At 35.6% G+C, this 57671-nt stretch carries 49 protein-coding genes, 3 pseudogenes and 1 other annotated feature (2 of these 53 only partly in view); of the genes and pseudogenes, 22 read left to right on the plus strand and 30 right to left on the minus strand.

The features are described 5' to 3' along the window. From G6O70_RS03145 to G6O70_RS03165, 5 genes and pseudogenes are all read right to left on the minus strand, one after another. Window positions 1-687, minus strand: partial view of a LutC/YkgG family protein gene (locus tag G6O70_RS03145; protein ID WP_057869993.1) — the 5' portion only. It extends 18 nt beyond the left edge of the window; 687 of the gene's 705 nt are visible here — the first part of the coding sequence; its start codon is at window positions 685-687; its stop codon lies beyond the left edge, outside the window. Next, window positions 680-2158, minus strand: a pseudogene (locus G6O70_RS03150) (LutB/LldF family L-lactate oxidation iron-sulfur protein). Before G6O70_RS03150 ends, G6O70_RS03145 begins: the two are co-directional and overlap by 8 nt. Window positions 2159-2170: 12 nt before the next feature. Next, the gene (locus G6O70_RS03155) at window positions 2171-2938 is read right to left on the minus strand and encodes a (Fe-S)-binding protein (RefSeq protein ID WP_057869994.1); all 768 of its coding nucleotides are present in this window, start codon (window positions 2936-2938) and stop codon (window positions 2171-2173) included. Between the two features lie 219 nt (window positions 2939-3157). Further along, entirely contained in the window at window positions 3158-3634 is a 477-nt protein-coding gene (locus G6O70_RS03160) for a Dps family protein (protein WP_057869995.1), read from the minus strand. A gap of 258 nt (window positions 3635-3892) precedes the next feature. Beyond that, window positions 3893-4447 carry an NADPH-dependent FMN reductase gene (locus G6O70_RS03165; protein WP_057869996.1) on the minus strand — a complete coding sequence of 185 codons (555 nt, stop codon included), beginning with the start codon at window positions 4445-4447 and terminating at the stop codon, window positions 3893-3895. A 577-nt stretch (window positions 4448-5024) separates the two neighbouring features. On the opposite strand from G6O70_RS03165, the pseudogene G6O70_RS03170 reads away from it, so the two are divergent. Together G6O70_RS03170 and G6O70_RS03175 are read left to right on the plus strand one after the other, a co-directional pair. Further along, window positions 5025-6064: pseudogene (locus G6O70_RS03170) on the plus strand (LLM class flavin-dependent oxidoreductase). A gap of 2 nt (window positions 6065-6066) precedes the next feature. Continuing rightward, window positions 6067-6753 carry an NADPH-dependent F420 reductase gene (locus tag G6O70_RS03175; RefSeq protein WP_057869997.1) on the plus strand — a complete coding sequence of 229 codons (687 nt, stop codon included), beginning with the start codon at window positions 6067-6069 and terminating at the stop codon, window positions 6751-6753. Between the two features lie 68 nt (window positions 6754-6821). On the opposite strand, the gene G6O70_RS03180 is transcribed toward G6O70_RS03175, so the two are convergent. The 3 genes and pseudogenes from G6O70_RS03180 to G6O70_RS03185 all read right to left on the minus strand — a co-directional run bounded on the left by G6O70_RS03180 (window position 6822) and on the right by G6O70_RS03185 (window position 8795). After that, the gene (locus G6O70_RS03180; protein ID WP_233419172.1) at window positions 6822-7856 is read right to left on the minus strand and encodes a PH domain-containing protein; all 1035 of its coding nucleotides are present in this window, start codon (window positions 7854-7856) and stop codon (window positions 6822-6824) included. A gap of 126 nt (window positions 7857-7982) precedes the next feature. Continuing rightward, window positions 7983-8276, minus strand: a pseudogene (locus G6O70_RS12355) (PH domain-containing protein); the annotation flags it as partial. 27 nt (window positions 8277-8303) lie between these two features. After that, the gene (locus G6O70_RS03185) at window positions 8304-8795 is read right to left on the minus strand and encodes a PH domain-containing protein (RefSeq protein ID WP_057869998.1); all 492 of its coding nucleotides are present in this window, start codon (window positions 8793-8795) and stop codon (window positions 8304-8306) included. Between the two features lie 177 nt (window positions 8796-8972). Here G6O70_RS03185 and G6O70_RS03190 point away from each other — a divergent pair, with 177 nt between their 5' ends. Then, complete coding sequence (locus tag G6O70_RS03190) at window positions 8973-9578, plus strand: nitroreductase family protein (RefSeq protein ID WP_057869999.1); 606 nt, start codon at window positions 8973-8975, stop codon at window positions 9576-9578. Between the two features lie 225 nt (window positions 9579-9803). Here the strand turns inward: G6O70_RS03190 and G6O70_RS03195 are convergent, their stop codons facing one another. Continuing rightward, window positions 9804-10562 carry a tyrosine-protein phosphatase gene (locus G6O70_RS03195; RefSeq protein WP_057870000.1) on the minus strand — a complete coding sequence of 253 codons (759 nt, stop codon included), beginning with the start codon at window positions 10560-10562 and terminating at the stop codon, window positions 9804-9806. A 179-nt stretch (window positions 10563-10741) separates the two neighbouring features. Between G6O70_RS03195 and G6O70_RS03200 the strand changes: the two genes are divergently transcribed. After that, window positions 10742-11302: a TetR/AcrR family transcriptional regulator gene (locus tag G6O70_RS03200; RefSeq protein WP_057870001.1), complete on the plus strand. Its 561-nt coding sequence runs from the start codon at window positions 10742-10744 to the stop codon at window positions 11300-11302. A gap of 1 nt (window position 11303) precedes the next feature. Here G6O70_RS03200 and G6O70_RS03205 read toward each other — a convergent pair whose 3' ends face one another. Continuing rightward, window positions 11304-11996, minus strand: a complete 693-nt coding sequence (locus G6O70_RS03205; protein ID WP_057870002.1) for an aspartate/glutamate racemase family protein — start codon at window positions 11994-11996, stop codon at window positions 11304-11306. 256 nt (window positions 11997-12252) lie between these two features. Between G6O70_RS03205 and glpK the strand changes: the two genes are divergently transcribed. Continuing rightward, window positions 12253-13761, plus strand: coding sequence for a glycerol kinase GlpK (glpK, locus tag G6O70_RS03210; protein ID WP_057870003.1), 1509 nt, complete (start codon window positions 12253-12255; stop codon window positions 13759-13761). 15 nt (window positions 13762-13776) lie between these two features. Continuing rightward, window positions 13777-15456, plus strand: coding sequence for a glycerol-3-phosphate dehydrogenase/oxidase (locus G6O70_RS03215; protein ID WP_057870004.1), 1680 nt, complete (start codon window positions 13777-13779; stop codon window positions 15454-15456). A gap of 255 nt (window positions 15457-15711) precedes the next feature. Here G6O70_RS03215 and G6O70_RS03220 read toward each other — a convergent pair whose 3' ends face one another. The 7 genes from G6O70_RS03220 to G6O70_RS03250 form a co-directional block, all read right to left on the minus strand. Next, window positions 15712-16554: an IS3 family transposase gene (locus G6O70_RS03220; protein ID WP_219934266.1), complete on the minus strand. Its 843-nt coding sequence runs from the start codon at window positions 16552-16554 to the stop codon at window positions 15712-15714. A 20-nt stretch (window positions 16555-16574) separates the two neighbouring features. Then, window positions 16575-17099, minus strand: coding sequence for a helix-turn-helix domain-containing protein (locus G6O70_RS03225; protein WP_219934265.1), 525 nt, complete (start codon window positions 17097-17099; stop codon window positions 16575-16577). A 232-nt stretch (window positions 17100-17331) separates the two neighbouring features. Further along, window positions 17332-18810 carry a glycoside hydrolase family 1 protein gene (locus tag G6O70_RS03230; protein WP_057870334.1) on the minus strand — a complete coding sequence of 493 codons (1479 nt, stop codon included), beginning with the start codon at window positions 18808-18810 and terminating at the stop codon, window positions 17332-17334. Window positions 18811-18858: 48 nt separating this feature from the next. After that, window positions 18859-19176 (minus strand): PTS sugar transporter subunit IIB, encoded by a 318-nt coding sequence (locus tag G6O70_RS03235; protein ID WP_057870333.1) that lies wholly within the window; start codon window positions 19174-19176, stop codon window positions 18859-18861. A 328-nt stretch (window positions 19177-19504) separates the two neighbouring features. Beyond that, the gene (locus G6O70_RS03240; RefSeq protein WP_057870332.1) at window positions 19505-20896 is read right to left on the minus strand and encodes a flavocytochrome c; all 1392 of its coding nucleotides are present in this window, start codon (window positions 20894-20896) and stop codon (window positions 19505-19507) included. Window positions 20897-20957: 61 nt separating this feature from the next. Beyond that, window positions 20958-22340: a class II fumarate hydratase gene (locus G6O70_RS03245; protein WP_057870331.1), complete on the minus strand. Its 1383-nt coding sequence runs from the start codon at window positions 22338-22340 to the stop codon at window positions 20958-20960. Between the two features lie 236 nt (window positions 22341-22576). Further along, window positions 22577-23416, minus strand: coding sequence for an aldo/keto reductase (locus G6O70_RS03250; RefSeq protein ID WP_057870330.1), 840 nt, complete (start codon window positions 23414-23416; stop codon window positions 22577-22579). A 187-nt stretch (window positions 23417-23603) separates the two neighbouring features. Here G6O70_RS03250 and G6O70_RS03255 point away from each other — a divergent pair, with 187 nt between their 5' ends. Then, entirely contained in the window at window positions 23604-24518 is a 915-nt protein-coding gene (locus G6O70_RS03255; protein ID WP_057870329.1) for a cation diffusion facilitator family transporter, read from the plus strand. Window positions 24519-24708: 190 nt separating this feature from the next. Here G6O70_RS03255 and G6O70_RS03260 read toward each other — a convergent pair whose 3' ends face one another. After that, complete coding sequence (locus tag G6O70_RS03260; protein WP_057870336.1) at window positions 24709-25203, minus strand: thiol peroxidase; 495 nt, start codon at window positions 25201-25203, stop codon at window positions 24709-24711. Window positions 25204-25372: 169 nt separating this feature from the next. Between G6O70_RS03260 and G6O70_RS03265 the strand changes: the two genes are divergently transcribed. The 5 genes from G6O70_RS03265 (at window position 25373) to G6O70_RS03285 (ending at window position 33104) form a co-directional block, all read left to right on the plus strand. Then, entirely contained in the window at window positions 25373-26209 is an 837-nt protein-coding gene (locus tag G6O70_RS03265) for a YitT family protein (protein ID WP_057870335.1), read from the plus strand. 137 nt (window positions 26210-26346) lie between these two features. After that, window positions 26347-28881 (plus strand): LysM peptidoglycan-binding domain-containing protein, encoded by a 2535-nt coding sequence (locus tag G6O70_RS03270; RefSeq protein WP_219934299.1) that lies wholly within the window; start codon window positions 26347-26349, stop codon window positions 28879-28881. A 137-nt stretch (window positions 28882-29018) separates the two neighbouring features. Then, window positions 29019-29543: a helix-turn-helix domain-containing protein gene (locus G6O70_RS03275; protein WP_219934265.1), complete on the plus strand. Its 525-nt coding sequence runs from the start codon at window positions 29019-29021 to the stop codon at window positions 29541-29543. 20 nt (window positions 29544-29563) lie between these two features. Then, complete coding sequence (locus tag G6O70_RS03280; RefSeq protein WP_219934266.1) at window positions 29564-30406, plus strand: IS3 family transposase; 843 nt, start codon at window positions 29564-29566, stop codon at window positions 30404-30406. Window positions 30407-30572: 166 nt separating this feature from the next. Then, window positions 30573-33104: a M1 family metallopeptidase gene (locus G6O70_RS03285; protein WP_057870409.1), complete on the plus strand. Its 2532-nt coding sequence runs from the start codon at window positions 30573-30575 to the stop codon at window positions 33102-33104. Between the two features lie 114 nt (window positions 33105-33218). Here the strand turns inward: G6O70_RS03285 and G6O70_RS03290 are convergent, their stop codons facing one another. After that, window positions 33219-34163, minus strand: a complete 945-nt coding sequence (locus G6O70_RS03290; protein WP_057870408.1) for a ketopantoate reductase family protein — start codon at window positions 34161-34163, stop codon at window positions 33219-33221. Between the two features lie 71 nt (window positions 34164-34234). Next, window positions 34235-34470, minus strand: a binding site (T-box leader). Window positions 34471-34924: 454 nt separating this feature from the next. Between G6O70_RS03290 and G6O70_RS03295 the strand changes: the two genes are divergently transcribed. Both G6O70_RS03295 and G6O70_RS03300 read left to right on the plus strand, forming a co-directional pair. Beyond that, a complete protein-coding gene (locus G6O70_RS03295) occupies window positions 34925-35881 on the plus strand; it encodes a ketopantoate reductase family protein (RefSeq protein WP_057870407.1) in 957 nt (318 codons plus the stop codon). A gap of 103 nt (window positions 35882-35984) precedes the next feature. Beyond that, complete coding sequence (locus G6O70_RS03300) at window positions 35985-36248, plus strand: hypothetical protein (protein WP_057870406.1); 264 nt, start codon at window positions 35985-35987, stop codon at window positions 36246-36248. Window positions 36249-36545: 297 nt separating this feature from the next. Here the strand turns inward: G6O70_RS03300 and G6O70_RS03305 are convergent, their stop codons facing one another. Continuing rightward, window positions 36546-37184 (minus strand): LysR family transcriptional regulator substrate-binding protein, encoded by a 639-nt coding sequence (locus tag G6O70_RS03305; RefSeq protein WP_083481956.1) that lies wholly within the window; start codon window positions 37182-37184, stop codon window positions 36546-36548. A 98-nt stretch (window positions 37185-37282) separates the two neighbouring features. Between G6O70_RS03305 and G6O70_RS03310 the strand changes: the two genes are divergently transcribed. Then, complete coding sequence (locus G6O70_RS03310) at window positions 37283-38932, plus strand: IS1182 family transposase (RefSeq protein WP_219934300.1); 1650 nt, start codon at window positions 37283-37285, stop codon at window positions 38930-38932. Here the strand turns inward: G6O70_RS03310 and G6O70_RS03315 are convergent. Continuing rightward, on the minus strand, window positions 38912-39193 hold the full coding sequence (locus G6O70_RS03315; protein ID WP_057869712.1) for a LysR family transcriptional regulator: 282 nt from the start codon (window positions 39191-39193) through the stop codon (window positions 38912-38914). The two genes, G6O70_RS03310 and G6O70_RS03315, sit on opposite strands and share 21 nt — an antisense overlap. A 298-nt stretch (window positions 39194-39491) precedes the next feature. Between G6O70_RS03315 and G6O70_RS03320 the strand changes: the two genes are divergently transcribed. Genes G6O70_RS03320 through menC form a run of 3 tightly spaced genes read left to right on the plus strand, consistent with a single transcriptional unit; the run spans window position 39492 to window position 43024 of the window. Further along, a complete protein-coding gene (locus G6O70_RS03320) occupies window positions 39492-40649 on the plus strand; it encodes a M20/M25/M40 family metallo-hydrolase (protein ID WP_057869713.1) in 1158 nt (385 codons plus the stop codon). 28 nt (window positions 40650-40677) lie between these two features. Next, window positions 40678-41898, plus strand: a complete 1221-nt coding sequence (locus G6O70_RS03325) for an MFS transporter (protein ID WP_057869714.1) — start codon at window positions 40678-40680, stop codon at window positions 41896-41898. 19 nt (window positions 41899-41917) lie between these two features. Further along, window positions 41918-43024 carry an o-succinylbenzoate synthase gene (menC, locus tag G6O70_RS03330; RefSeq protein WP_057869715.1) on the plus strand — a complete coding sequence of 369 codons (1107 nt, stop codon included), beginning with the start codon at window positions 41918-41920 and terminating at the stop codon, window positions 43022-43024. A 135-nt stretch (window positions 43025-43159) separates the two neighbouring features. Here menC and G6O70_RS03335 read toward each other — a convergent pair whose 3' ends face one another. The 4 genes from G6O70_RS03335 to G6O70_RS03350 form a co-directional block, all read right to left on the minus strand. Further along, on the minus strand, window positions 43160-43939 hold the full coding sequence (locus tag G6O70_RS03335) for an ABC transporter ATP-binding protein (RefSeq protein WP_057869716.1): 780 nt from the start codon (window positions 43937-43939) through the stop codon (window positions 43160-43162). Beyond that, entirely contained in the window at window positions 43929-44831 is a 903-nt protein-coding gene (locus G6O70_RS03340) for an ABC transporter permease (protein WP_057869717.1), read from the minus strand. The genes G6O70_RS03335 and G6O70_RS03340 overlap by 11 nt, the downstream gene beginning before the upstream one ends. Beyond that, window positions 44828-45832: a tryptophan ABC transporter substrate-binding protein gene (gene trpX, locus G6O70_RS03345; RefSeq protein ID WP_057869718.1), complete on the minus strand. Its 1005-nt coding sequence runs from the start codon at window positions 45830-45832 to the stop codon at window positions 44828-44830. The genes G6O70_RS03340 and trpX overlap by 4 nt, the downstream gene beginning before the upstream one ends. A 319-nt stretch (window positions 45833-46151) precedes the next feature. After that, window positions 46152-46607 (minus strand): Rrf2 family transcriptional regulator, encoded by a 456-nt coding sequence (locus tag G6O70_RS03350; RefSeq protein ID WP_057869719.1) that lies wholly within the window; start codon window positions 46605-46607, stop codon window positions 46152-46154. Window positions 46608-46828: 221 nt separating this feature from the next. Here G6O70_RS03350 and yidA point away from each other — a divergent pair, with 221 nt between their 5' ends. After that, window positions 46829-47665, plus strand: a complete 837-nt coding sequence (yidA, locus tag G6O70_RS03355; protein WP_057869720.1) for a sugar-phosphatase — start codon at window positions 46829-46831, stop codon at window positions 47663-47665. Between the two features lie 186 nt (window positions 47666-47851). Next, on the plus strand, window positions 47852-49279 hold the full coding sequence (locus tag G6O70_RS03360; RefSeq protein ID WP_057869721.1) for an MFS transporter: 1428 nt from the start codon (window positions 47852-47854) through the stop codon (window positions 49277-49279). A 127-nt stretch (window positions 49280-49406) separates the two neighbouring features. On the opposite strand, the gene scrK is transcribed toward G6O70_RS03360, so the two are convergent. The 3 genes from scrK to G6O70_RS03375 are packed head-to-tail and all read right to left on the minus strand — an operon-like array spanning window position 49407 to window position 52808. Continuing rightward, window positions 49407-50279, minus strand: a complete 873-nt coding sequence (scrK, locus tag G6O70_RS03365) for a fructokinase ScrK (RefSeq protein WP_057869722.1) — start codon at window positions 50277-50279, stop codon at window positions 49407-49409. 28 nt (window positions 50280-50307) lie between these two features. After that, complete coding sequence (locus tag G6O70_RS03370; protein WP_057869723.1) at window positions 50308-51303, minus strand: LacI family DNA-binding transcriptional regulator; 996 nt, start codon at window positions 51301-51303, stop codon at window positions 50308-50310. 14 nt (window positions 51304-51317) lie between these two features. Next, window positions 51318-52808, minus strand: a complete 1491-nt coding sequence (locus tag G6O70_RS03375) for a sucrose-6-phosphate hydrolase (RefSeq protein ID WP_057869724.1) — start codon at window positions 52806-52808, stop codon at window positions 51318-51320. A 206-nt stretch (window positions 52809-53014) separates the two neighbouring features. Between G6O70_RS03375 and G6O70_RS03380 the strand changes: the two genes are divergently transcribed. Then, a complete protein-coding gene (locus tag G6O70_RS03380; RefSeq protein ID WP_057869725.1) occupies window positions 53015-54949 on the plus strand; it encodes a sucrose-specific PTS transporter subunit IIBC in 1935 nt (644 codons plus the stop codon). A 68-nt stretch (window positions 54950-55017) separates the two neighbouring features. Here G6O70_RS03380 and G6O70_RS03385 read toward each other — a convergent pair whose 3' ends face one another. Together G6O70_RS03385 and G6O70_RS03390 are read right to left on the minus strand one after the other, a co-directional pair. Beyond that, window positions 55018-55704 carry a glycerophosphodiester phosphodiesterase gene (locus G6O70_RS03385; RefSeq protein ID WP_057869726.1) on the minus strand — a complete coding sequence of 229 codons (687 nt, stop codon included), beginning with the start codon at window positions 55702-55704 and terminating at the stop codon, window positions 55018-55020. A 112-nt stretch (window positions 55705-55816) separates the two neighbouring features. Next, window positions 55817-57256, minus strand: a complete 1440-nt coding sequence (locus G6O70_RS03390) for an MFS transporter (RefSeq protein WP_057869727.1) — start codon at window positions 57254-57256, stop codon at window positions 55817-55819. A gap of 212 nt (window positions 57257-57468) precedes the next feature. Between G6O70_RS03390 and G6O70_RS03395 the strand changes: the two genes are divergently transcribed. Beyond that, a protein-coding gene (locus tag G6O70_RS03395) for an HAD-IC family P-type ATPase (protein ID WP_057869739.1) crosses the window boundary here: on the plus strand, window positions 57469-57671 show its start. The gene runs 2539 nt beyond the window's last position; the window shows 203 of its 2742 coding nt (coding positions 1-203); it begins with the start codon at window positions 57469-57471; its stop codon lies beyond the right edge, outside the window.

Raw genomic sequence — 57671 nt, forward strand, 5'->3', positions numbered from 1 at the left:
AACATATGTCATATCAAGTGGACCATGAACTCCAACAACAAGAACCATTTCAATATCACCAGAGTTTGAAGGACCAGTGATAAAATTAATATTTGAAGTTTTTAATTTACCTGAGGCAAGTTCAGCCTCATATTTATGCATAGCTTGTCTGCTGCGAGAAAGAATACGACTTTTAGGAATAATGCTAAGGTAATGAGTAGGCAAAAAATGAAATCCCCTTCCTTGCCCAGGAGTAGTAGCGACCGTGATTGTACCGGATTCCGCTAATAAATAGTCGGCAAAGCCAATAGCACCATCTGCAGCATTTGCTTTAGCCAAATTCTCCTTACGAGAACTTTCAGGTGTCCAAAATTCTACAGAATCAACAAGTTGATGTTTCCAATCGGATAAGTTAAAAGTATCCCATTTATTGCAAGTGGGTAATATTAAGTGTTTAATTTTTTTTGAAGCCAGATAGTTATTCAGCAACACTGGAAGTGAGCTACGGCTACTTTTTTTGAAAGTAACGTGGACTGCTTCACTATTTTTTTGCGTAAGTTCAAGCAGCTCATCTTGTGACTTACCAGAAAGGGTTGTTTCTGGTAAGTCGTTAATGGGTACAAAAGGATGGTTTTTTAGTTGATGGCGACGGCGTCCCGCTTTGGTTGCAATCCTATCAAGAAATATTTCACGGTTAGGGTTAGTCATGACGCACACCTTCTCGCTGTTCTTTTTTATGTTTCTTATACCAACTTCTGAAATTTTCAGAAGGCTTTGGTGGTCTTGGGAGATCACGAACATCAGTCCAGCCAGAAGCAAGGGAAGGTGCTTTTTCAATGTGCCCATAGTTGAACATATTATCAACTGAGGTCGCTGTATTCTTGGATAGAGGTGCTGATCCAACGTGGTCACCCTCTAATGCTATTTTGAAGAGGATGGGAGAACTTGTCGCAACTCCGGCTCCCTTCATTAAAACATTATTGAAGCTATGATCCATCTTTAATTCATCCATCATAACTTCGCGATGTTTGATAAGTAATTGATGTAAGGGAATCTTAACAGGACAAGTCTCAGTACAAGCAGCGCAAAGACTTGAGGCAAATGGTAAATCGCCAAATTTTTCATAACCATCTAATACTGGTGATAAGACAGCGCCAATTGGTCCAGGATAAATTGGACCGTACCCATGTCCGCCAATATGACGATAAATGGGGCAAACATTTAAACAAGCACCACAACGAATACATTGTAAGACAGGCTCGAAAGCTGTTCCGAGGGCGTTTGAACGGCCATTATCTAAAATAACAACGTAAAAATCAGTTGGTCCATCACTTTCACCGTCAATTTGTGCACCACTGAATGAACAGTAGCTGGTTAATTTTTGACCAACAGCACTTCTAGAAAGCATGTTATCTAGGACTTCTGCTTCTTTAAGACTGGGTACAATGCGTTCCATACCCATAACTACAATCTGTGTTTTTGGAATAGCCATTGTTAAGTCAGCATTGCCTTCATTTGTTACGAGGTTGATAAGCCCACTGTCAGCAATGGCGAAATTACAACCAGTAATTCCCAAATCTGCTTCCATAAAATATTCACGAAGATACTTACGTGCGAACTTGGCCATTTCTTCTGGATCATTACTACCCGAATAGCCAAGTTTACTAAAGATTTTTTTAATTTGATCACGGTTTTTATGCAACGTAGGAAAAACAATATGTGTTGGTTCATCCCAGTTGTCTTCTTGCAAAATAAACTCTGCAAGATCAGTTTCCATTAAAGAAGTTTCGGGAAGAGACATCAATGCTTTATCAAGATCAATCTCAGTTGTAACCATTGATTTAGATTTTACAATTTTTCGTGCCTTTTTTTCTTTTGCGATTTTCTTAATATAATTTACAGCTTGTTCATCAGTTTGGGCGAAGAAAACATGTCCGCCTCTTTTGTCAACATTATCGCTAAATTCTTCTAAGTAATCTGGCAGGTACTTAATGACATGTTGGCGGATTTGTTCACCTAAATCACGCCATTGTTCCTAATTACCAAGTTCTTTGCGTGCAGCTGTGCGCTTATCCCATTGTGCATCCTGAGCTTTTGCAACCGATTGTTGCATAAAATGATCATTTTCAGATTCTTTAACTCGGGTTAAAAAAGGTTTGTTACTAGTTGATATTGTCATAATGGCCTCCTTCTAAACAGTAGTCGGCTGATTTTTGTAGCGAATTCGACTAACATCTACATTGTTATTAAGTACTTCAGCGATATGCATAATTTTGATGTTTTCATCTCGTCGACTGAAACGACCGCCAATATTCATCAGACAAGATGCATCGGCACTAATTAAAACTTGTGCACCTGTACTGATAATTGAGTCCACTTTTTCATCTACCATCTGTTTTGAGATTTCAGGTTCTTTGACGGAGAACGTTCCCCCAAAGCCGCAACAATTTTGAAGATGAGGAAGTGGAACCATCTTTAGATCCTTGACATTGTCCAATAAAGCAAAAGGAGCAGTTTTTTCACCAAGCAAGCGAGTCATATGACAAGACCGGTGATAAGTTGCAACTGCATCAAGCTGTGCTCCAGTATCAACAAAACCTAAAACATTGTACAAAAATTGCGAGAATTCATAACTTTTATTAGCCAGCTCTTGTGCTTTTTGTGCGTATTTGGGGTCGTCTTTCAAAATGTGAGAATATTCACGTAACATTGCAACACAAGATCCTGCTGGACCAACTATATAATCAGCATCGGTCGACAGTAATGAATCAATTTCATTGTAAAGAACTTTTTTACTCTCTTTGTGGTAACCGCTGTTGTATGTAGGCTGACCACAACAAACTTGGTTGGTAGGTAGAGAAGTTTCACAACCAAGTCTTTCTAACACTTCAACCATTGCTTGTCCAACATTCGGAAAGAGCAAGTCGACGACACATGTCGAAAAAATCGTGACTTTCATAAGACACCTCCAAAAGTTAATATGAACAGTATTGAGAATTATAACCGAGAAAGGGGTTGAAAAAGACAGTACCATTTATTCAAGGTCATTATAGCTCAAACCAAATTAAATTAGAATAATTATAAAGCAAAAAAAATAAAAAAGTAGCGCAATAAAGCATTCCCTTACGGAATAGGGATAAAATACTTTAATAGGCCACTTTGTTATTTTCAGTTATGCTTAATCAGTAGGACTTTCATCCAAGTACGCACTAATCATCCAAATTATTTTTTCAGTATCACTTTTAAATCCATTCAAAATATCTTGAGTAGGGAAATCTTTTTCTTCATCAGTGACTTCTATTCCAATTTGATACTGATCACGTAAATATTTAAACTCAGTCAATAATCTATTCATCAATTCAGGTAAAGTGAATTGACCAAATTCAATTTTTTCATCTGGCAAACCAGTGTTGGAAATGAACTCCTTAACAGTAGCATAAGGGCTTCCTCCCAATGCAATAAGCCTTTCAGCCAGTACATCAAGTTGTTCGCCCAACTGATCTTTATAATCATCCATCAGAGGATGTAGATGGAAGAAGTTTCTACCTCGCATATACCAGTGGGTTTGTTGAATATTATTTTGTAATTGTGTCAAATCAGCTAGTAGCTGGTTTAATTGCAAGTTTGTTCTGGAAGAATCAATCGTTTTTGTCATTCCTGATTACCACCCTTCATTATTTGTGATACACCCTAATTTTATATTGAAACTTATTCACAATCAAGGAAAGAGCATTACTACACTGAACTTAGGTTTATAGCTCCTTTAGAATTAATAAAGTGGGTTATTGAGAATGAATTAAGACATTTAAAAATAACAAATTTAGAAAAGCAAATAAAAAACTGGCAGTCAGTAATGAGCGACCCACCAGATCTATATCTGCTTGCTTGAATACATAAGATTAATTGAAAAATTTTAAGACAGACGATTAATGAAATCAGCAAAGATAACCATCGCGCTGCCAAGAAACTTGATAGTTCCTTCATTGGTAATTTTCAAATCATCATCAAGTAGTTCTGTGACATTACCAATATATAGTTCAGGTTGTTGGATAGTAGGCATGTTGAGAAATACTAATGATTGACGAAGGTGATGGTTAGCACCAAAGCCACTAATTGCACCTGATGAGACGCTCAGAATAATTGCTGGCTTTTTGTCCCAGACACTTGTTCCGTAAGGACGTGAACCAACATCGAGTGCATTTTTTAATGCTCCAGGGACAGAACGGTTAAATTCAGGTGTTGCAAAAATCACTGCATCGACGGTTTTCATTGCCTCACGGAATTCAGTCCAGCTTGCAGGAACCCTATCTTCATCATCTAAGTCCTGATTGTATAAATCAAGCTTACTAATATCAATGTTTTTAACTTCAAATCCCTCAGGCAATTGTGCAGCCATTTGTTTGGCAACAGCTCTAGTAAAAGAACCTTTTCTTAAACTACCAACGATTAGACCAACTGTTTTAGTCATTAAAAATCACTCCTTATTTTTTATGTTCTTGACACAGTAACTATAGAAACATGTGATAAAAAAAGCAACAAATTTTACTTTAATTACCAATAACTATTTTATTGTATTTAAATTTTATTTAATTTGGTTTCTCATGAGATGTATCTATTGGGTAAAAAGGATATATGACGATTCAATATTATTGAAATCAATTAACTGGTGAATGAATTAAGCTTTTGAGTTTTTGTAATTAATTTTTTCAACAGTCGGCAGCTATTTATTACACAAAAAACTCCGTGGTCTTGGGGTTAACCACGGAGAAAGGGAGTAGAGAAAAAACGAATTTTAGTAGTCTATAGCATCTCCGTTTTGGGGGAGCGGGATGTTTTGTATCAAGACTATGGTTATAGTATAGGTTCGAAGTTTGAAAAAACTATGAATAATAGTTAATGAATAATGGTGCTTTTTGTTAAGCTAACGTTAAGATGAAGAAGTTTTTGAGGTACCAGATACATTTCTTGACACTCAAAGTAAGAAATATTAACATTTAAATATACTTACAAAAAATAAGAGAAAAATTTAAAAGGTGGTAATTAAGATGATACACCCAGAAAAAATAATATTTGGTCTGGATTCTTTTGGAGATATTCCACGGGATAGTGAAGGAAAGCTTTTTACACAAGCAGAAGCTATTAGGCAAGTAATCAAGGAAGCCAAAATGGCCGATGAATTAGGGATTGATGTTATAGCATTAGGAGAACATCATCGAGCTGATTATGCTATCTCAAGTCCGGATACGGTTTTGGCTGCAATTGCAGCTATTACGAAAAAAATTACATTGGCCACGGGTGTTACGGTGTTGAGTTCGGATGATCCTGTAAGAGTATATGAACGCTTTGCAACACTTGAAGCAATTTCAAGTGGACGAGCTGAAGCTGTATTAGGTAGGGGATCATTTACAGAATCTTTTCCACTCTTCGGATATGACTTACAAGACTATGATCTTCTTTTTGAGGAAAAACTTAATTTATATTCTAAGTTACTAGATGAAAAACCAGTAACTTGGGAAGGATCAACACGAGCACCACTAAAAAATGCTGATGTTTTTCCAAAAACGGAAAAAGGTAAGATAGCAACAAGAATTGCAGTAGGAGGTTCACCTGAATCTGTTGTAAGAACCGCAAAGTATGGATTTCCATTGACTTTATTATCGGAGGTGCTCCTGCGAGATTCAAAGCATATATTGAGTTATATAAAAAGGCTGCAGCAAAGTTTGGACAACAAACTTATCCAGTTGCAGTTCATTCGCACGGAGTGATTGCAGATACAGATGAAGAGGCTATTGAATTAGGATGGGATCATATCAGGGAAAGTTTCGTGAGGATTGGACAAGATCGTGGTTGGACACCGATGTCTCGAGAACAGTATGAAAGTGAGGTCCGAAATGGTTCATTCTATGTCGGAGCGCCTGACACTGTGGCACGGAGAATTGCTAGAATGCTTAAGACTTTGGATGCAGGAAGGTTTGAACTAGTGTATGGTGCTGGCGAACTTTCTGCAAGTGCTCGGGAACGAACAATAGAGTTGTATGCTACCAAGGTAATTCCAAGAGTGCGCGAGTTGTTAAGTGAGGAATAAAAATGGTGAAAAAAATTGGAATCTTAGGAGCTGGAAAGTTAGGAACAGTATTAGGACAACTTGCCCTAAAGGCCGGATATCAAGTATACATTGCTGGTTCAGGTAGTCCTGAGAAGATTGCATTAACAGTAGAAGTATTATTGCCAGGGGCTGAGGCACTTACTGCAAAAGAAGTTACAGAAAAAACAGATATAATAGCACTAGCTCTTCCATTAGGTAAATACCAAACTCTTTCAGTTGAGCAGTTGGCTGGAAAGTTAGTGATAGATGCAATGAACTATTGGTGGGAGGTAGATGGGCAGCGTGCAGATCTAACTGATGTTAGTAGTTCATCGAGTGAACTAGTTCAAAACTATTTAAAGAAGAGTATTGTGGTAAAAGCTTTTAATCATATGGGGTATCATGACTTATACGATGAAGCAAAGCCTAAAAATCAGGCTGGGCGCAAGGCAATTGCAATAGTTGGCGATAGACAAGAGGCAATACAAAAAGTTGCTACAGTAGTGGATGACTTTGGTTTTGATCCCTTGAACGAAGGAGCTCTTTCACAGGGAATTCGAATGGAGCCTGGAAGTCCGGTTTTTGGTGCAAATTTAAGATATGACGAATTAAAGAAACAGTTAGATATCTTTGAAACAACTAAGAGAGGTAAGGCCGCAAAAAAAGCGGGTAATCATGCTTTAAAATAAAAAAATGTGACATAAGTGAAGTGCTCTATAATAGTTAGACAAAAATCTAATTATTATAGAGCACTTTTTTACCTTTTCAAAGTATAATTTTTTATTTTAGGAGCACAAGATTTTTTAATATTCTCACAAATTGACCAAGATAGGTATTTTAAATTTATCTTTAGTGTAAATTCTCCTGTTTTGAGTGAAAATGTGATATGACCAAGTTGCTGGTGATAGAGAAAAGGTGTGGTAGATATTGAAACTGCTTGAATTTTGTTTAAGGGACAGAGATATTCAGTAAGTGTGAAGAAATGGACAATTTTGATGACTAATAATTCCTGTTTATATTGTGTGATTGCCTGACTTTTGGTTTTCCAAAGAGCGTGGACAACTGATAACAAGGTAAAGAGTAGGATCGCTATACCGAGGAAGAAATTCCAGTTGCTATTCCAAAAAAATAGTGGGATTAATAATGAAAGACTTAAAAAGCAAAAACGACTAAACAAAAAATAGTGTGGTGAACACGGAAATCTCAAGGGTTCTGTCTGAGCAATTATTTCAGCAAATTCGGGTAAAATCTGTGCAAGTTTCTTGGATAACAAGCGACTGTTTATTATTGGAAAGAGGAAAAAAGTAGTATCACTTGTATCTTCTTTGTTTTCACTTTTTTTACCCGATGCTAATAGAAGTTCAACTGTTTTGATGTTCAGAAGTACTTGTAATAAAGAACCTTTTGTGCGAACAGCCTGAATTCGTTCAATTGGAATACTTAAGGTTGTGCGCGTAAAAAAACCACGCTCGATGACGATATGATTGCTCTCGCGATATACTTTAAATTTATAATATTTGAAAATATTTTTTATAATAGATCCTAAGATAGCAAATACGGCAACTATGATTATGAGCGAAGTGATAATTAGTAACCCTCTAGCAATGACTTTATTCAAAAATGGATCTAAGTATTTATTAATAAAACCAGTAAAGTGATAAGAAATTGCAATTAATCCTAAGATCCAAGAAATAATATCAAAGTCTACAAGTGAAAAGACAATGATATCGTTTAAGGAAACAGAATATTGCGACTTAGAATTAGAATGTTGATCAAGTGATTTAATATCCAAATTGAGAGAATCCTTTTCCCCTAGACGAAATCGTTCAAGTAAATCATATGTTGATTGAGGTACGACCTCTAAGATAACACTTTCAACTTTATTACCTGAGCTAGCCGTTTCAACAGTCAGTTTGACAACTTTAAATGGGCGGAACAGAAACCATGTTTCTTGATGAAATGATTGAATTCTCGAAAAAGGAATAATTTGTTCACGTTTAAGGAAGATACCTGATTTAACTGATAAGGTTGTGGAATTGATAGTGTACTTAAACGTAAGCCAACGATATGTATTAAAGATAACTGCTATGGTGATTAAAATACCAAAAATTGAAATACTAAGAAGCCAGTTAGATTTATCATTTGGATTGCGCAGAATATCTAAAATTAAAATAAGTGAGAGAGATAGCGACCAAGAAATACTTTTTTTAATATTACAAGAGGATGGAGACGGTAATAATTAGACATCTTCACGGATCACCTCAACTAACTCCAATATTTGATTACGTAGATCAGCTGCTGTAGCAATGTCTAATCCACTCAAGGAGTGTGTGCTGGCGGCAGTATGAATTGATAGTTCTGTTAAATTTACAAGGCGAAGAATCGGGCCTTGAGAGGTTTCAATGTGTTGGATGCGCACTAGCGGTATATATGTTGTTTTACGGAAGAAAAATCCAGTTTGAATTGCAACCTCTGTTTCATTAATTTCATATCGATGAAATGTATACCTATAAGGAACTAAGAGTAAAGAAGCCAAGGTTACTAATATTACGATAATTGTGAGGACTATTGTAGCTTTATTTATCCAGGTACTGTGCAAAAATATCTTAATAAAAAATTGAGCAACTTGGATAATAATAATTGATATAAGAAAGCTTATTAAATTTTTTATAATCCACACTTTTTTGATGGATGAAGGCATTTTGTTTTTTAGTAAACTATATGTATGCATTAAATGTACCAACTTTCAATGTAGTATCTATAATACTAACAAATTACAATGAAGATCGCAAAATACAAGAAATTATAAACTTTTAAAAAGTAAGTGTTGACAAATAGTTAAGAAGTCACTACAATTATAGTTGTTATAGAAAAGATAACAAATAAAACTATGTCAGGAGAGTTTTCGATGGAACAAAAACTTATTGAATTATTAAAAAATAGACGCTCAATTTATGCTTTAGGAAAAAATGTTAAGGACTCAAAAGAAGAAATTACTAATTTAGTTAAGAAGGCAATTAAGGAATCACCTACTGCTTTTAATAACCAATCAACACGTGCAATTGTCCTTTTTGGAAATGCATCAGACAAGGCTTGGGATTTAGTAGCAGACAGATTAAAGTCTGAAGTACCAACAGAAGAAGCATACGCTAAAACAAAAGAAAAAATTGATTCATTTAAAGCAGGCTTTGGAACAGTATTGTTCTTTACAGATCAAACAACAGTTGATGATAATAAAGCACAATTTGCTTTATATGCTGATAACTTCCAAGATTGGTCAGAACAAGGCCTTGGTGGAGCTCAGCAAAGTGTCTGGGTTGCTTTAGCAGAAAACAAACTGGGAGCAAGCCTACAACATTATAACCCACTTATAGATGATGCTTTCAAAGAAGCATTTAATGTTCCTGAAGGATGGGTTTTACGCGCAGAAATGCCATTTGGTTCGATTGAAGCAACACGTGAGGAAAAAGTATACATGGATGATGAAGAACGTGTCCGTGTAATCGAAAACTAATTTTTCCAAAAATAAGCTAGATTACAGGAAATGTGATATAAGTCGAAAAAAATTGACTTATTAAACAATATTTATACGAAATAAATAGAGTGGGTGGGTCAAAATTTAATTTTTTGTCCCCAAATAAAGCCAAAAAAGAAACCAGATCAAAAATTAATTTTGACCTGGCTTCTTTTTTAGATTGTACGTAAATTACGCTCTATAAATCAGTCGAAATCTGCAACACTAAATAACATAATTCTTTTGAAAATCTGCAACGTAGTCTTTTGGAAGATTAAGTCCATCAAGGAGATAGTCGTCAAAACCTCCAAAGCGTTGGCTTATTAAATCAAATGCATGTTCTAAATAATCGCTTTTAACATTCAATGATACTTCTAGTCCTGCTAGTTTTTTAGGAGTTAGTCGATTTGCGAAAGCATTCAAAATTGTTTTATTGGCTTCTTTGCGATCTTCATTTGTTTGTAGATAATCCCTATAGATTTCATCAGATGTAGCACCTGCTATTTTTAGAATCAGGGCAGCAGCAAAACCAGTACGATCTTTTCCAGCGAAACAATGAAAAATTATTGGCTGAGGATTTTTAACTAATTCCATGAGAAAAGTATGATAACCTGTTTGAGCAGAGTGGCCTAATACAAGTTCAGTGTATGCATCAAACATGTGCGATTCTATGTTATCAGAGATTGTCATATTTTTAAGGCTGGGGTTAGCCTGACCAGCTGTCGACATCAAATTGATGTTTTCGTATGCAATTTTTTCAAATACAGAGTCTGGTCGATTTGCAATTTCCTCTGGTCGTCTGAAGTCGTATATTTTTTTAAGATGTAGTTTATCTTCAAGAAAAGAGCTATCATACGGAGAAATATTGCATAATTCGCCACTTCTAAAAAATGTTTTCTCTTTTAATTGACCATGTGTAACAGGAATACCACCAATATCTCTAATATTTACAATGGTGGTTTTTTTTGTGTAGTCAACAGTCAAATGAATCACTCCCGTGTTATATTAGCTTTAAAGTACAATATTGATTGTACACTAAGGTTGGAGAAAAATGTAAAAAGACGGACAATTATAATAAAAAATGTTTACATTTCGTAAGCTTTGTGAAAAAATATCTATCAACAATAATATATTATTCAAAAAAGTTTTAGGGGTAATGATTTATGAATAAAGAGAGAGAAATGTATGAAAAAATTATACATCTGATAGAAAAGAAGGGGACAAAGTTTACCACAGATGAACTTGCCAGCGAACTTAAGATTAGTAAAAGAACTTTGTATACACTTTTTCCAAATAAAGTAGCAATTATTAATGAAACAATTGACTTTGTATTTTACGAATTCAGAGATAGTTGGGAGGCGGAAGCACTGGAAGGAAAGACATCCCTTTCAGATTTGCTGAAGTGTCAATGGGACAACTTTCCTGATAATTACGATGTGGATAAGTTGATTAAGTTTGCAGTAAAAATCAGAAATGATTATCCAGAACAATGGGCTAAATTAGAAGAAAATATTGACGAGACCAGTGAACTAATATATAAGGTTTTGATTGAAAATGAAGATATCAGAGTATTAACTAGTACAGAGAAAAAAGTATTGCAGATGCTAGTACGGCAGACATTTAGATGTTTGCTTGGAGAAAACTATCTTGAAGAAAATGGACTGAATTTCAAGGAAACAGTAATGTCACTTCTCAGAATGATTTTATTTGGAATACAGTACTAGTTTAATTTTGCAATGCAGCTTTGAGAATATCGTTCACATGAATTGAAACAGTATCATATACAGTCATATCAATATCTTTTTGGCTTAGGATTAATGGAAGTTCGGTACAACCTAGAATTATGCCTTCTAGGTTGTTTTTCGTGTCCATTTCTTTGATTATTTCAAGTAATGTTTGTTTACTTTGGGTAGTCACAATACCAACTTCTAATTCTTCTGATATTATTTGATGAATAATGGCAATTTGTTTTTCAGAAGGGCACACAAGGTTTATGCCAGCGGATTGCATCTTTTTTTGGTAAAATCCGAGTTCCATAGTCATTTTTGTACCAAGCAGTCCAATTCTTTGCTGTCTGTTTTTCTTAATTGCGATTAGAGTTGAATCAACAATACTTATTAAAGGTAGTGGCGAAACTTTGGCCAATTCGTCAAAAATCATATGAGGTGTATTCGCAGTTAGAGCTGCGAAATCCGCACCTGCTTTTTTCAAGTTTTTTAGACTAGCTAAAAGAACCTGTAAGAGTTGTTGCTTATCTTCTAGTTCCTCCAATGTTAGAAGTTCAAAAACATCCAGACTGTCAATTACAATTGGCGGGCAAGAATGCGGCCTCTTTTGCTGAAATTTAATTACTATTTGTTGATAATAATCAATTGTTGAGACTGGACCCATCCCACCAATCAAACCTATTTTTTTCATACACATACTCTCCTTGGAAATTAATCAATTAGTAGTATTATACAACTAATTTTCTAGAATAAAATGTAAAATTGGTATACAAAAAAAGATTGTGAAATTAATAATAAGGTGTTTTACACGATATGTTTGTGATGAAGTGAGCAGCTGGAATACAAACTGTTGCTTAAAGAAAGAAAGCTCAATCTCTTGCAATTTCACATAAATGGTATATCCTGAAATTATAGAAAGCGCTACCAAAAAATGGAGGTTGGATAAGATGGCAGAGAACTACATTTTGACGATTGATGAAGGTACAACAAGCACAAGAGCATTGATTATTGATCATGCTGGTAAAATCGTAGCGGATGCACAGCGTGAATTTCCGCAATACTTCCCGAATCCAGGTTGGGTGGAACATAATGCTAATGAGATATGGAATGCAGTTCTATCAACAATTGCAAATGCATTTATTAACTCAGGGATACAACCAAAACAAATTAAAGCTGTTGGTATTACGAACCAACGTGAAACAACTGTAGTCTGGGACAAAGAGACAGGATTACCGATTTATAATGCAATTGTCTGGCAGTCCAGACAGACAAATGATATTGCGCAAGAACTGAAAAATAAAAAATATGCAAAGATGATACATGAGAAAACAGGACTGGTAATTGATCCATATTTTTCTGCTACAAAAGTACGCTGGATTCTTGATCATGTTAAAGGGGCACAAGAGCGGGCAGAAAAGGGCGAATTACTTTTTGGAACAATTGACACTTGGATTGCATGGAAGTTATCAGGCGGAGAAATTCATGTTACAGATTATAGTAATGCTAGTCGTACTATGTTATTTAATATTCACGATCTCAAATGGGATAAAGATATTTTGCAATTATTGAATATTCCTGAAGTAATGCTCCCAGAAGTGAAAAGTAACTCGGAAGTATATGGAACAACGGCTAATTACCATTTCTACGGCAGTGCAGTTCCAATTGCAGGAATGGCTGGTGACCAACAGAGTGCATTGTTTGGACAACTAGCTTTAGAATCAGGGATGGTTAAAAATACTTATGGAACTGGATCGTTTATTGTGATGAATACTGGAACAGAACCTGTAATGTCAGCAAATAATTTGTTAACGACGATTGCATATGGGATTGATGGCAAAGTTAATTATGCGCTAGAAGGCTCAGTCTTTGTATCCGGTTCAGCTATTCAATGGCTAAGAGATTCGATGCAACTAGTTGATAGTGCTCCAGATTCGGAAAAAGCTGCATTGGAGTCGAAAAGTCAGGATGAAGTCTATGTTGTTCCTGCGTTTACTGGATTAGGTGCTCCGTATTGGGATTCTGATGCTCGTGGAGCCGTTTTTGGAATTACTCGAGGAACTACACGAAAAGATTTTATCAAGGCTGTTTTACAGTCATTAGCGTATCAGTCTAAAGATGTAGTTGACACAATGTATGAGGATACAAAAATCAAAATCCCGGTTTTAAGAGTAGATGGTGGAGCATCAAATAATAATTATTTAATGCAATTCCAATCTGATATTTTGAATGTACCAATTGAAAGGGCAGCTAATGTTGAAACGACAGCAATGGGAGCAGCTTTCTTGGCGGGATTAGCAGTTGGTTTCTGGGATAGTGTTGATGACTTGAAGAAGATTTTCTCAGTTGGAAAGAAATTTGAGCCAGACATGGATGAGGAACGACGTAATGACTTGTACACTGGCTGGAAACATGCAGTTAACGCGACAATGGAATTCAAGTATAACAAACACCAATAATTAGGAGGGATCTTGATGACAGTTTTTAACATGCAGACGAGAGAAAAAAATTTGCAGAAAATGCAAAATGAAGAACTTGACGTACTGGTAATTGGCGGAGGGATAACAGGTGTTGGAATTGCCTTAGATGCTGAGACTAGGGGTTTAAAAACTGGCTTAATTGAAATGAGAGACTTTGCTTCTGGGACTTCCAGTAGATCAACTAAGTTGGTTCACGGTGGGCTACGTTATCTTAAACAACTGGCAGTTCATGAAGTTGCAGAGGTTGGTTCGGAACGTGCAATTGTTTATGAGAATGCTCCACATGTGACGACACCCGTGAAGATGATGCTGCCTTTTTATGCTGGTGGAACCTTTGGCAAATTCACAACAGCAATTGCACTGGATGTCTATGATTACTTAGCGAAGGTCAAAAAAAGTGAGCGGAAATTTATGCTCGATCCTAGTGATTCACTTAAACGTGAGCCATACCTAAAAGCAGATGGGTTAAAAGGGACTGGAGTGTACGTTGAATATCGAACTGATGATGCTCGTCTTGTCTTAGAAGTGGCTAAGGAAGCAAATGAACAAGGTGTCTTATTGGCAAATTATACAAAGGTTACAGATCTAACATATAATGGCCAAGGGCATGTAAACGGAGCAAGGTATATAGACCAGGTATCTGGCGAAACAGGAACAATTTATGCGAAGCGTGTTGTTAATGCTGCGGGTCCGTGGGTAGATAACATCAGACAGATGGATGGCTCTGATATTGGAAAGCACTTGCATCTTACTAAGGGTGTTCATTTGGTTGTTGATAATGCGAAGTTTCCAGTAAAAAATGCAATCTTTTTTGATACTCCATTCAATGATAAGAGAATGATGTTCGTTATCCCACGTGAAGGTAAAACTTATTTTGGGACAACTGATACTAGCTGGGATAAAGATGCAAAGGAACCATCGATTACAAGTAAGGATGTGCATTACATTTTAAGTGCTGTTAACCAGATGTTTGCAATCGAGCCACTGACCTTCGCGGATGTTGAATCAGCTTGGTCAGGTGTTAGACCGCTGATTCAAGAAGAAGGGAAAAGTCCATCTGAAATATCACGTAAAGATGAGATTTTCCACTCTGATTCAGGTTTATATTCAATTGCTGGTGGTAAGCTAACTGGATATCGCAAAATGGCCGAAAAAATTGTTAATAAATTGGCTAAAGATTTTGCACAAGAATATGGGGACTATCATTATGTGGATACACAAACGGAAAAATTACCATTATCAGGGGCTGACAACAGAGGGAGTCAAGGATTTAAAGAGTTTTTGCCAGAGGCAGTAAAGCGTGGAATTGACGCAGGATTGGAAGAGGAACAGGCAGAAGCTTTGGTCCATCGTTATGGTCTGAATGTCGATGAGGTTTACAAATTCTTAGAAGAATCCAAGGAAGCAGATACAGAATTGGAACCAATTGATTATGCACAACTACATTATGGTTTGGAAGATGAAATGGTAATTCACCCGATTGATTACCTTCTACGTAGAAGTAGTCAAATGTTATTTGGATTTAACCACATGAAGTCGGTTTACAAAGAAATAGTTGATGAAATGGCTAATTATTATAATTGGTCAAATGAAACAAGTGAAAAGATGTTGGTTGAAGTTGAAAAACAAATTGAAATTAGACAGGCTTTCAAGGAAGAAGAAGTTACCAGTTAAAGATACAGGTAATATAAGATTAGACTGAGTATTTTGATCTATAAAACACATTTATACTAAACGAAGGGGCTGGGTCAAAAGTTAAATTTTGATTCAGTTTCTTTATTTATTCCGCATAAACGTGTTTCATAAGTCAAAATTCTCCGTCTAACTTCGAATTGCTCATAGCAAAGTACTCGCTATGTTCGTAATTTCAAGTTAGTACTCAAATTTTCCCGACTTTGTACTGCCTTAAAAAAGTTGGACATGTTTGTTTTAATTATTAGTTAGATACTGTTTACGATATTCGACTGGAGTTAATCCGTGACGCTTAAGTGAAATTCGCTGGTTATTATACCAAGCAACATAATGTTCCACTAATGTACTTAGTTCACTGAGCGAAGTAACCTTAATGCGCCTTAAACATTCACGTTTAAGCATACTGAAAAAGCTCTCAACTGGAGCATTGTCTAAACAATTTCCCTTACGGGACATGCTTTGAATGAAATGATGATGTCTTAGTTTAGCTTGATAATTGGTCATTTGATATTGCCATCCTTGATCAGAGTGTAGAATTGGTTTAGTTGTTGCGGGAATCTTTTTAATGACTGTCTCAAGGGTTTGATCGATTAAAACACGATTGGGTGTTGAACTAACTTTAGCGGCTAAAACTTCATTACTAGCCTCATCAATAACTGTCGAAATATAACCCCATTTTCCACACGTAAGTTTAAACTGACTGACGTCAGTATGCAAAACAGTATATGGTTTATGGGCCTTGAATTGTTGCTTGAGCAAGTTAGGTACCACCTGTCCAACATGACCATGATATGAGTTGTACCGACCAGAATGTTTTGAAAAAAGAGTAACTTTCAGACCCATAGAAAACATAATTTTACGAACAGTTTCTAGACAAAGTTTAACATGATGCTGTTTTAAAACAAATCTCATGCGACGATAACCATAAGTTTGATGAGAGCGGGCAAATTCTTGCCGAATAATTTGTTTAACCTGACGATATTTATCAGGCCGGTTTAGACAAGCTAAATGATAGTAATACGTCGAACGCGCAAGTCCCGCAACTTTTAAGAGCGTAATAAAGGGATAATCACGCCGCAATTCGTTAATTGTTTTAACTTTTAGTGCTGTTTTTTGTTTCGAATTACGGCATCCAATTTTTTTAGATAAACATTCTCAATTTTAGTATAGGAAAGTTCCTGTTCTAAATGTCTGATTTGTTTTTGTTGTCTCTCTATTAACTGTTGTTCGGTCTTTTTCTTGGATGTTTCTTTCTTTTTCTTAACCATCTTGGGTCGTCCTATCTTAGATGAAATTACGGCTTTAATTCCAAATTGCCGCATTAATTTAAGCCAATTATAAACGACTGTGTGGCTGATATCAAAGTGGATGGCTGTTTTTTGAATACTGGTAGAATGGTTCAAGTAATAGGTAATAACCGCTACCTTGAAATCATTAGAATAGTGTCGGCGTTTAAGCTGTTTAAGACCGGTAGGGCCAAAAGCTTTATAACGCGACACCCAAATTACTAACGGAGTATCACTCGGCATCTTATATTTCAGACACAGTGTGTGGAGTGAATTTTCACCATTTAAATATTCTTTAACTACTTTCAACTTAAAGCTGTAGGTATAATTACGTGTCAAAAAAGCACCTCCAAAACTTGATTTACATGTCCAAGTTTTGTAAGGCACTTCACTTATGGCACACTCCCTCTTTTTGTTAAACATAGAAATTAAGAATGGGGCTGTGCCAAAAGTTGAATTTTGACCCAGCCTCACTAATTATTCTGTATAAACATATTCCCTAAGTGTTAAAGCAGAATCTCGCAAATATCGTCTTTGTATCTTTCCCAAAGTACAATACTTATTTCATCCTTTAAAATTCTGAACCATTATTCTGAATTACTTTCTTATACCAGTAAAATGAATCTTTTGGAATTCGTTTTAGCGTCCCATTTCCTTGATCATCACGATCAATATAGACAAAACCGTATCGTTTTCTCATTTCACCAGTTCCTGCAGATACCAAATCAATACATCCCCACATTGTATATCCTAATAAGTCAACACCATCAAGCTCAATTGCATCTTTCATTGATTTAATATTTGCTTTTAAATATTTAACTCGATAATCATCGTGTATTTTACCATCTTCAAGAACATCAGCCCAACCTATTCCGTTTTCAACAATCCAAAGTGGTTTGTGATACCTATCCCACAAGGTATTCAGCGCTATTCGTAAACATTCTGGGTCAGTAGCCCATCCCCATGCATTAGTTTCCAAATACGGATTTTTTACTCCGTTAGCTCCTAAATTCCCACTATTTTCTGCTTCTTTTTGATGCGTCGTAAATACGGATGACCCATAACATGAAAAACTCAAAAAATCAGCAGGATATTTCGCAAGCATCTCATAATCCTCTGGACTATCTTCTAGAATTATTCCCTCTCGTTCATATTGTTTCCACCGATACTCAGGATACTTCCCACCAGTTTGTACATCCGAGTAAAATAACATTTTTTGGTTAAGTTCCATAATCTTAACTTGATCGACCGGATCACACGTATATGAATATAAGGGTTGAAAAGCCAACATTTGCCCTACCTTGATCTCCTTATCAATTTTATGTGCAAGTTTAACCACTTTTGCACTGGCAACAAATTGATTATGTGCTGCTTGAGCCCGATTTTGTGGTGTCGGGTTTAGCACACCTCCTGCAATATAAGGAGCTAAGTCCAGCGCATTAATCTCGTTAAACGTCAACCAATATTTTACTCGATCATGATAGCGTTCAATCACAACCTTTGAATATCTTTCAAAGTAGTCGATTAATTTGCGGTCAATCCACCCCCCATACTTAATAGACAGATTTAGTGGCGTTTCATAATGAGAGAGAGTCACCAGCGGCTCGATTCCATATTTTTTTAGCTCATCAAATACCTTATCATAAAATTCTAAGCCTAATTCATTTGGCTGCTCATCATCTCCATTTGGGAAAATTCTTGCCCAATTAATTGACAAGCGATATACTTTAAATCCCATTTCGGCCATTAAAGCAATGTCTTCTTTATAATGATGATAAAAATCGGTTGCTGTATGGCTGGGATAATATGCATCGTCAAGTACTGCAGGAGTTACTCCCTCAGGCATTTCAAATTTCTCTCCCCATAATACAGGAGTATACCCTTTCTCATTCGTTTGCTTATCAATCCATGTAACTTTTCGTGCTTCAGTATGTGACCCATTAGTCAGTACATCTGACGTGTTTAATCCCTTGCCATCTTCTAGATATGCTCCTTCATACTGGTTAGCCGCTGTCGCTCCACCCCACAAAAAATTATCTGGAAAACTCATCCTTTAGCCACCTTTCAATGATTAGAATTATATTTATTAACTATATTATTAAGCCATCAGATCTTCTGCTTGTTTTAAAACCTTCGCTCCATTCATCATCCCATAAGCCTGCATATCAATTACATCCATTGGTATATTTTTACCTACTAATTTCTTATTAATATCGTTCTTCATATATCTAATCTGTGGTCCTAATAAAACAACATCAATTTCTTTTTCTACTAACTTTTGATCAACTTCAGAAGCTGAGACTGCAAAAATATCATATTCTTTACCTTGTTCTTTTGCCGCACCTTGCATCTTAGCGACAAGCATGCTGGTACTCATTCCTGCTGCACAACATAACATAATGGTCTTTTCACTCATAGTAACCCCATCCTCTCATTATCAATTAAAATTCTTTATTATATAGTTATTTTACATTATTTAGATAGCGCTTACAACCTTTCTAAGAACTAAAAAGTAGAGAATGTGAATGCTATAAGTAAGGGGTCTTCCAAACTTTGAATACTAACTTGAAGTTGCGAACATAACGTGTGCTTTTTTATGAGTGATTCAAAGTTAGACAAGACATTTTTAACTTATTAAAAACGTTTATTCCTAATAAAAAAAGAACTAGATCAAAATTAACTTTTGACCTAGCCCCATGTACAGTAATATAATTCTCTATTTAAATTGCGTACAATTTCTTACTTTATTTCTTCAAATACACAAATGCCTGTTGTGCTGCTTGTCTCCCAAAAACAACTGTTTCTGCAATTGAGTTGCCCCCGATTCGGTTATTACCATGTAATCCACCAGCCACTTCTCCAGCTGCAAAAATTCCCGGAATTACATAGCCGTTTCCGTCTAACACTCTGGTTCTTTCATCGACATGAATCCCACCCATTGTATAGTGAACAGCTGGTGCAACATGAATTGCATAAAATGGCCCAGCATCTAGTTTGTTATTCATCCCAGTTTTTCTACCAAATTCCGTATCTGATTTAGTTGTAACTGCTTTATTCCACCCTGCCAAAGTCGAAGTTAAATTTTGCTTATCAATTTTTAAAACTTCTGCCAATTCAGCAACAGTAGCAGCACTCTCAACTAATCCGATATGATTATAGAATTCAATTGCTTTAACACGGCTCCTGACCTTTTCATCAAAAATTAAATATGCACTTTTTTCCGGTAAAGAAGTAATCGCACGCGACACGACTTTTCTTGTATTAAGCTCGTCAACAAATCGTTTCCCTTCGTTAGAGACAAGAATTGCTCCTTCACCACGGACTGTTTCACCTATCAAATAAGCATGTGGTGTATCTTGTTGCACAGTTGGATGGATCTGGATCATTTCCATCTGAATTAATTCGGCACCTATCTCCTGCGCCATTAATAATCCATCACCAGTTGCACCACTATGATTGGTTGTTTTATAATTTAGCAGTTCTGGACGGTATTTCTTTATCCACTCGCTGCCAGCCCCAAAACCTCCTGTTGCAATAACAATTGACCTTCCTACAATCGTCTTTTGTACCCCTTCATCGATACTGATAGCTACCTGCGTTCCAGAAGGTTGCTTTTTTAAATGTTCCACTTTTACCTGTGTAAATAAAGGAATGCTGGCTTTTTGGATAATGCGTAACAACCCTTTAATCAAATATGCCCCAACTGGTGCAGTTGAAGCTGGTCGATGGGCTCTTTTTTTGCTCATTCCACCTGTCACCGTTAAGTCGGTTAGCTCTATCTCATGGGAAGAAAGCCATTCAATTGCTAATGCTGTATGTGTGGCAAAGTATTCTAGCATTTCCTGATTATTCAGTTTTCCTCCGCCTTGATAGGTCTCCTTGTAAAAATCAGCAAAGCTATCAACTACTCCGTTAGCTAGCTGAACTTCTGTTTCGGCAGCATTCATTCCTGAAGATGCACGATTAGTATTTCCACCAATCTTATCCATTTTTTCTAAAATGACTGGCTTAAGTCCAAGTTCATATGCTTGGATTGCACAAGTCAGTCCTGTACTCCCAGAACCTATTATTACTACATCGTATTCCTTCTCAAGTTGCTCAATAGGATTAGATGTAAAAACAAACTTTTCAGGCATTATCTTTGCTCCTCTCATATTTTTCTCTATTCATATTTAATATTTTTATTAATCTCACGCACTACTCTGGATTAATCATTGTCATCTTCTTAGTATCTACCCATTGATCAAAATCACTTTCAGAAATTTCACCAGATTCTAAAGCTGCTTCTCTCAATGAAATTCCTTGTCTTTGAGCTTTTTGTGCTATTTCGGCACTCTTATGATATCCCAAATGCGGAGATAGTGCCGTGACCGTCATTAGTGAATTATCTACTAATTCGCCCATTCGCTTCTCATTAACGGTCATTCCAGCAATCATTTTTTTATTAAACCCATTGACGGTAAGTGTCAATAGGCTCACGGATTCTAAAAATGCATCAATAATCAAAGGCTTATAAACATTCATTTCAAAATTACCCTGAGAAGCTGCAACTGAAATCACCGTATCATTACCTATAACACGCACGGCTGCCATGGTTAATGCTTCAGCTTGTGTTGGATTAACTTTTCCTGGCATGATTGATGAGCCAGGTTCATTGGCAGGAATATTTAATTCACCATATCCCGCACGAGGACCACTTGCTAAGAATCTAACATCATTCGCAATTTTAAGTAAGTCAGCAGCTAATGTTTTTAACGTTCCATGCACCGCATTTATTGCTGAATGTGCTGCTAACCCATAAAACTTATTATTTTTCACATTAAAACTACTATGATAATAATTATTAATTTCAGTATTTACTATCTCAGTAAATTTTACTGTCGTGTTCAATCCTGTTCCTACTGCAGTTCCCCCAAGAGGTAACTCGTACAAACTATCCTTTGTGCTATTGATGAATTCTAAGTCATGTTCTAGCATGCTAACCCAACCACTGATTTCTTGACCAAAAGTTAATGGAGTCGCATCTTGTAGATGAGTTCTCCCAATCTTCACGGTCTCCCAATAAAGTCTTTGTTTGTTCTTCAATTCATCTGTTAATTTTTGAACTTCCTCAATTACATGCTTCAAAGCCTGCATTGCTGCAATATTCATTGCAGTAGGAAAAACATCATTAGAACTCTGTCCCATATTAACATCATCATTTGGTAAGATCTCTAGACTGGCGTCAAGCTTCTTTGCCATATGCGCAATAACCTCATTAACATTCATATTGGTTTGCGTTCCAGATCCAGTTTGATATACCCGCAATGGAAAATCTCGTCTTAACTCCGAATTCTCAAGTCGTAACAAAGTATCTACGGCTTTAACAATTAAGTCACTTTTTTCTTTAGTCATTTTTCCTAATTGACAGTTAGCCACTGCAGCTGATCTTTTAATTATCAATAATACTCTAATCACATCTAATGGCATTTTATTCCCTGCCTTGAAATTTTGCCGACTTCTCTGCGTTTGTGCTCCCCACAAAGCGTCTACTGGAATATTTACAGGCCCTATTGTATCGCTCTCAATTCTAAAATCCATTTTACCGCCAGTCCCTCCACTAAAAGATTGTTAATTCTTGCACAATCAATATTACGAGGCTGTGCCAAAAGTTAAATTTTAACCCAACCTCGCTAATTATTCCATATAAACGTGTTCCATAAGTCAAAATTCTCCGTCTAACTTCGAATTACTCATAGCAAAGTACTCGCTATGTTCATAATTTCGGGTTAGTACTCAAATTTTCCCGACTTATGTCACACTCCCACTCATGACAACTATTTTATATTTTCAAGCTCTTTAAATTCTGCATCTGTTAATTCAATTTCAGCCGCTTTTAAATTCTGAACTGCGTGTTCTTTTGACTTAGTTCCGGGAATTGGCATTATTACTGGACTCTTCTTCAGTAACCATGCTAATGCAATCTGTGAAGGACTTGCACCATATTTATCTGCTATCTTTAATAATCTTCCATCTTCACTTAACTTCCCTGTTGCCAGTGGGAACCAAGGAATAAAGGCTAAATGTTTTTCCTCAGCAAACTTCAATACATCCTCGTCAGCACGATCTATCAAATTATATCTATTTTGAACGGATACGATTGGAACAATTTTTTGTGCTGCCTGAATTTCTGAAATTGAAACTTGGCTCAATCCAATGTGCTTTATTTTTCCTTCATTCTGTAATTCCTTTAAAACCCCAAGCTGATCTTCAAGCGGAACGGTTTTATCAATTCTATGAAGTTGCAAAAGGTCAATTTGCTTCAATCCTAACGAAAATAAGTTTAATTCGACTTGTTGCCTTAGATAATCTGGACGTCCATTCGGAGTCCACTGTCCTGGCCCTTGTCTAGTAAAACCAACTTTTGTGGCTACCATTACATTCTTATTAGGACGTTGTTTTAATGCTTCTTTCAAATAAAGATTAGCAAAGAACGGGCCATATGAATCAGCAGTATCAATAAAATCAGCTCCATGATCAATTACAGTTGTGATTACCTCCACAGCGTTATTAACGTCTGTGGCAGGACCCCAAACACCTTTTCCAGGTAATTGCATTGTTCCATACCCCAAACGGTTAACTTTCAATCCATTACCAAAATCAAAGAATTTTTCCATCGATATTCCTCCTTTTTATCTATATACTGATAATACCTCAAATACCTGCAATAATTACTACAGAAGAGTCTCTTTTTTATTTTCTTAAAGTTCAAGATAGATTCTCATTGTTTTTCTTAACTCACAGTGCTATATTTAAGATGATATGAACATATACTCATATTGTCATAGAGAGGGAGTAGTAATTATGGAACAATCTAAAAATACAAACTTAAGATTTTTATCAGTCACGACTCTGAATGTTTTAATTACTTTTTTTGAATTAGTGGGCGGACTGCTTTCTGGAAGTCTATCACTGATTTCTGACGCATTTCATAATTTCAGCGATACCTTCTCGATAGTTCTGAGTTATATTGCTAATCTAATTGGACATAAAAAAGCCACTCCCAAAAACTCTTACGGGTATCGACGAGTAGAAATCTTGACTGCTTTACTTAGTTCAATCATCCTAATCTTAATCTCTTTATTCTTATTATTTGAAGGTATTAATCGTATTCAGCATCCCGAAACTGTTAAAGGAGCAATTATGTTTTGGGTCGCAGTCGTTAGTTTCATTGCTAATCTAGGAGCCGCCCTCTTATTGCACGTTGGGGCAAGTAATAATCTTAATATTAAGGCTACCTACTTACATCTGTTAAGTGATTCTCTTGCCTCAGTTGGAGTAATAATCGGTTCTATTTTTATTTACTTTTTTAATCTTACTTGGATTGATCCTGTTATCACTATCTTAGTATCGCTCTATATTGCGTACGAGTCTCTGCCAATTATCCAGCAGACATTCAGAATTCTCATGGAAGGTTCTCCAGATATTGATGTTGATCATGTTAAAAATGATTTATTAGCTATCCCAGAAATAAAAGATGTTCATCATTTTCACTCTTGGTCAATCAATGAAAATGAGTTAATGGCATCTGTACATGTTAACCTTTCAGATTTGCCACTTAGCGAAACCGAGAAAATATATAGTAGTATTGAAAATATATTAAAAGATAAATACAATATTAGGCACGTAACAATTCAGGCCGAATGTACACGAGGTCTTAAAAAGGCAATGTGCTTATCAAGTGAAGATGAAACTGAAAATCTAAAAAATGATAAATAGTTAATTGTATTTTCAGAGGTAACTGTCATTATTTTTTTGGTATATTCTAAATTTCATCCAGTTTTTTCTATCTCAATAATCAAAAAAAATACTCATAATCTTTATTCACACAAATAAATACACCCTATACCAGAGAAACCCTTCTGATATAAGGTGTATTATTCTTATCTTGTATTTAAAACTACAAGATTTATTTATTTTTGTTCAAAAAGTCTAAAGCTGCCTGATAATTTGGTTCGTTTGATTGTTCAATAATCAATTCACGATATGCTACTTCTCCGTCAGGATTAAGAATCCAGATACTGCGAGCATCAACTCTTCCGTCTTCCACAAAAATCCCGATACTTTTTCCAAGGGAACCCTCTGCGTCAGAAAGTAACTTCATCTTTGTTACACCCTCAGCAGCACACCAATCTTGTTGTTGCTCAATTGTATTAGTCGAAATAGTCAAAAAATTAATATTCGGAAAAGAGTCTACATCCTCGTTAAACTTTTTGGTTGAAAGGCTACATACTCGAGTATTAATGTCTGGAACAACACTGATTAATGTATATTTTCCACTGATATCTGAATTTTTAACTGTTTCACCTTGTGTACCTTTTAATTCAAACTCTGGAAAACTACTTTCAATTTCAGTTGGTTCCCCATTAGTAGTTGTTGGCTGTTCATGTCTCGTTATTCTCACTGCAATCATTCCTTCCATTACCTAATTATTCCAATTGTATGCCAGAAATTCATCAATAAGCAAATATTTATTCTATTCAAAATAATACTCGTGCAAAAAATATTGTCTACTATCTTGTCTTATAAAATCATTATATTTATACTTAAACTTGCACTGATGAGAGGAGATGCTGATCATACAAACAGCTCGCAAATTATTCTATATTACATTAGGTTCTTTATTATATGCAATCTCAATAAATTATTTTCTTATTCCAACACGACTGGGTGAAGGGGGAGTTACTGGTTTAACAACAATTGCCTTTTATACTTTACAAATTCCAACGTACCTAACAAATCTTGTTCTTAACGGAATTTTGTTACTGATTGGATTAAAGTATCTTAAACGAAAAACAATTCTACTGTCACTCTGGGCAATTATTTGGCTCTCTATTTTTTTGAGGTTACCCATTATTTATACTTATCACACACAACAGACTATTATTCCGACTATTGCTGGTGGCGTTTTAACTGGCATTTCAATGGGACTAATTTTGAATGCCGAAGGATCTATTGCAGGCAGCACTATTTTAGGAAAAATCTGTAACCAATATCTTGGAATACCTATCGGGTCAGCTACACTATTTTTTGACCTAGCCGTCGCTATTCCATCCGTTTTTATTATTGGTTTTGAAAATACATTGTTAACAGTTATAGAACTGTATATCTCTGCCAAAATAACTAACCTTGCTCTAGAAAGGTTTGGTTCAAAAAAGGTAATTCAGATAATTTCATCCCACAGCAACAACATCGCGCAAGCAATCTCTGATTCATTAGGTCAAGGTGTTACACTCTTGCAGGCTACTGGTTTTTACAGCAAATCAACAAAACCCATTATCTATTTTATTTGTTCTTCTAAAAACCTAGCAAGAATTATACCTATTATCGCAGTAACTGATCCGGCTGCTTTAATTATTACTGAAAACGTCCGCAGCGTGCGCGCGACCGATATATATCGTTTACTATAGTTGTAATGTTATTGTAACAGTTTATCTTGGCAATTTTAGTTCATATTACAATATACTTTTGCTATACTGTACTTATCCTTATATGTCAATATTGAAATTAAATTTTAAAAAATAATTTATTTAAGGAAGTGAACTTTTTGAAAAAACGTAAAGAACGAATTGCTCGTCAAAAATACTTACAGCAAATCAAACATATTAAAGGTATCAGCCGAACAGCTTCATACGTTGGCACAGGTTTTTTACTTGGTTCAGCTACCTTGCCAATTTTTAAAGCAAAAGCCGATACTACAGCTGCTCAAAATACAGTCACTTCTACTGTTGGATCTACAAATTCTAGCGGAAGTAGCAGCACACTGGCTTCCAGTACAAGTTCAGCCAACTCAACTAGTTCATCTGCTTCATCTGCTTCAACTCCAACTAGTTCTGCTAACTCAACAATAGCAAGCAGCTCTTCAAGTAGCGCTGCTCAAAAATCTTCCGTTGTAGCTTCAAGTAGCTCTGTAAGTTCACAAAGTTCGGCAACTTCTAGTTCCAGTAGCTCAACCAGTTCATCGGTTTCATCTGTGAGTGGTGTTACATTGAATACAACTTCGCTGACTTCTGCACCTGTAAAGGTAGCTACTTTTATTAATAGTATTGCTAGTTCTGCACAACAAGTTGCACAACAATATAATCTCTACGCATCTCTAATGATTGCGCAAGCCGCGACTGAAAGCGGCTGGGGTTCTAGTACTCTGTCTACCAAAGCTCACAATCTCTTTGGAATTAAATATTCTGGTTCTGGTAGCTATATTACTATGAATACTCAAGAATACTATAGCGGTGCTTACCATACTGTTTCTGCTAAATTTCAATCTTATAGCAGTTATAGTGACTCATTAGTTGCATATGCAAAGCTAATCTCTAATAATTTCAGCAATTCGACCAAGGCTAATGCATCTTCGGTTTCAATTGCTGCATCTAACCTAGCCAAGGGTAAGTATGGTACATATGCAACTGATCCTAGTTATGCTACAAAGCTTTTGAACATTATTAATCTATATGGTCTAACAAAATATGATACTGGTTCTTCAACAAGTTCTACTGGTTCTTCAACAAGTTCTACTGGTTCTTCTTCAACATCTAACTCTAACAGCTCCACCACTGGTTCTGCTAGCAGCTCTTCGACTTCATCATATATTGTTAAGTCTGGGGATTCGCTTTGGGCTGTCGCTAACAAGTATGGGATTTCTGTTGCTAATTTGAAGAGTTGGAACAATCTTTCTTCCGATATTATCTACATTGGACAGTCTTTGAAAGTTTCTAATTCTGCTTCGCAATCAAGTAACAGCAATAGTAGCTCTAGCTCTTCGAATTCAACTTCTAGCTCTAGTCAGTCAAGTTCAAGCACTTCTTCAACTTCATCGGCTTCGACTTACACCGTTAAGTCTGGGGATTCACTTTGGGCTGTCGCTAACAAGTATGGGATTTCTGTTGCTAATTTGAAGAGTTGGAACAATCTTTCTTCCAATACTATCTACATTGGACAGTCTTTAAAAGTTTCTAATTCTGCTTCACAATCAAGCAATAGTAGCTCTAGTCAGTCAAGTTCAAGCACTTCTTCAACTTCATCGGCTTCGACTTACACCGTTAAGTCTGGGGATTCGCTTTGGGCTGTCGCTAACAAGTATGGGATTTCTGTTGCTAATTTGAAGAGTTGGAACAATCTTTCTTCCAATACTATCTACATTGGACAATCTTTGAAAGTTTCTAATTCTGCTTCACAATCAAGTAACAGCAATAGTAGCTCTAGCTCTTCGACTCCTAGCTCTAGTCAGTCAAGTTCAAGCACTTCTTCAACTTCATCAACTTCGACTTACACTGTTAAGTCTGGGGATTCGCTTTGGGCTGTCGCTAACAAGTATGGGATTTCTGTTGCTAATTTGAAGAGTTGGAACAATCTTTCTTCCAATACTATCTACATTGGACAATCTTTGAAAGTTTCTAATTCTGCTTCACAATCAAGTAACAGCAATAGTAGCTCTAGCTCTTCGAATTCAACTTCTAGCTCTAGTCAGTCAAGTTCAAGCACTTCTTCAACTTCATCGGCTTCGACTTACACCGTTAAGTCTGGGGATTCACTTTGGGCTGTCGCTAATAAGTATGGGATTTCTGTTGCTAATTTGAAGAGTTGGAACAATCTTTCTTCCGATATTATCTACATTGGACAGTCTTTGAAAGTTTCTAATTCTGCTTCACAATCAATTAACAGCAATAGTAGCTCTAGCTCTTCGAATTCAACTTCTAGCTCTAGTCAGTCAAGTTCAAGCACTTCTTCAACTTCATCGGCTTCGACTTACACCGTTAAGTCTGGGGATTCACTTTGGGCTGTCGCTAATAAGTATGGACTTACGGTAACTAAATTAAAAGAATTGAATTCTTTGAACACTAATACAATCTATATTGGACAAACACTAAAAATTTCAAGTAAAACAACAGCAACTAGCTCAACAACTAATAGCAGCTCTAGTTCGGCCACTTCTTCAACCAAAAAGACATACACCGTTAAATCTGGAGATTCCTTGTGGCAAATAGCTGTTAAATATAATACAACTGTTACACAACTTAAATCTACAAATCATTTAAGTTCTGACACTATTTATGTTGGACAAGCACTTATAGTTAACAATTAATAAAAAGACTACTAGATTGCCATAATAGATAAAATCTATCACTGATAAGAGAACATTTTTCGAAAAAAAGTGAGTGTGACATGAGTGAAGTGCCTTACAAAACTTGGACATGTAAATCAAGTTTTGGAGGTGCTTTTTTGACACGTAATTATACCTACAGCTTTAAGTTGAAAGTAGTTAAAGAATATTTAAATGGTGAAAATTCACTCCACACACTGTGTCTGAAATATAAGATGCCGAGTGATACTCCATTAGTAATTTGGGTGTCGCGTTATAAAGCTTTTGGCCCTACCGGTCTTAAACAGCTTAAACGCCGACACTATTCTAATGATTTCAAGGTAGCGGTTATTACCTATTACTTGAACCATTCTACCAGTATTCAAAAAACAGCCATCCACTTTGATATCAGCCACACAGTCGTTTATAATTGGCTTAAATTAATGCGGCAATTTGGAATTAAAGCCGTAATTTCATCTAAGATAGGACGACCCAAGATGGTTAAGAAAAAGAAAGAAACATCCAAGAAAAAGACCGAACAACAGTTAATAGAGAGACAACAAAAACAAATCAGACATTTAGAACAGGAACTTTCCTATACTAAAATTGAGAATGTTTATCTAAAAAAATTGGATGCCGTAATTCGAAACAAAAAACAGCACTAAAAGTTAAAACAATTAACGAATTGCGGCGTGATTATCCCTTTATTACGCTCTTAAAAGTTGCGGGACTTGCGCGTTCGACGTATTACTATCATTTAGCTTGTCTAAACCGGCCTGATAAATATCGTCAGGTTAAACAAATTATTCGGCAAGAATTTGCCCGCTCTCATCAAACTTATGGTTATCGTCGCATGAGATTTGTTTTAAAACAGCATCATGTTAAACTTTGTCTAGAAACTGTTCGTAAAATTATGTTTTCTATGGGTCTGAAAGTTACTCTTTTTTCAAAACATTCTGGTCGGTACAACTCATATCATGGTCATGTTGGACAGGTGGTACCTAACTTGCTCAAGCAACAATTCAAGGCCCATAAACCATATACTGTTTTGCATACTGACGTCAGTCAGTTTAAACTTACGTGTGGAAAATGGGGTTATATTTCGACAGTTATTGATGAGGCTAGTAATGAAGTTTTAGCCGCTAAAGTTAGTTCAACACCCAATCGTGTTTTAATCGATCAAACCCTTGAGACAGTCATTAAAAAGATTCCCGCAACAACTAAACCAATTCTACACTCTGATCAAGGATGGCAATATCAAATGACCAATTATCAAGCTAAACTAAGACATCATCATTTCATTCAAAGCATGTCCCGTAAGGGAAATTGTTTAGACAATGCTCCAGTTGAGAGCTTTTTCAGTATGCTTAAACGTGAATGTTTAAGGCGCATTAAGGTTACTTCGCTCAGTGAACTAAGTACATTAGTGGAACATTATGTTGCTTGGTATAATAACCAGCGAATTTCACTTAAGCGTCACGGATTAACTCCAGTCGAATATCGTAAACAGTATCTAACTAATAATTAAAACAAACATGTCTAACTTTTTTATGGCACTTCACTTTTGACCCAGCTCCTTATTTAAATTAGCAACAGTTGATACATTCAAAAATAAAAGATATGAAACTTGTCTGTTTCAAGTTGATACCGTAAGGATGTATAATGATTATATTCTGATAAAGCGGGGAGAAAATATGACTGAAATAACACGATTTTACAATGATTTCCAACCAGCACATTATGATATTTATATTGATGTAAATCGAGAAACAAAAAGGATAAAAGGTACGGTAAAAATAACAGGGGTTGCTAAAAGTACTGATATTGCAATTCATCAAAAGAACTTGAATATTAGTTTGGTTGAGGTAAGTGGGAAGCAAAGAGAGTTTGAGCTTGATGAAGCCAATGATGCTCTCCACCTGACTGTAGATAAACTGGGTGAAGTCGAAGTCAAGATTGATTACGAGACAAAATTGACTGATTCGATGATGGGAATTTATCCGTCTTATTATGAAGTTGATGGTGTCAAAAAACAGATTATTGGAACTCAGTTTGAGACAAACTTTGCACGCCAAGCATTTCCATGTATTGATGAACCAGAGGCGAAAGCAACTTTTGATTTGGCTTTGAAATATGATGAGAAACCAGGAGAATTGACGCTGGCCAATATGCCTGAAAATCATGTTGAAGATGGCGTACATTATTTTGATACGACTGTTCGGATGTCAACATATCTAGTGGCATTTGCATTTGGAGATTTGCAAGCTAAGTATACTGAGACTAAAAGTGGAGTTAAGATTGGTGTTTTTGCAACAAAAGCACATAAGCCTAATGAACTAGACTTTGGTTTGGATATCGCAAAGCGTTCAATTGAATTTTATGAAGATTTCTATGAAACACCATACCCACTTCCACATTCATGGCAACTGGCCTTGCCTGATTTTTCAGCAGGAGCAATGGAAAATTGGGGCTTGGTGACTTATCGTGAAGCATACTTAACATTGGATCCTGACAACACATCATTGGATATGAAACAGCTTGTTGCAACCATAATTGCCCATGAATTGGCACATCAATGGTTTGGTGACTTAGTAACTATGAAGTGGTGGGATGACCTGTGGTTGAATGAAAGTTTTGCTAATATGATGGAATACGTGGCAATTGATGCTCTAGAGCCTGAATGGAGAATTTGGGAAACTTTCCAAGCTGCAGAAGCACCTGCTGCATTACAAAGAGATGCAACTGATGGGGTCCAGTCAGTTCATGTTCAAGTCGAAAATCCTGCTGAAATTGATGCACTTTTTGATGGAGCGATTGTTTATGCTAAGGGAGCTAGGATGCTAGTAATGGTTCGAGCATTAATTGGTGATGATGCTTTACGCGCAGGGTTAAAGAATTATTTTGAAGAACATCAATATAATAATGCAACTGGTGCTGATTTATGGAATGCACTGGGTAAGGCATCAGGAATGGATGTATTGGCAATAATTAATTCTTGGTTAGAGCAACCAGGTTATCCTGTAGTAACAGCAAAAGTTGTAAATAATGATGTTGTTTTATCACAGCAACAATTCTTTATTGGTGAAGGACATGATGTAAAACGTCAATGGCAAATTCCACTAAGTAGTAATTACGCTGAGATTCCTACGATTATGTCGGAAAAGGAAATCACCATTGCTGGATACCAGAGTTTGCGGGAGAAAAACGGTGAGCCTTTACGTATTAATGTAGGTAATAACTCACACTTTATCGTTAAATATGATGATACGTTGTTAAGTGATATCTTAGGCGATGTTACAAAATATGATTCAATTACGCAACTGCAAATTCTTCAGGACTTACGCTTGTTAGCTGAAGGAAATCAAGTTTCATATGAAACAATCGTACCATTGCTTAGCAAGTTTGCAGATAGTAAATATGCACTAGTTAACACAGCACTGTACAGTGTAACGAAGAACTTACGGAAATTTGTAACACCACATACTACGGAAGAACAAAATTTAAAAGAGCTTTATAATAAATTAAGTGAGCATCAAATTGAACGTTTGGGTTGGAAGCAAACACCAAATGAATCAGTTGATGATCAACTAACAAGACCATATGTTGTTGGTGCAGCTATATATGGAGATAATGAACAGGCTATTGCACAAGCACATGAACTTTTTGTCGCTAATAAGGATAAATTATTAAGCTTACAGGCAGACGTTCGTGCAGCAATATTAGTAAATGAAGTTAAGAATTTTGGTAGTTCTGAACTATTTAGTCAGTTGTTGGAAGAACATCGACAATCAGCAGATGGCAGCTACAAAGCAGATATCTGTGGGGCATTAACAAGTGCCAAGGATCCAGTAATCCTTAGGGAACTTGTTGACAAATTTGAAGATGCTGAAACAATCAAACCACAAGATTTACGTGCCTGGTTTACGGGAGTATTAGCAAATGATGAAGGTGAGCAATTAGCTTGGGATTGGATTAGAAACGAGTGGCAATGGTTGGAAGATACCGTTGGCGGTGACATGGAGTTTACAACTTTTATCACAGTAATTGCACGAATTTTACGTACAGATAAAAGGTTATCTGAATTTAAAGAGTTTTTTGAACCTAAATTGGCGGTGCCTGGATTGACACGTGAGATTAAGATGGACATAAAAGTGATTGAAAGTCGTGTCAAACTCATTGATGAACAAAAAGATAGTGTAAATAGAGCAATTAAAGAAGCATTGTAATATAAGTTATAAGTCGAAATTTATGTAAATTAAAAGATTTAAATAAACTAAAACCGTCCTTAAAAAGTTAGATTGGTAACAAACTTTTTAAGGACGGTATTTTTGTTCTTTATTTTAATGATGTCGTGTATGTTCTGCCAAATGAACTAAATGAGTCAAGAATGCATGAGTTGTTGCCTCATAACGGTATTTTCTACCTAATTCAACGATATAGCCGTTAATGTAATCAACTTCTGTTGGTCGGTTATTTGACATATCCTGGTACATCGAAGGGTAATGTAGTGGATTGGCAACTTTGGATACATAGTTAACACTGTCTAGTTCCTCTTGCCGTGAATTAATCATAGTAATATTCGCGCGTTCACAGACATCATAAGCCTCATTAATTAACTGGCGACTTAGTTCATCAGCACTTGGATAACTTGCGAATTCTCCCATGGTAATTTCAAAAAGTGTGCACAGTGTATTAACAACAGAATTGAAAACAACTTTGGCCATTAGTGTACCTAAGAAATTAGTAGTTAGAGTAGGATTGAATTGTGCTTTTTCAAGTTCAGCTACAATATTGTGTGTCATTTCATCTGGTTTTTCAGTATAATTTGCTAGATTCATTGTTCCAGCTCCGCGAGCCCCAATGAAATCAACATCACCAGGTCCATTTAAAACAGTAGCAACAAGCGCCGTTCCAGCAATTAATTTTTCTGGTTTAAAATAGTTCAAGAGCTTTTCAACATGTCCCATTCCGTTCATACAAGTCAAGACATATTGTCTGTCGTTGAATTTAGGTGCCATTCGTTGAAGCAGTTTTTCAAGTTGCATTTGTTTTGCAAAAACAACCCATACATCAGGATTTCCAGTGTATTCCTCAGGATAAAACATCTTAATAGGAGTAAGATGTTTATTTTCGTGATCTCGTGATACCAAGACCCCATTTTGTTTCTTAACAGCTTCAACATTCGGTTCCCAAGTATCAACAAAGTCAACATCATTGCCCGCTTCTTGAAGTAAAACACCATAACGATAACCCATAGCGCCTGAGCCTAATACTGTAAATTTCATGAGAATTCCTCCTAATAATGTTTTATGAGATTTTATAATGAAAATGAAAAAAGACATCCAATAGACAATGTCTAAAGGACGCCTTTGCGTGGTACCACCTTTGTTCACTCACAAGTGAGTCTCTATTCGAACTAAAAAAAACAATTCGTCAGCACTATAGTGGGTGCACCCAAAGTGATTTACTATGTATTGTAATTTCAATCACTACGCTCAGAGATGATTTTTATTAATCTAGGATACCTTCTTTCACCAATACAAGGCTCGCTAAATCCGACTGATCAATAAAGCTTCTCCTCAACACGTTATCTCATATTTCTTTAATATATGTGAAGTCTAATCCTTTTTTTTATTGTAGTCAATAGATTTTAGAAGAAAAGTTAATGTTATATAAAATGAAATTAAAATTAGTTTTTTATTAAAAAAAGATTGACATCCTAAGTTACTAAGGATAAACTTATACCAATATTGATAGACTAAATTTATTCAAATGTAGATATTAGTAGTTTAGTTTTGCTTAGAGAATATGTGGTGGTGTGAACATATCAAAACTAATTTACGAGAGGTATGTTTGAGAGCTTGCTTTTAGAGGCGAGATGGATACTTCCATTACGAAGTTGGAATAACAGTTTTGTTATTTCCTTTGAGATGAACTTTTTAGTTCGAAAAAAGGTGGTACCGCGTTTATAAACGCCCTTAGATTGATTTCATCATCAATCTAAGGGCATTTTTTGTGTTAAAAATAAAAAGGAGATGTTGATATTATGAAGTATGGAATTATTGGTGCAGGTGCAATGGGGTATCGCTACGGGGTTATGTTGCAAGAAAACGCAGGAGTTGAAGTTGATTTCATTGATACATGGGAACCAAATGTTGAAAAAGTTCGTGAATTAGGTGGTGTTTCTGTTGCCAGAGATCATGAAAATCGGCGAGTTGTCCCAATTAATATTTATTACCCAGAAGAATATCAAGGTCATCCCGATGTATGGATAATTTTTAAAAAACAGATGCAACTTGATGAAGAACTCGCACGCGATGCCAAGGCTGAGCTTTTTCATGATGATCAATATGTTTTTTCCGCGATGAATGGAATGGGACATTTTGAAAAAATCGCTCAATACTTTGCACCTGAGAAAATAATTTGTGGTACCGCTATGATTGCCACAAGATTGGATGGACCAGCAGATGTTGATTTCATGGGGGAAAAGGGTGCAGAAGTTATGCATCTTGCCATGTATGCCAGCAAAAGTGTTCCTAGCAATGTTACAGAATTTATAACGGATTTGAAAAAGGCATATTTAGGACCTATTGTTGTAGAAGATTATCTTGGGATGTGTATGTCGAAAGTTGTTTTCAATGCAGTGGTTAATACTTTGTGTACAATGTTCGAAGTTCAAATGGGACAGTTTATTGAGTATGAGGGTGTTCCACAAATGGCTCGTCAGTTGTTTGATGAAGCATATGATGCATGTGAAAGAGCTGGGATTTATCTAATAGAGACCAGACAAGAAGAAATTGATTCAGTTACAACTACAAGTCATGCACTCAAATATCATTATCCTTCCATGTATCAAGATTTTTCTAAGGGAAGACCTACAGAAGTAGATTACATTAATGGCTATATTGCAAAAATTGGACGTGAACATGATTATGTTTGTCGTACCCACGAATTTGTTACACAGCAGGTTCATTTAGCTGAATTAATGAGAAAATATCACTAAAAAGCATTTTACACAATCTACTTGACGAGATACTAAAATGATTGATATACTCTAGCCTATAATCATGTTTAAATTCAAGAAGTTAAAAAAGGGGGAAATCATTATGGTATTCGGACACGTTCTATTTGGAACTATCGCAGTTATTGGTGTTTTACTCTTAGAAGTAGGCTTTTATCGAGAATTTAATCGCTTAAATATGATTCAGAAGTTAGGTATCTTTTTAACTATCTTTGGATTAATTGCAACAACTGCACTAGGAGTTTTTGTAGCTGGTAACTTTCTTGCTGGTTCAGTGATTGCAGCAATTGGCGTAGTGTTGCTAGGAGTATTGGTACGACCAGTATTTGGTACTGAAAAAACAAAATAGTTTAGCATGAACTAGAAAATTAATTTAATAAATAGGTGCTCTCAGAAGAGAGTACCTATTTTTATTTTATGTAGCTGATTTCAGCATCAATTTTGTCTTTGTTGACAATTGTATTATCAAGTCTTTTATGACCGGCTTTTTCCAATTGACTTACCCTCTAAATTTAATCCTAACTGCCTAATACAGTCATAATGTAGCAAAGAAAAGTAAGAATAGTCAATTGAATAACTTGAGTGAGTACAAACATATTGAGATTGGATCAAACTAGGGTAGATATCAAATTTTACAATAAATGAATTATATTTTTGTGGTCAATGTTTCAAAATATTTTAAAATAGCATTTTTCACACTGTCATGATATTTTCGTTCCTCCAATGATGGAAGATAACTTAAATAAAGTTTTCGTTTTAAAGTATTTGGTCCTAAATGAGCTAGATGAATTCGAGGTTTTACTGTTGTATTCCAGGACATTTCAGGAATGAAACCTATTCCAATATTTTCCGAAATCAAACCAAATAAAGTACTTAGGTCACTTGTTACAAATTCGGGTTTAATTAGTATTTTTGATTTTTTAAAATGATCCTCAATGATTTCTCTTAATGGAGTTGGAGAGGTCATAATAATTTTTTGTTCTTTTAATTGTTCCAGTTTAATTGTATCAAAGGAAGATAATTCAGAATTGATACTTGTCGCGACAAGTATCTCTTCAGCAAGCAGTAAGATATTTTCGTTGCCCTTAATTGGATGAGTGGAGAATTCAAAATCATAACGATCCAACCAATCACTTCCTAGGCCATGTTGTGCAAGCTGAATATCTACTTCCGGAACTAATTTTTTGATATGATGAATAATTTCCGGAATAAGTGGTGATGTACGTTGAATGGGGCTGTGCCATAAGTCCCTAAGTGAAAGAGCTTCACCAGAGAAAGTAATGATTTTTCTGGTGAAGCTCTTTTGGTATAATTAAAAATAAAAAAGCACTGGTTGGAGCCAGTACTTTCAAAAACAATACCCCTATAGAAAGGATAATCAAAATGTACAATAATTATAACATAAATCAGACTGTACTTAGTATTAAAACTGACTGGGAGCCAAAAGAAAATCATCCTGCACGGATGATTAATCAAATAGTTGAAGACCTTAAAATTAATGATCCTTACATCTTTGGACGACCGCGTAAGTATGATCTGCGTGTACTTTTAAAATTAATTTTGTTTGCGTACACAAAAGGTATCTTTAGTAGTCGCCGTATTAATACCTTGGCAGAGGAGAATTTGGCAGCCCGTTGGCTGACACAAGAACAGGTTCCAGCCTACCGAACAATTTGTCGTTTTAGAATTTCAGATGAAGTTGAGAGCTTGATTAATCAATGTATTCTAAAACTAACCAAATATCTGAAACAAAACAATTTTATTGATGAAGTTACTTTTATTGACGGGACTAAAATTTTAGCTGATGCCAATAAATATAGTTTTGTTTGGCGTAAGAATACGATTCGTTTTGACAAGCTTAATCGCTCTGCGATTATAACCCTTCTGGAAGAATTAAATGACGCTAAGTTTAAGTGTCAGCTCCCAGCAGAGACAGATCTTACTTTAGAAATGCTTGATGAAATTACCTTGCGGTTAGAAAATGACTTGAAAGATTTGAATAAAAAGATTGAAAAAGAACATATCTCTCCAAACCCAGACAAGTCAAGGCGTCGAAAACTAAAATCTTTAAAACGAAAACTTAAGTTACGGCAAACTAAATTATTAGCTCATAAAATACAAACCAGAATTTATGGTAAAAGAAATAGTTATTCAAAAACAGATCATGATGCAACTTTCATGCGTGTTAAGGAAGATCCAATGCTCAACGGACAGCTAAAACCGGCTTATAATCTACAAATCGCCACAAGTAAACAATTTGTAACTGCCTTCGGCATTTTTCAAAATCCAGGAGATACCAAAACATTAATTCCTTTTTTACAGCAACAAAAAGCAGCTGGAACTTTAGGTAAGTATATTGTGGCTGATGCAGGATACGGTTCAGAATCAAATTATCGATATCTCGAAGATGAATTACCTGAACATACAGCGTTAATTCCATATGGGACAATGTTAAAAGAAAATAGTCGCAAATGGAAAAGTGATGACCGTAAGGTCATGAATTGGGCGTATCATCCTAAAGACGATTATTTTATTGATCTGCAGGGAGTTAGATTTAGTTTTTATGCTTACCGTAAGCGCAAAGATAAGTACGGATTTGTACGTGAATTTAAAGAGTATCAGGCAAACAAATACGATAACGATTTTAAAATTGATCACCGAGCATTCACTAAAAACGGAAATCCTCGTAAAATAAGTATTAATAGCGCATGGGAGTATTTCAAAGCTAAGGAACGCAAGTTGCTTTCAAATCACCAAACTGGTTCAATTTACGGACAACGTAAAATAGATGTTGAATCAGTTTTTGGTGGATTGAAGGCTTGTTTGGGTTTTAAAAAATTTTCGGTTAGAGGTCTTGAGAAGGTAAAAAGGGAAGCTGGAATTGCCTTGATGGCAATGAATATTAGAAAATTGGTGGCGAAAGGCACCAATTATAACTGTTTTATAAACCAAAAGAAGAGATTAGTGAAAATCAAAGAACGATTTTCACTAATCTCTTCTATTTTGAAGGACTTATGGCACAGCCCCTTTTAACTCATTAAGTCTTCGAGCATCGATAACGGCACTATCTATCATTTCGAGTGCCTTTTGAATATTATGTTGAAAAGATTTACCCTGAGGATTTAATTCGAGTGAATGTTTGTTGCGTGAGAAAAATTCAACACCAAGTTCTTGTTCAAGTTCTCTGATACTACGGCTAAGAGCAGGTTGGGAGATATGCAGTTTTTTGGCAGTTTGAGAGACATTTTCAGTTTCAGCAACCTCGATAAAGTAATGTAATTGTAAAAGACGCATAATTACCTCCTTATATAACTTTTTTGTTATAGTCTATTGCACACATTGTATTTTACAGTTATATAGTATAGCAATATAATTTCATTAAATTAAAAAAAAATTAAAAAGGAGTGAGCTTTATCGTGAAAAATTCATTGCGACACATCTGGAATACTTTGAAAAGATTTTCAGTGAATTCATACATCTAAAAAGTATTGATGAAAATGAAGATAAGGAAGCTGCTGCCTTTTTTGTAGCTAGGTTAGTAACAGAATTATTAGGTGCAAAAGTAGAAGTTATCGACACAAAAGGTTCTCCATTGGTTATTGCAACGATTATTGGTGATACAAGAACAACTAAATTATTTTATGGGCATTATGATGTGATGAATCCAGGGGATATTACTGAATGGGACAACGATCCCTTTATTCTAAAAAAAGATAGAGGTAGATATTGGGGTAGAGGAACGGGTGACAATAAGGGACAGTTATTAGCAGTGATTTTTGGATTGTACATGTATAAAGAACTTCACAGGACCTTTCCTTTTAGCATTCAGCTTGTAATTGAAGGTGAAGAAGAGCAAGGAAGCCCGCACTTGAAAGCAGCAATAACAGATGCAAAAAAAATGTTGCATGATGTGGATTCAACTTTTGTGATTGATGGTTCAATTAATCAATTAGGTGAACATATTCTGAGATTGGGTAATCGGGGAGCACTGGGTCTTGCGTTAACGGCAAATACTGCTTTACGGGATAATCACTCAGGAAATATGGGGAATGTTATGGATAATGCAGCCATAAAACTTATTAATATATTAAATAAAGTTTATGACTTTTCCCAACATAGAGTATTGATTCCAGATTTTTACGAGGGAGTTAGAGAACCAAATCAACAAGAAAAGGAGTGGATAGCTGCCTTACCCTATGAAAAAGAGATAATCAAAAAACAGACTGGTGTTAAAAAGTTACCACCTAACAATAAAGAATATTATCATAAATTAATGTTTGAACCTACTTTTAATATTTCGGGAATGAATGCAGGGTATAGCGGAAAAGGTATAAAAACAATTATTCCGCACCAGGCTACTTTAAAAATAGATTGCAGACTAGTAGGGAGTCAAAACCTCACTAAAATAAAAAAAGGATTGCAACAAATATTAAGAGAGGAATCTGATTCAAATGAATTTGTGGTTGAATATTTAGTTGAAGTTCCAGCCAGTAATACCGCAAGTAATGCACCAGATGTGACGAAAATATGTAAAGCATTGAAAAAAATAGATGGAAAGGCTTTGGTAGAACCTGTTATGCCAGGAACCGTGCCCAACTATATTTGGACAGACATTTTGAAAGTGCCCACATATACACTACCTCTTGCAAATTTTGACCAAGCAAACCACGCTGTAAATGAGAATATTAGTAAAAAAGCGTTTGTTGAAGGTATTACGTTAATATATGAATTAGTAGAAAATTTAATCTAAGTTAGACATGAGGGAGAAATGATTATGAATCAAACGATGGAAAAGAAAGCCAAAAATAACTTTTATCTTAATTTATATTGCATTTATAATTTGTTTTATTGATCGTTCAGCAATAAATATTGCTCTTTCGTATATTGGAACAGAGTTTCATCTGAGCACTACACAATTAGGTGTTATTTCAAGTGCATTTTTCTTTAGTTATGCCTTTATGCAAATTCCAGGTGGTTGGCTCACTGATAAATTTGGATCTAAACTGACGGTAGTTATTGCAATTACTATGTGGTCTATCTTTACTATTATGACAGGCTTTGCGTGGTCACTTGCATCATTATTAGTTATTCGAGTTCTGTTTGGAATAGGTGAAGGTGCATTTCCTTCTGCTAGTCTGAAACAAATTGCGGAAGAATTTACTTACAAGTCTCGCTCACAGGCAACATCAGCAATTGTTTCATCAAACTATGTTGGAGCAGCAATTGCTCCTGTTTTAATTGCCCCAATTCTTGCAACTTTTGGGTGGAAGAATGCTTTTCATTTAATGGGGATTTTAGGCTTAGTTTTTGTAATAGCATACTTTTTCTTATTACGTCCAATTAAAAAACAGAATCAAACATTTGCGGGAAGCGCTCAAAAAGTACCTTTAAAAAAGGTTATTTTTAATAAAATGATTTGGCAGTTTGTCATTGTCGTTTTTGGTTTAAGCGTGATTACAAAAGGTTTGGATTCTTGGATGCCAACATATTTACTACAAGTAAGACACATTAACTTAGCGGGAATTGCTTGGATGGTGCCTTTACCATCTGTAGCAGCAGGTGTGGGTGCTATTTTGAGTGGATATCTAATGGTTCATTTTTTTGTAGGAAAAGAGAAATGGTTTATTGCTTTAGCAAGTCTGTTTACTACGATATTCATGTTTGGAATGTATCATTCTACAGGATTAACAGGTGTTATCTCATTCGAAATATTAACATACTTTTTTAAATCAATGGCATTTAGTGGCTGCTTTGCACTATTTGCGCAATTAGCTTCAAGGGAGTCATATGGTTCCTCTGTTGGAATTGTCAATTTTGGAGGGCAATTGGCAGGATTCTTAGCACCTATTTTGATTGGTATTTTAGTAGAACAATTTGGCGGATCGTATAGTGTAGCATTTTTATTCTTGGTAGCTACAGCAGCGGTATCATTTATTGTTTCACTAACATTCAATACTGAGAGAATGGCTGCTTCAAAAGAGAATGCAGAAATTAATTAGTTATAGGGGGATCAGAGTAATGTTTATTAAGAGTGCAAAAATGTATAAAGTCGATTTACCTTTAAACAAGCCTTTTGAAACGAGTTTTGCGGCAATGAAGTATAAGAAGTGTGTAATCCTAGAACTAAAAGACCAAGATGGCACGGTTGGCTATGGTGAATCTTCTGCATTAGAGGTACCATTCTATAATGAAGAGTTTAGAGACGGTAGTTGGAATCTATTGGAAAAACAAATGCTTCCGAAGATAATGAATGTCCAAATTGATCATCCAGATGATATTTACAAAATCTTTGCATATATAAGAATGAATAATATGTCAAAATCTGCAATTAATTGTGCATTATGGGACATATATGCAAAACAAAATAAACAAACCTTAGCAGAAGCTCTTGGTGGAAATAAGAAAAAAGTTGAAACGGGTGTCAGCATTGGTGTACAAGAATCACCAGAAGCTCTAGTCAAAGCGGTCGCGGGATATATTACTGATGGCTATCGACGGATTAAGATGAAAATCAAACCCGGCAAAGATTATGAATATATTTCTGAAGTAAGAAAGAACTTTCCAAATGCTATGCTGATGGCGGATGCAAATTCAGCATACCGTCTAAAAGATATTGAAATGTTAAAAAAGCTGGATAATTTGGATTTAATCATGATTGAGCAACCACTAGAACCAGGAGATTTAATTGATCATGCGGCACTTCAAGCACAATTAAAAACGAGTATCTGTTTGGATGAGAGCATAGTTAGTCCTGATGATGTTGAAAAAATGTTGAAATTAAAAAGTGGTCGAATTATCAATATTAAAGTTGCACGTGTTGGTGGATTAGGTATTGCTAAAAAAATACAAAAATTAGCTATGGAAAATGGGATTGAATGTTGGTGTGGTGGAATGCTTGATTCCGGGATTGCACGTGCTGCAAATGTTGCGATTGCAACGCTACCGGGATATACGTTACCCAATGATATTGCTGCTTCACATCGATATTATGATGCGGATATTATCAAGCCAGAAATTGAACTTGATGGAACATTTGTAAATGTCTCTAAAGAAAATGGGTTGGGGTATCAACCTGATTTCGAAAATTTAGCTAGATTTACAGTAGCGGAAAAGGAAATACACTGAAGCCTAGAAAAGTTATAATGTAGATTGATTAAGCGGAAAATTTTGACTTATAGAATATAATCATCTGATATAAATAAGGAGGTAGGGCCAATATTTTGGCCTTATCTCCTTATTTATTTAAAATTAAATTGTATACTAAGCTTCAATTAAGTCGTTAAAGAAACTTAAGAGTCGTTCCTTGGTTAACTGTTCTTTTTCTGGGCCAGAAACGTCAAAAACGACCTTACCTTTATCTAATACAATCAAGCGATTTCCATATTTTAGTGCATCATCTAGGTGATGTGTAATCATTAAGCAGGTTAGTTGCTGCTTTGAAATTGTGTTGTTTGTTTGTGTCATTAGTTGAAAACTTGTTTTAGGATCTAAGGCAGCTGTGTGTTCATCAAGTAATAATAATTCTGGTTTCTTTACAACAGCCATTAAAAAACTAAGTGCCTGTCTTTGACCACCTGAAAGATTTTCAGTTGCAACATCTAACTTAGTACTTAATCCATTACTCATGATACTAGTTAATTTTTTAAATTGCGGTTTGTGCTTGTTTAAGTGGCGGAACATCAGATTACGCGAGCTGCCTCGACGCAGAGCTAAATTTAAATTTTCTGCAACGGTCATCCGTGGAGCAGTTCCCATTTTGGGATCTTGGAAAACGCGACCTAGATGTTGTGCTCTTTTCTCAACTGTTTCTTTTGTAATGTCTGTTCCATTCAACACAATATGACCACTAGTTATTGCCAAACTGCCAGCAATTGTATTGAACAATGTGGATTTACCAGCACCATTTGAACCTAGAACTGTAATAAAGTCCCCAGGATAAATATCCAAGCTCAAGTTATTTAAAATAACATTCTCGGAAGGTGTGCCTGCATTTACGGTGGTCACAATATTTTTTAGGGAAAGAATCGGTTTATTTTGCATTCTTAAAACCTCCATGCATCAGAATTTTATTCAATCTCAATTTTTTCCCTAGTACAGGAGACATGAGACAAAGAGCTAATATTATTGCTGATAATAAGTTGAGATCGTTTGTGCTGAAACCAAGTTGTAAAACAATTAAAATGACAAAGCGGTAAATAATGCTACCCAAAGTTACAGCAATTAATCTTTGATTGAGTGTTAGTTCACCGAAGACAACTTCACCAATAATAATTGATGCGAGCGCAATTACAATGATTCCGATTCCCATGTTAATATCTGCATAGCCGTTACTTTGAGAGATGAGAGCTCCACCAAGGCCAATAATTCCGTTAGAAAGCATCAAACCCATAATGGTCATCGAATCGGTATTTATTCCCAGAGAACGTGCCATCATAGGGTTATCTCCAGTTGCGATAAATGCCTGTCCTAGCTCGGTTTGGAGAAATAGCATTAGTAAAATTGTGATTATTCCAACTGTGACTAGTCCAACAAAAACACTGTCAAAATACTTAGGTAGCGATTCGAGAAAATGGTTAGAGAAAATCGTCTGTTTTCCTAAAAGAGAGACATTTGAACCACCCATGATGCGAAGATTAATTGATAAGCATGCTGTCATTACAAGAATCCCAGCCAATAGGATAGGAATCTTACCTTTAGTATATAGTAATCCAGTCAATAATCCTGCAAGCGCTCCGGCGATAAAGCCAAGGATACAAGCTAACAAAGGCGATACACCGTGTGTTATTGCAGCAGTTGTTACAGCTGCTCCTAAGGGGAAAGTCCCTTCAACAGTCATATCTGGAAAATTCAGAATTCGAAATGTTAAAAATAAGGCAACTCCTAATATGGCCCATAAAAGACCCTGACCTATACTTGAGACAATCATACTCATTTGAAAACCTCTCCTTTGCTTTGTGCTTGTTTGACAATGTCATCAGGTAATGTAATTCCTAATAATTTGGCTTCTTTTGTATTAATTACATATTCTCCTTTAGTTACATACTGAACTGGGAAGGTGGCAGTTTTTCGACCTCTAAGAACCTGTGCAGCCATTTCCCCAGCAACCTTGCCTAATTTATATTGACTAATTGCATATGATGCAAGTCCACCATCTTTAACCATTGTGTCAGCTGCTGCAAAAACAGGGATTTTTGATTTGTTACCAACTTCGACTAAGGTCTTCATAGCAGATGCTACTTCATTGTCTTGAGGTGCATAAACCGCATCTACTTGTGAAACCATTTGTTCAGCAACTTGTTGCATATCATTTGTACCTGAAATAGTATAAAGTTTATAGTTTATTCCTTCTTCTTTGCAAAGTGCAGCGAATTTTTTTGCATTATATGTGCCACCATGATCAGAAGATGTATAGATAATACCAATTGTTTTAGCATTTGGCATGACTTTTTTAATTAATGCCAATTGTTTTTTAAGTGGTGATTCACCTGAGGTACCAGTAACATTAGCTCCAGGATGCTTATCAGATTTAACCAAACCAGCTCCAGAAGGATTGGTAATTCCCGCAAGAATCACAGGTGTTTGCTTACCGGCTACATTAGCTAGAGCTTGTGCTGCAGGGGTAGCAATACCAGCCATTAATGAGACCTTTTCATTTACGAATTTAGTACTCATAGTTTTTAAGTTGCTCTGATCACCCTGGGCATTTTGAAAATCAATCTTGATATTCTTACCAGGTATGTAACCATATTCTTTTAGTCCCGCCACAAATCCTTTATGAATTTGATTGAGTGCAGGATGGGTCATCAACTGTAGAATTCCGACAGTAGGGACTTCTTTCTTTGTTGTTGTGTTTGACGAATTGTTTTGGGTCATAAAGAAGGCGACGCCCAAGAATATAACTAGTGCTGCAATAAAACCATAAAGTCTTTTCATAATTAAGATCTCCCCATTTTTTATTATAAATAATGAGAGCAAATAAAAAGGGCAAACCAGCTGCCTGGTCGCCCTCGAACCAAAGCCTGCTGTGTAGACCCATGCAGACTTCTTTTTAGAATACAAGAAAGTTAGTCAGCACGGATACAAACTGTTTGCCAGATTGTATCCGCGTAACTACGAATTACAATCCACTATGCTGGCTTTGCCATGAAATATTCAACGTGAATAAAATAGACTTTCTCATACTCAATCTCGTCCTTTCGGTAATTGTTGATGCTAGTATATTGTTAATTATTCAAAGTGTCAAGAATAATTGTTAAATTTTTGCAAAATTACTGTTGTTTTTTTGATGATGTTCAATATCCATTTTAACATCATCCGCAATATCAGCGATTGTGACTTTGCGCATCTTTGCTTCTGTGGTACTTTGAATTTCTAAGTAATATTTATTTAAAACCGTCGGGATAACATGTCCAACCTGACATTCCTTCGAAGTATTTTGATCGACTTTTAACAGCGGAGAATCAGGGCAGGTTGCCATATATACATCAAAAATTGTAATTTCACTTGGATCTCTTTTTAGCTTGGGACAAGCAGCTCCTTGAGTAGTTTCAAGTAGATTTGCTTTGCGCAACTGTCCCATCATTCTACGTGTCAAGCTAGGATTAGTATTGAGGCTACTTGCAATCAGTTCGCTTGTGAGTTTGTCACTATTATGCATCTCAATATACACTAGAATATGAATTAAATCGCTTAGACGATTATTAGCCATTAAAATAACCTTCCCTTCTGCTGTTGTTACTTTAAAAGTAATATAGCATAAAACATTGAAAAAATAAATAAAGAAGTTTGAGGATCTTATCTTCCATTGGGTAAAATCACATAGAATATAAAAAGTAACAAGGATTGGTCTGCCAGTCACTAGAAAGCTATTAAAAGAGAAAACGCTTTACAGCAAAATGATTTAAAGTTATTCTGAAAATATAAGAAAATATGTTAGGAAATGGGGAGATTATAATCTCAATTAAATTAATTGCAATTGATATAGATGGAACACTTGTAAATTCACAAAAAAGATTAACAGAGAAAGTCAAGCGAACAATCAATCAGGCCACAAAGAATAATATAAAGGTAGTGTTATGTACTGGAAGACCAATTTCTGGCGTCAGAAAATTGTTGAAGGAATTAGATCTTGATAATCAAGATAATCAATATGTGATTTGCTTTGGTGGTGCAGTGATCCAAACAACTGCGGGTAAAATAATCAGTTCTCAGCCAATTACTTATCAAAATTATTTAGAACTTGAAAAACTGGCACGCAAACTAAATCTGCATTTTCATGCAATCAGTGAGGACCGAATTTATACGGCAAATAGGGATATTGGATATTATACAGTGTATGAGAGTACCTTGGTTTCACTAGGGATATCTTATCGTACACCAGCTGAGATGAGTAATATTAGGTTAATTAAGGCAATGTTTATTGATGACCAGGTTATTTTGGACAAGGCATTAAGTAATTGGGAACCATTTGCGAAGTTGGAAAATAATCTTGTTTTTACTAAAAGTGCGCCTTTTTATCTAGAAGCCAATGCAAAGGGGGTTAACAAGGGGAATGCCTTGTCCAAGTTAGGGGCAGTTCTGGGAATAACTTCAGCTGAAATTATGGCTATCGGTGATGAGCAGAATGATTTAAGTATGATTAAATATGCAGGAACAGGTGTTGCAATGGGCAATGCAATTGGAAAAATTAAAGAGATGGCAAATGTAATTACCGATGATAATGACCATGACGGGGTGGCAACAGCAATTGAAAACTATGCTTTATAATTATTAGTGAGAAAGCCTTTTGATAAATTCTGATTTTCTTTTCTGCAGAAAATTGATATAGTTCTTATTAGAGTTGTGGAAATTCTAAAGCAACTCTTTTTCTTTGTTTAATTAGTGAAAAAATCATTTTCATAATAAGACTTCAAAAGAGAAAGTTAATTTATTGCAAAAAGATGGAGGTTTGAAATGGAAAATGAGGATAATAAGGTACGTCAAAATATATGGTTAATAATTGCAGCGGTAGGAATGTTTACTTTTATGTCAACTTTGGATTCTTCAATTATTAATATTGCATTACCTGTAATCTCTAAAGATTTAGCAGTTCCCATGAACAAGGCAACTTGGACGGTGTCAATTTATTTAATATTTATTTCAGGATTGTTAACTTTTTTTGGAGGACTGGGAGATCAGATAGGAAAGATCAAAGTTTTTAAGATAGGAACTTATGTTTTTACAATAGGTTCGTTGCTTGCTGGAATTAATGCAGGATTGTGGTTTCTTCTTTTTGCAAGGATTGTTCAAGCATTGGGAGCTGCAATGACCATGAGCAACAGTTTTGGAATTATTACAGGTATGGCACCACTGAAAATGCGTGCACGTGCAATGGCTTTAAATGCAATGTTTGTGTCACTAGGAACAATTACTGGACCAGGGCTTGGTGGCTTAATATTGGAGCACTTCAAATGGTCATATATTTTCTGGGTAAATGTACCTGTTGGAATTATAGCAATTATTATTGGAATGAAAGTATTGCCACAAGAAGTAAGAACTACTAAAAAAATTAATTTTGATTATCTAGGAATTATTAGTCTCTTTTTGACAATTAGTATTTTCTTTTTAGGTGTAAATATTGGACAAGAGCAAGGATTCTTAGAAGTTATTCCACTTGGCCTGTTTGTAGGTTCACTAATATTATTAGTTTATTTTGTTGTTCACGAATTACACACGGACAAGCCTTTATTGGACCTAACAATTTTTAAATCATCACTATTTACAATTAGTTTGATTGCAGCTTTTCTGATATTTACAAGTAACTTTTTTATCAACGTATTATTGCCATTTTATTTTGAAAATCTGAGAGGTGCCTCTTCTGGAACGTCTGGAATCTACATGATGATCTGGCCAGTCACAATGTTAATTGGAACACCAATCGCTGGTTATATTGCTGATAAATTTGATCAAGAGTATGTTACATTGTTTGGATTAACAGTCTTAGCGCTATCTTTTTTCGGTTGGAGAGTTGTTAATGAAGGGTCTTCTTTATTATTTGTAGGGATGCTCTTAATTCTTGGCGGTGTGGGAATGTCGTTTTTTCAAACCCCTAATAATGCTTTAATTATGACAAATGTACCTAGGGCAAAGTTGGGTGTTGCTGGAGCGATGAATGCATTGGCTAGAAATCTAGGGATGATTTCCGGAACAAGTCTTGTGACTACCATTTTGTACTTTGCTATGAGTCAAAAGATAGGGTATACCATTACTAGTTATCCTACTCATGATAGTAGTGTTTTTGTGTATGGCATGCACATCGCTTTTACGAGTGCAACGTATATTATTTCGTTTACATGGTTATTGACGTTGTATCGTGTTTGGATGAAAGTAAAAAAGAACTAAAGTTATGTATGCAAAAGTAACTGGTCAATATTAAAGTTGAAGTGCCCCATAATAGTTAGACAAAAAATCTAATTATTATAGGGCACTTCATTTTGATCTAGTTCTTCTACTTATTGCGAATAATCTTTTATTTCATAGCTTTAATTGCTAATGCAAAGTCGCCTCGAGTTGCTGATCCATTTTCTGGAACAAGTGGCATAACTATGTAACTATCAAGATTTGTTACTTCAATATAATCATTTAATAACGTTTTGAATTGTTTTCTGACTTTTACTAAGAACGCTTCACTTGATACGCCACCACCAATTATAATCTTCTGGGGTCTGAATGTAAGAGTTGTCTGTATAGCTGCTTGAGCGACGTAGTAGGCAACAATATCCCAAGTTGGATCAGTTAAAGGAACGTCTTGACCAGGTATTCCTAGGCGGGCCTTGAAAGTTGGTCCGGAAGCGAGTCCTTCAAGGCAATCACCATGGTAAGGGCAAGTTCCTTTGAAGGAGAGGTCAGCGAGATGGCGTTTAACAAAGACATGTCCCAACTCAGGATGGCCTTGGCTTCCAATAAACTTGCCATCAACAATGACTCCAGCACCTATCCCAGTTCCGACAGTGTAATAAACCAAAGAATTGATGTCTTCTTTTTTTTCTTTATAAGCAGTATATTCACCATAAGCTGAGCCATTGACATCGGTTGTCCAAAACACCGGAATATCAAGGGCTTGTTTAATAACGCCAACAAAATCGGTATTTTTCCAACCCGGTTTAGGGGTAGACGTTACATAACCATAATTTGTGGCGTCTGTGCGAATTTCAATTGGTCCAAAAGAAGCAATTCCAATTGACTCCAATTCAGGAAATTTCTTAAAGAATTCAACTGCCTTTTTCAATGTTTCATTTGGTTTAGTTGTTGGGAAACTAACAGATTCTTTAATATTATACTTTTCATCACCAACAGCACAAACAAATTTTGTACCACCGGCTTCTATACTTCCTAAGAGCATTAAAATAACCTCCGATAATTTATGTTTTTTATTCGTAACCAAAAGTTGACTGGCTACGGAGTAACTTTACTGGCAAAATGTATTGCATTTGTTCAAGCTTAGTGTCTGGTTCATCGATTCTTTGAAGTAAGACGCTGACTAATAAAGAAGCGATATCAGAAATGGGCTGGATGATTGTCGACAATTCAGGGTGATATTCCTGAATAAACGAGGTACCATCAAAACCAATAACTTTTAACTGCTTTGGAACAGAAATATTTAATTCATGGGCAATTTTTAAAACAAGAATAGCTGTTAGATCATCAGAACAAACGATACCGTCTATATTGTGCTGTGTTAATAGTTTTTTAATTGAAAGTGACTTTAGTGTCGGAGATTCAGCAAAGTTTATAGCGTGAACATGGGAAGTCACTTTTAATTTTTTGATGGTTGCCTGGTAACCTTGAAGTCGATAATCAGTTGGATTCCCAACTTTTCGTGGATTTCCTAGAAAATAAATATGTCTAGCACCGGCTTGGTAGAGTTCACTAGTTGCCATTGAGATTCCTTTGAAATTATCACTACTAACAATCGGAATATTCGGAGATAACAAGCGATCAAATGAAACAATCGGAAGTCCAACTTTATTGTACTCATTGATTCCTAAGTTATGTGTTCCCGCGATTATGCCATCAACTTGATTAGCAATCAGCATCTTCAGATAGTCGCGTTCTTTTTCTCTATTATCAGCGCTATTACAGAGAATTATTTTATAGTTATTTGAAAATAATTTATTTTCGATTTGTTCAATCAATTCTGCAAAAAAAGGATTAATGATTGAAGGAAAAATCACGCCAATCAATTGTGTTTTCTTACCATGTAGTGAACGTGCTAGAGAATTTGGCTGATAATTAAGCGAATTCATTGCTTCATGAACTTTATCTTTGGTTGCTTGACTTAGATATCCATAATTATTGATTACTCTAGAAACGGTTGTTACTGAGACACCTGCCTTTTTTGCAACGTCAGTTAATTTTGGACGCACGCAAAAGCCCCCTTTTAGTGGGTCATATTTGAAATCTTCCACCAATCACCATTATAAATGACTTCGCTTTCACTAGCTAGTAAGATTTGTAAATCATCATCATTTGGGAAAATTCGCTGGCTAAAAACAAATTCTCCTCCGTTAACAAAAACTTCACAGGTAGAATGATCAATTAGAATATGCAATTTAAGAGGTGCATTATCCTCCAGGGCTACTCGGCGTTTTGTACCATAAGCAGTTGCAAAAGGTATACCACAGTCTTTGCGATCGATTTCAAAATATGCATTATTGGAGGTGGAGAAATTCAAACGTAATCCTTTCGAATTGGAACTACTCAACAATGATAGGGTTCCTTGCTGATTTTGTAGAAAAGATATTTCTAATTCATAAGATAGCGTAGCATTTTCGGTAATAACTATTTGTTGATGTTCATTAAGCATTCCGTGTAATTCAGCATGGCACTTACGATAATTTTTAAAAGCAGCAACAGGTTCTTGATATAACTTATCATTTCGTATCGTTAATTTCTTAACTACACTCATACAATGTGCCCAGTTTTCAGAATCGGTAGGATAAGCGATTTCGGGAAGCCCCAACCAACTAACCAAATAAGCATTACCATCAGGCGCATTAAAAGCTTGACTGGCATAGATATCGAATCCATGATCAAGGAGCTCAATATTATGAGTACTGTGGAATTCGCCATTTTTTAATTGGCAATTATCTCCAATAAGATAGGTATTAGGGTAAATATTATCAGAATTAATAATATTCTTATCCAAACCCTGAGGGCAAAAAATAAGAACGGGTTTTTCATTAACTGTAACAAGATTAGGACATTCAATCATATAGCCCATATCCTGTTGTGTAAAATTAAGATAACCTAAATCTTCCCAGGTAGTTAAATTATTCGATTTGAAAATAGAAATCTTACCCTGCTTAGTATTTGCATCCTGTGCTCCAAGCAATGCGTAGTAGGTATCATCTTTTTTTAAAACTTGCGGATCTCTAAAATGATCGGTAACGTGTGCTGGCTGTTTAATTAGTGGCAGAGAAAGCTTTGTAAGGTGATTGTCTGTGTCCAGATAGGCACCATTTTGAAAAGGGTGTCGTACCCAATCTTTGTCACGAACATTTCCGGTATACATTAAGAATAGTCGATCCTCAATTACCATTGCAGAACCGGAGTAGGCACCATGTGAGTCATAGGCTGTGTCTGCGTTTAAAATTGTTCCCAAATTATGCCAGGTAACTAAATCATCCGAAACTAAATGTACCCAAGATTTTAAACCATGAACAGGGCCAAAAGGAAAAGATTGATAAAATAAGTGCCACTGATTATTAAAAAAAGAAAAACCGTTTGGATCATTCAATAATCCTGAGGTTGGGGCAATGTGATATGTGGGTCGAAAGTCTGATTGTGCTGCTTGTGCCTGTAATGCTAAGAGATAATCAGCTGACCATTTGTCGTATTGTGAATATAATTTCTTCCGTGTCCAATCCATAAAGATGTTCCTCCTTGAAACCGTTATCTTACATGTGCTGATTTTAACTGTATATTGTAAATATGTCAAACGACTATCATTTTAATCCCCAATTAAATAGAAAAAAATATCCCATAAAAAAAATTGTGATAAACGATTGACATATAAGAATTATTTGTTATGATAGAAATATAAATAAAACGTTTTCAAAAAAGGAGTGTATTATCATGGATCATAAAAAAGTAGCTACGGATGTTATAAAAGCTCTTAGGCAAGATAATATTGTAGCGGCTGCACATTGTGCTACGCGTTTAAGATTGGTGTTAAAAGATGATGAAAAAATCGATCAAGTTGCACTGGAGAATAATCCAGGGGTCAAAGGAACATTTAAAACCAATGGACAATTTCAAATTATTATTGGACCGGGTGACGTAAATAATGTTTATGATGAATTAATAAAACAGACGGGTCTTTCAGAAGCTACTACAGAAGAACTGAAAAAAGTTGCAGAAACAGGAAAAAAATTTAATCCGGTAATGGCATTTATTAAATTATTATCTGATATTTTTGTTCCAATTATTCCAGCTTTAGTTGCTGGCGGTTTATTAATGGCCCTGAACAACTTTTTAACGTCAGAAGGCTTATTTGGGACTAAGGCTTTAGTGGTAACGTATCCAGCTATTAAGGGCATTTCGGATATGATTCAGGTAATGTCTGCGGCACCATTTATTTTCATGCCGATTTTAGTTGGTATTTCTGCGGCAAGTCGTTTTGGTGCAAACCGTTTCTTGGGTGCAGCTGTTGGTATGATTATGACAACACCAGGATTGGTTGACGGTAAATATTGGGACATACTTGGAATGCATGTATCTCAAAATAATTATCAGTATCAAGTAATCCCTGTTTTAGCAGCAGTATATATTTTATCCATTTTAGAAAAATGGCTTCATAAAAAGTTACCAGCTGCAGTTGATTTTACATTTACCCCACTTATTTCGTTAATGGTAACAGGCTTTTTAACATTTATTATCGTTGGACCAGTTATGCGCGGTTTATCAGATGCAATTACAACTGGAATTGTATGGTTATATGATACGTTAGGCTTTGTTGGAACAGGTATTTTTGGTTTAGTTTATTCACCTATCGTTTTAACTGGGTTGCATCAAGCTTTTCCAGCGATAGAAACGCAATTAATTGCAGCATTTACGCAAAATCATACCGGATATGGTGATTTTATTTTCGTTGTAGCCTCAATGGCCAATGTTGCACAAGGTGCCGCATGTTTTGCAATTTTTATGTTAACAAAAGACAAGAAGATGAAGGGGCTTGCTTCATCAGCAACAGTGTCGGCTTGTTTAGGAATTACAGAACCAGCTTTGTTTGGAGTTAACCTAAAATATCGTTTTCCATTCTTCTGTGCGTTAATCGGGTCAGGAATTGCATCTGCAATTGCGGGATTAACACATGTAATTGCTGTTTCATTAGGTTCAGCTGCTTTCCTTGGTTTCTTATCGATCAACGCTAAATCAATTCCAATCTATATAGCATGTGAATTAATTAGTTTTGCAATCGCGTTCATTTTGACATTCTTGTATGGTAAGAGTCATCGTCAGCTAATTGATCCTGTAGCTGTTGTAAATGCTACAGAACAAATTGAAGCAGAAAAAAAAGCTACAGAAGTTGCGCAAAGGCAAATAAATCTCAAAGATGAGATTGTTGTTGCACCTATTAGCGGAGAAGCAGTGTCCTTAACCACTGTAAATGACAAAGTGTTTTCCGCTAAATTGATGGGTGATGGGGCAGCTATTGTACCAAATAGTGGAGATGTTTTTGCTCCTGTTTCTGGTGAAATTACTGTTGCTTATGAGACAAAACATGCGTATGGGATAAAGTCCGATAATGGAGCGGAAGTTTTACTGCATCTTGGAATTGACACAGTGGAACTTAAAGGAAAAAATTTCAATTCAGAAGTTGTTCAAGGACAGCATATAGAGCAGGGACAGCGGTTAGGAAGTTTTGATATAGCAGCTATAAAAGAAGCTGGGTATGATCCAACAGTGATGGTTGTTGTAACTAATACTGCTGATTATGCAAGTGTGGATAGAATTAAGACACAAAACGTAGCTGTAGGCGATAAGTTGATAGCAGTTACTAGTCATTAAAAAATAATTTTTTAAATAACAAAAACCCCTAAAATTTGGCTAATGGTCAAACTTTAGGGGTTTTTGTTTTATAATGCTTTTTCTCTGATTTTAAATGCTTTTTCGAAATTATCAGTAATAATTCCAGCAACTTGTTGGCTAAGTAATTTCCTTATTTTGAATGAATCGTTCACTGTCCAGATTCTTTGGAGAATATCATCTTTTTGATAATGGTGTAAATGTAAACCAGCTAAACCTAACTTCTTAACGAATAAAGCAGCTTCAGGTACTCTGTGCATTGTTAACCAACAATATAATTGCGAATTGTCAATTTGTTTACATCTTTTTAATGTGTCTAAATTAAAAGATGAATAGATAACAGGTTTGACCAAACTATGATTATTAACTGTATCAAAAACAATTTTTTCAATTCCAGGATAACTAATTTTGTCAGTTTTTAATTCAATATTCAGTTGAACTGGAGAATTGCCGACTAATTCCAGTACTTCTTCTAAAGTTGGGATTGATTCCCCATTTTCTAACTTTAGTTCTTTTAATTCTGAAAGTGAGAAAGAGCGGATCTCTCCTTTCTCATCAGTAGTTCTATCAACGGTCTCATCATGAATTATAACGGGTTTATTATCTTTGGTTAAATGAACATCGAACTCTAACCCATCTATATTGTGTTTAATTGCATAGCGAAAACCTTCGAGCGAATTCTCAGCGTATTTTGCAGGAAAACCACGATGACCAAAAATCAATGTTTGTTCTGTCATTTTCTACCATCCTCTTAAAATTTCAATTATGAAATACTGTTACCCAATCTCTATTATAATCTGGGAGAGCAATCAATTGTTATAAATATTGTAATTAATGTGTAAAGAATATTTAATCAATGATTTTTTTATTTGGATCAAGTAAATTAGCAATAAGGACGATCGCAAAAAGCAAAATAGCAATTCCAAAAACACCGTGTAGAGCTTGCAAAATAATATTTTCAATATCTGGCTGATTTTCAGCAATTTTTTTATTAGCTGAACTGATAGTATTGTTCACTTGAGTAAGTGAAATACCATTAAGATTGTTTTTGATGATAATATTTAAGGCAGAGCCATATATACCGGTCATGATAGTTGGACCAAGCGATCTACCCAAAGTGATTATGGCTGTGGCTGAACCAACTTGTTCTTGTGCGACTAAGTGCTGACATAGCATAATGTTCATACTGATAACAATTCCCATCCCCGCACCGCTTATCGCGGCAATTATATAGAAAAACCAGTCTGGAAAGTCGCTACTGGCAGTAAGCAAAGGCAAGTAGCTTAAACACTGAATGGTAACGACAATCAATATAATTTTCTTAGGTGAAAATCTCTTTAATAATGGACCAACAAAAAAAGATGAGAGCAACCACATAACAGAACTTGAAGTCACGACAAGACCAGAGACGGTTGCAGGAACATGGTAAAGAGATTGCAGCCATATAGGAAAGTATATTTCATAGCAAATTAGGATGCCGCTTAATAAAGTAGCGGTAATGACTTGATTTGAGAATGTACGATTAGTAAACATTGAGATTGGAATTATTGGAGTCGTTGCTTTTTTCTCCACTAAGGAGAAGACTAACAAGAAAATAATTGAACTAATGAGAACAATGATTCCGATTGTAATGTGTGTATTCAGTAATTGAATACCGATGAGCAATAATAGTAAAGTAAGTGACAAATAAATAACTCCAGCCTTGTCAATGCTAGTAATGGGTTGTTTAGCATAAGTTTCTTGGTAGCCAATGGCAATTACGGCAAATACCAATATACCTAAAGGAACATTAACAATAAAAACCCAATGCCAGCTTAATTGATCTACTAGAAAACCACCTAAAAGTGGACCGATAAGTGCAGATAGTCCCCATGCAGTATTAGTAAATGCCATGATTTTTGCACGTTCTTTGAACGAATAAAGATCAGCAATGATTGTGAATGTGAGGGGGATTACTGATCCAGCACCAATTCCCTGAATACAACGGGCTATGATCAAGAAGAAAATATTGGGCGCTAGTCCGCTTAGCAATGATCCGATGGTAAAGAGTACAATACCAAGTTGAAATAATGATTTTCTTCCCCACATGTCAGCCAATTTTCCATAAATAGGCGTAGTAATTGCGGTCATCAGGAGGTAAGAACTCATTATCCAACTTTGGAAGGATAGACCATGCAATTGACTAATTATAGCTGGAAGAGCGGTAGTGACGATAGTAACCTCTACTGAGGTCATAAAAGTTGCTATGAAAATAGCACATAAGATTAAGATACGGTTACTTTTTTTCAATATTCAAACGTCCTTTTCTGTAAGCATCATTCAATTATTGAGTATAACAGAGCTTTTTGCAATTTTAAAACTTTAGAATTTTATTTTTAGGCCCCTATCCTTTATAATTAACATTAACAACTAAGTGGAGGTGAGGACTATCAGAAGGGGATTATTAGAACTTCATATACCAGATCGATAAAATATAAAAAGAGAAAAGGATGATTTTATTAATGCAAGAAGAACAGCAAACACATTTAATTGAGCCGGGTGAAGATTCAGGAGATGACGGAGCCCCCAGTCAGAAACAAAATTGGCAAGAAAGTTCCACACAGTTAGGGCAAAGATATCAGACGGATACGACAGATGGATTAAGTACTGAGGAAGCAGAAAAACGATTAAAAAAATTCGGAAAGAATGAACTTAAGGTCAAGAA

Origin of the sequence: Liquorilactobacillus hordei DSM 19519 (assembly GCF_019443985.1) — a bacterium.
GTDB lineage: Bacteria > Bacillota > Bacilli > Lactobacillales > Lactobacillaceae > Liquorilactobacillus > Liquorilactobacillus hordei.

Coding starts and splice junctions, on each gene's coding strand:
- glpK (WP_057870003.1), top strand. CDS start 12,253: ATGGCAGAGAACTACATTTTGACGATTGATGAAGGTACAACAAGCACA.
- G6O70_RS03285 (WP_057870409.1), top strand. CDS start 30,573: ATGACTGAAATAACACGATTTTACAATGATTTCCAACCAGCACATTAT.
- G6O70_RS03250 (WP_057870330.1), bottom strand. CDS start 23,416: ATGGAAAAATTCTTTGATTTTGGTAATGGATTGAAAGTTAACCGTTTG.
- G6O70_RS03335 (WP_057869716.1), bottom strand. CDS start 43,939: ATGCAAAATAAACCGATTCTTTCCCTAAAAAATATTGTGACCACCGTA.
- G6O70_RS03230 (WP_057870334.1), bottom strand. CDS start 18,810: ATGAGTTTTCCAGATAATTTTTTGTGGGGTGGAGCGACAGCGGCTAAC.
- G6O70_RS03290 (WP_057870408.1), bottom strand. CDS start 34,163: ATGAAATTTACAGTATTAGGCTCAGGCGCTATGGGTTATCGTTATGGT.
- G6O70_RS03360 (WP_057869721.1), top strand. CDS start 47,852: ATGGAAAATGAGGATAATAAGGTACGTCAAAATATATGGTTAATAATT.
- G6O70_RS03160 (WP_057869995.1), bottom strand. CDS start 3,634: ATGACAAAAACGATTGATTCTTCCAGAACAAACTTGCAATTAAACCAG.
- G6O70_RS03215 (WP_057870004.1), top strand. CDS start 13,777: ATGACAGTTTTTAACATGCAGACGAGAGAAAAAAATTTGCAGAAAATG.
- G6O70_RS03245 (WP_057870331.1), bottom strand. CDS start 22,340: ATGGATTTTAGAATTGAGAGCGATACAATAGGGCCTGTAAATATTCCA.
- G6O70_RS03295 (WP_057870407.1), top strand. CDS start 34,925: ATGAAGTATGGAATTATTGGTGCAGGTGCAATGGGGTATCGCTACGGG.
- G6O70_RS03200 (WP_057870001.1), top strand. CDS start 10,742: ATGAATAAAGAGAGAGAAATGTATGAAAAAATTATACATCTGATAGAA.
- G6O70_RS03185 (WP_057869998.1), bottom strand. CDS start 8,795: ATGCATACATATAGTTTACTAAAAAACAAAATGCCTTCATCCATCAAA.
- G6O70_RS03205 (WP_057870002.1), bottom strand. CDS start 11,996: ATGAAAAAAATAGGTTTGATTGGTGGGATGGGTCCAGTCTCAACAATT.
- G6O70_RS03165 (WP_057869996.1), bottom strand. CDS start 4,447: ATGACTAAAACAGTTGGTCTAATCGTTGGTAGTTTAAGAAAAGGTTCT.
- G6O70_RS03340 (WP_057869717.1), bottom strand. CDS start 44,831: ATGAGTATGATTGTCTCAAGTATAGGTCAGGGTCTTTTATGGGCCATA.
- yidA (WP_057869720.1), top strand. CDS start 46,829: ATGTTAGGAAATGGGGAGATTATAATCTCAATTAAATTAATTGCAATT.
- menC (WP_057869715.1), top strand. CDS start 41,918: ATGTTTATTAAGAGTGCAAAAATGTATAAAGTCGATTTACCTTTAAAC.
- G6O70_RS03315 (WP_057869712.1), bottom strand. CDS start 39,193: ATGCGTCTTTTACAATTACATTACTTTATCGAGGTTGCTGAAACTGAA.
- G6O70_RS03375 (WP_057869724.1), bottom strand. CDS start 52,808: ATGGATTGGACACGGAAGAAATTATATTCACAATACGACAAATGGTCA.
- scrK (WP_057869722.1), bottom strand. CDS start 50,279: ATGCTCTTAGGAAGTATAGAAGCCGGTGGTACAAAATTTGTTTGTGCT.
- G6O70_RS03385 (WP_057869726.1), bottom strand. CDS start 55,704: ATGACAGAACAAACATTGATTTTTGGTCATCGTGGTTTTCCTGCAAAA.
- G6O70_RS03255 (WP_057870329.1), top strand. CDS start 23,604: ATGGAACAATCTAAAAATACAAACTTAAGATTTTTATCAGTCACGACT.
- G6O70_RS03310 (WP_219934300.1), top strand. CDS start 37,283: ATGTACAATAATTATAACATAAATCAGACTGTACTTAGTATTAAAACT.
- G6O70_RS03235 (WP_057870333.1), bottom strand. CDS start 19,176: ATGAGTGAAAAGACCATTATGTTATGTTGTGCAGCAGGAATGAGTACC.
- G6O70_RS03155 (WP_057869994.1), bottom strand. CDS start 2,938: ATGAAAGTCACGATTTTTTCGACATGTGTCGTCGACTTGCTCTTTCCG.
- G6O70_RS03380 (WP_057869725.1), top strand. CDS start 53,015: ATGGATCATAAAAAAGTAGCTACGGATGTTATAAAAGCTCTTAGGCAA.
- G6O70_RS03240 (WP_057870332.1), bottom strand. CDS start 20,896: ATGCCTGAAAAGTTTGTTTTTACATCTAATCCTATTGAGCAACTTGAG.
- trpX (WP_057869718.1), bottom strand. CDS start 45,832: ATGAAAAGACTTTATGGTTTTATTGCAGCACTAGTTATATTCTTGGGC.
- G6O70_RS03350 (WP_057869719.1), bottom strand. CDS start 46,607: ATGGCTAATAATCGTCTAAGCGATTTAATTCATATTCTAGTGTATATT.
- G6O70_RS03190 (WP_057869999.1), top strand. CDS start 8,973: ATGGAACAAAAACTTATTGAATTATTAAAAAATAGACGCTCAATTTAT.
- G6O70_RS03300 (WP_057870406.1), top strand. CDS start 35,985: ATGGTATTCGGACACGTTCTATTTGGAACTATCGCAGTTATTGGTGTT.
- G6O70_RS03175 (WP_057869997.1), top strand. CDS start 6,067: ATGGTGAAAAAAATTGGAATCTTAGGAGCTGGAAAGTTAGGAACAGTA.